The organism is Caballeronia ptereochthonis (assembly GCF_001545075.1).
GTDB lineage: Bacteria > Pseudomonadota > Gammaproteobacteria > Burkholderiales > Burkholderiaceae > Caballeronia > Caballeronia ptereochthonis.
This window is the reverse complement of the sequence record NZ_FCOB02000039.1, coordinates 1-57671: the sequence shown is the minus strand read 5'-3', so window position 1 is coordinate 57671 and position 57671 is coordinate 1. Positions and strand designations below refer to the sequence as shown.

Here is a 57671-nt window from a genome sequence, read left to right as displayed (position 1 = left end):
TTCGTGATTCGGCGTGTTCTCGAAGTCCACGCGCAGCAGCTGCTGCTGGCGTGAAAGCACGCGCAGCTTGATGGTCGTGAGCAACTCGGGATCGCGTTCGAGATGCGCCGCCACCTTGCTCTCGCTGAGCAGTTCGACGATGCGTTCGCCCGGCTCGTCATGGCCGACCACGCAGAGCAGCCCGGCCTGAGCGCCTAGCGCCGCCGCGTTGCGCGCGACGTTCGCCGCGCCCCCCAGGCGGTCTTCCTTCTTCTGCACGTGCACGACGGGCACGGGCGCTTCGGGCGAAATTCGGTTGACGTCGCCGAACCAGTAGCGGTCGAGCATCACGTCGCCGACCACCAGCACGCGCGCCGCCGCGATGCGCGCGAGCGGCACGACGGGAATGTCGGCCTTAGAAGCGGTTGCCGTTGCGGTCGAGTTCGACATGGGGACGTCCTATTGCGTAGTAGTCGATGCCCAGTTCGGCCATCGCTTCCGGTTCGTACAGATTGCGGCCGTCGAAGATCACCGGCGTCTTCAACGCGCTCTTCAGGTGCCCGAAGTCCGGGCTCTTGAACTCCTTCCACTCGGTCACGATGACGAGCGCGTCCGCCCCCGTCAGCGCGTCCTGTTGCGTCTTCACGAAGTGCATGCGCTTCATGTCCTCGGGGCGATCCGCGAGATCGAGCGCGAGGACCCGTTCGGCCTCTTCGCGCGCGACCGGATCATACGCATGCACGGTGGCGCCGCGCTGCAAAAGCGCCTCGACGATGCGCCGGCTCGACGCCTCGCGCATGTCGTCGGTATTGGGCTTGAACGCGAGGCCCCACACGGCGAACGTGCGTCCGCGCAAGTCTTCGCCCATGCGCTTCACGATCTTGTTGACGAGCACTTCCTTCTGATCGGAATTGACCGCTTCGACCGCTTCCAGAATGCGCAGCGTGTGACCGTTCTCGCGCGCCGTCTGCGCGAGCGCCTGCACGTCCTTCGGGAAGCACGAGCCGCCATAGCCGCAGCCCGCGTAGAGGAAGTGATAGCCGATGCGCGGGTCCGAGCCGATGCCGCGCCGCACGGATTCGATGTCGGCGCCGACCGTATCCGCGAGATTCGACAGGTCGTTCATGAACGAGATGCGCGTCGCGAGCATCGCGTTGGCGGCGTACTTGGTGAACTCCGCCGAGCGCACGTCCATGTAAAGCGTGCGCTCGTGATTGCGGTTGAACGGCGCGTAGAGGCGCTTCATCTTCTCGCGCGCGAGATTGCCCGCTTCGTCGTCGTCGATGCCGATCACGATACGGTCCGGGCGCATGAAGTCGTCGACGGCCGCGCCTTCCTTCAGGAACTCCGGATTCGACACGACCGAGAAGCCGTGCTTGCCCGAAGCTTCGAGCCCGCGCGCCTTCAGCTCCTCTTCGACGACGCTCTTCACCTGCAGCGCCGTGCCCACCGGCACCGTCGATTTATCGACGATCACCTTGAAGCCGTTCGAATAGCGCCCGATGTTGCGCGCCGCCGCGAGCACATATTGCAGGTCGGCGGAGCCGTCCTCGTCCGGCGGCGTGCCGACCGCGATGAACTGGATCTCGCCGTGCTCGACGCTCGCCTTCACATCGGTCGAGAACTGGATGCGGCCCGCCGCGCGCGTGCGCGCGAGCATTTCCTGAAGGCCCGGCTCGTGGATCGGCACGCCGCCATTGTTGAGAATTTCGATCTTGCGCGGATCGACGTCCACGCAAAACACGTCATTGCCGATTTCGGCAAGACACGCGCCGGTCACAAGACCGACGTAACCCGTGCCGACGATGGTAACTTTCATACGCTTTCCGGTGGTTTCTGAAATGCCGGTGGCGGGCGCGGCGCCTGAGCGCCGCTCATTTCACGCTTGCCGCGCGAGTTCAGGCCGAGTTCGTGATCGGCTCGACGCGGCGCGGCGCGTACGTCTCCCAGCCGCTGCAGCCGGGGCATTGCCAATAGAATAGTCGCGCGCGGAATCCGCAGGTTTGACACGTATAGCGGGGCAGATTCTTGGTGCGCTGTTTCACCAGATTACGCATCAATTCGAGCTCGCCGCGGCGCGGCTCCTCGGCCGTCGCTTCCTGCGCCTCGAGCAGGCGCGTCATGCCGGCGAGATTCGGCGCGCTCTCCATCTGCTTGCGCGCAAGCGCGTGCGCCGCATCCAGACCACGCAATTCCTGCACGTGCTTGTACGCGACGTCGAGCAAATCGTTCGACGGGTAGCGGCTCGCGTAATCGGTCAGCAGATCGACGCCCTCTTCCTTGCGCCCGAGCGCGGCGTACCCCTTCATCAGCTTCTCGGCGACGAGCGGCAAATACGCTTCGTTCTGCTCTTCGACGCGCTTCCAGTTCGCGATCGCCGCTTCGATATTGCCCGCGGCCGCTTCGACATCGCCTTCGAGAATGGTCGCGCGCACGTTGTCCGGATTCGACGCCAGCGCGAGCTTCAACTCGGCGCGCGCACCATCGGGATTCTTGCGCTGCAGGGCTTCCTGCGCGAGCTCGCAATGAAAATGCGCGATTTCCATGTGCAGCGACGGCGCGCCCATCTTTTCGATCTGCTCGGCGGCCGCGATCGATTTCGGCCAGTCCTTCTCGATCTCGTAGATGGTCAGCAGCGCGCGCTTCGCGCCGAGCGAGTACTCGCCCGAATCGAGCGCGCGGAACGTCTCCTCGGCGCGGTCCAGCAGGCCGGCCTTCAGAAAGTCCTGTCCGAGCTCGTAGAGCGCGTGATCGCGCTCGGCGACCGGCAGATCGGCGCGGCTCAGGAGATTCTGATGCACGCGGATCGCGCGATCGGTTTCGCCGCGGCGGCGGAACAGATTGCCGAGCGCGAAGTGCAGTTCGATGGTTTCGGGATCGAGCTTGGCGACCTCGATGAACGCGTCGATCGCCTTGTCGTGTTGTTCGTTGAGCAGAAAGTTGAGGCCGCGAAAGTACGAGCGCGGCAGGTTCGCATTCTCGGATAGCAGCGTTTTCAAGTCATAGCGGGACGCCATCCACCCCAGCGCGAAAGCAACGGGGATGACGAGCAGCCACCAGAAGTCCAGATCCATGCGATTAGTCGTTGAGGGTTAGGTGTCCGCTATCGCGTGGCGTCAGATGAGCGGCGGCATCGGAGGCTCTTCCCTTACCACCGGCGTCTCGCGCGCGACGCGCAGCTCCCGCTTCAGGCGTCCGTTCTCCATGCGCAGGCGCACCATGGCGGGCAGGGCGGACACGAGCCCCGCCAGCAGTCCCACGACGAAAAACGCCAGGCCGATCAGGATCAGCGGCGCTTGCCAGGCATAGCCTGCGAGGAAGTTCAGCGTCGCCGACTGGGTATTGGCGAGCGCCAGCACCAGCAGCAGCACGAAAACCAGAACGCGGATCAGCCAGACAATGAATTTCATGTGGGGTCTCGCAAGAGCGGTTGCACGTGGCGGCCGTCCTTCCGGAAGCGGCGAGCGAAGTGTTACCCAGGTCAAAGTGACCGGTATTGTAATTGATGCTCATGGGCGCAGACACCCATCGGCGTTCGCCACGATTTCAAGCAAGCGTCGCTCCCGTGGCTTCGCGCGGGCCATCGCCGTGCCGGGGCGCTTTTGCCGCGCATAAAAAAAGCACCCCGGAGGGTGCTTTTCTGGTCGATTGCCTCGTGGCCGGACGCCGCGGACTGACGAATCCTGTGATGCGAAAGAATCATCAGCGGCGATGCGCGCCGATCAGAGATCGTCCGCATCGTCATTCGACGCCTTCAGGGGCTCGCCGGCGCGGCCGTCGACGCGTTCGCGCAATTCCTTGCCCGGCTTGAAGTGCGGCACGAATTTCTCCGGCACCAGCACTTTCTCACCCGACTTGGGATTGCGCCCGACGCGCGACGGACGACGGTTGAGCCCGAAGCTGCCGAAGCCGCGTATCTCGATGCGGTGACCGTTGGCCAGAGCCTCCGACATCGCATCGAGCATCGTCTTCACCGCGAAATCCGCATCCTTGAGGACAAGTTGCGGAAATCGCAACGCCAACTGGGCGACCAATTCCGATTTGGTCATTCTGCAGCTGTGCCGTTAAGGGCTTAGCTGTTCTGGCCGTCGAGCTTGGCCTTGAGCAGCGCGCCGAGGTTGGTCGTGCCGGTCGCGGCGGCGTTCGAGTCGCCCTGCAGGTTGCGCATGGCTTCCTGCTGTTCAGCCGAATCCTTCGCCTTGATCGACAGGTTGATGCCACGCGACTTGCGATCGATGTTGATGATCATCGCGTTGACCTTGTCGCCTTCCTTCAGCACGTTGCGCGCATCTTCCACGCGGTCTTGCGCGATCTCCGAAGCACGCAGGTAGCCTTCGACGTCCGCCGTCAGCGTGATGACCGCACCCTTCGCGTCCACCGACTTCACGGTGCCGTCGACGATGGCGCCCTTGTCGTTGATCGCGACAAAGTTGCTGAACGGATCGCCTTCGAGCTGCTTGATGCCGAGCGAAATGCGCTCCTTCTCGACGTCGATGCCCAGAACCACGGCCTCGACTTCGTCGCCCTTCTTGTACTTGCGGACGGCTTCTTCGCCGGTTTCGCTCCACGACAGGTCGGAGAGGTGCACCAGACCGTCGATGCCGCCAGGCAGACCGATGAACACGCCGAAGTCGGTGATCGACTTGATGGCGCCGCTGATCTTGTCGCCCTTCTTGAAGTTGCGGCTGAAGTCATCCCACGGATTCGGCTTGCACTGCTTCATGCCGAGCGAGATGCGGCGGCGGTCTTCGTCGATTTCAAGAACCATGACTTCGACTTCGTCACCGAGCTGAACGACCTTCGACGGCGCAACGTTCTTGTTGGTCCAGTCCATTTCCGACACGTGGACCAGGCCTTCGATGCCCGATTCCACTTCGACGAACGCGCCGTAGTCGGTGATGTTCGTGACCTTGCCGAACAGGCGCGTGCCCGACGGGTAGCGGCGGGAGATGCCTTCCCACGGATCGTCGCCGAGCTGCTTGATACCGAGCGAAACGCGGTTCTTCTCTTGGTCGAACTTGAGGATCTTGGCGGTGACTTCCTGGCCGACCGACAGGACTTCGCTCGGGTGACGCACGCGGCGCCATGCGATGTCGGTGATGTGCAGCAGGCCGTCGATGCCGCCCAGGTCCACGAACGCGCCGTAGTCGGTGATGTTCTTGACCACGCCTTCGACGATCGCGCCTTCCTTCAGCGTCTCGAGCAGCTTCGCGCGCTCTTCGCCTTGGGTCGCTTCGATCACGGCGCGGCGCGACAGCACGACGTTGTTACGCTTGCGGTCGAGCTTGATGACGCGGAATTCGAGCGTCTTGCCTTCGTACGGCGTCGTGTCCTTGACCGGACGCGTGTCGACGAGCGAACCCGGCAGGAACGCGCGGATGCCGTTGACCATCACGGTCATGCCGCCCTTGACCTTGCCGGTGATCGTGCCGGTCACGAGCTCGTTGTTGTCCAGCGCCTTTTCCAGCGACAGCCACGAAGCGAGGCGCTTCGCCTTGTCGCGCGACAGGATGGTGTCGCCATAGCCGTTTTCCAGCGCGTCGATCGCGACGGAAACGAAGTCGCCCGCCTGCACTTCAACCTCGCCCGCGTCGTTCAGGAATTCTTCGAGCGGAATGTAGGCTTCGGACTTGAGACCAGCATTCACGACCACGAAGTTGTGGTCGACACGCACGACTTCGGCGGAGATCACTTCGCCGGCGCGCATGTCCTGCTTGGTCAGCGACTCTTCGAACAGAGCCGCAAAGGATTCGGTATTCGGGGTGGAGGTTTGCAGGTCGGACATAAAAATCTGTATTTGCACAGCATTTGCGCGATGGCCCCCAATGGACCGGTGAGGCGCAAAACCGTACGGGGTTAAAGGGTTCAACACACGCCCCGCCTCCCGGCGGGACACCTTGCTTCCGGCGCAGCGTTACCTGACTGCCGGGTACTACACGCGAACTTCGCTGAACCAGCCGATGATCTGCTCGACCGCTTGATCGATCGACAGACCGGAGGTGTCCAGCGTCTTCGCATCCGCCGCCGGCTTGAGCGGTGCGGCTGCCCGGTTCATGTCCCGGGCGTCGCGGTCGCGCAAATCTCGCAGCAAGTCATCCATATTAGCAGAAAAACCTTTTTGCATCAATTGCTTATACCGCCTGACCGCGCGCGCCTCGTCGCTTGCGGTCAAAAATACCTTCAGCGTGGCGTCGGGGAAGATGACGGTGCCCATATCGCGGCCGTCGGCCACGAGCCCCGGGCGCTTGCGGAAGGCCCGCTGCCGCGCGACGAGCGCCTGGCGCACTTCGGGGTGAACGGCGATCGCGGAGGCGCGGTTGCCAACGTTTTCCGCGCGAATCTCGCCCGACACGTCGACGCCGTCGAGTTGCGCGCAGCCTTCGCGGAACGTGATGTGGAGTGCCTCGATCAGTTTTGCAAGTCCAGTTGCGTCGTCCTTCTCCACGTCGTAGCGGATGCTGGCCAGCGCCGCCAGCCGGTAGAGCGCGCCGCTGTCGAGCAGGTGAAACCCGAGCGTCGCCGCGACGACCGCCGCGACCGTGCCCTTGCCCGACGCCGTCGGCCCGTCGATGGTGATTACTGGAGTGGGGTCGAATGGACGGGTCGGTTTCATTGCCGGATGGGTTGTGTCGTGCCGTTCTGGCCCGTTATTACAGTCATTGGATTCAAATGCATCGCGCTTCACGGTACCGCACTCCGGTTACACCTTTACGAGCGTCGCGAAACGGCGGAAGTAGTCCGGGAAAGTCTTGTTGACGCATTTCGGATCGTTGATGCGCACCGGCACGCCGCCCAGGCTCACGAGCGAGAAGCACATCGCCATGCGGTGATCGTCGTAGGTGTCGATCGCGGCGTTCGGCGTGAGCTTCGCGGGCGGCGTGACGACGAGATAGTCCGCGCCCTCCTCCACCGTCGCGCCGACCTTGCGCAATTCGGTCGCCATCGCGGCGATGCGGTCGGTTTCCTTCACACGCCAGCTCGCGATGTTGCGCAGCGTGGTCGTGCCGCTCGCGAAGAGCGCGGCCACGGCGATGGTCATCGCGGCGTCGGGAATCAGGTTGAAATCCATGTCGATGGGCAGGAGCTTGCCGTCGTCCGATTCGACCCCGCGCACCTCGATCCAGTCCTCGCCCATCATGACGTTCGCGCCCATGCGGTTGAGCGCGTCCGCGAAACCGACATCACCCTGGATGCTCGAGCGCCCGACGCCTTCCACGCGCACCGGCCCGTGACCGATCGCGCCCGCCGCGAGAAAATACGACGCCGACGAGGCGTCGCCTTCGACCATGATCGCGCCCGGCGATCGATAGCCCGCGCCGGCGGGAATCGTGAAGCGCGCCCAGCCGTCGCGCTCGACCGTAACGCCGAAGCGCTCCATCAGCCGGATCGTGATTTCGATGTACGGCTTCGAGATCAGCTCGCCCTCGACTTCGATCGTCACCGGACCGCTGCGGCCTTCGATTACGGGCAGGCTCATCAGCAGCGCCGTGAGGAACTGGCTCGACACGTCGCCGCGCACGCGGATCGGGCGGTCGATCGCGATCTTCGCCGGATGGAGCTTGAGCGGGGGGAAGCCGTCGTTGAGTTCGTAGTCGATCTTCGCGCCGATCTGACGCAGCCCGTCGACGAGATCGCCGATCGGCCGCTCGTGCATGCGCTGCACGCCGTGCACCCGGTACTCGCCGCCGTTCACGGCAAGCGCGGCGGTCAGCGGACGCACCGCCGTGCCCGCGTTGCCGAGAAACAGTTCCGCCGATTTCGACGGAAACGCGCCGCCCGTGCCGCCGACGATCACGCGCTCGCCGTCCTGCCGCACATCGACGCCGAGGTCTTTCAGCGCGGCGAGCATCACACGCGTGTCGTCGGAGTCGAGCAGATTGGTGATCGACGTTTCGCCGCTCGCGAGCGCCGCGAGCAGCAGCACGCGATTCGAAATGCTCTTCGAGCCGGGCAAGCGCACCGTTCCGGACGCACGAGCGAAGGGGCCGAGATCGAGATGTTCCATAGTGTGTCCTTATTTCGCGGCGATATCGCCGGACGGCTTGATCGCTCCGCGTTCCTGCCATTCCTTGCGCGCGATGCGCGAGCGCGCAAAGGCCGCTTCGAGCGCCGCGCCGTCCGAGGCGTCGATCGCCGCGCGAAACCGCGCGAGCACGGCGGTGTAATCGTCGAGTTCCGCGAGCAGCGCGGCGCGGTTCGCGAGACAGATATCGCGCCACATTTCCGGGCTCGACGCCGCGATGCGCGTGAAATCGCGAAAACCGCCGGCGGCGAACGAAAACTTAAGCTCGGCGTCGGGAGAATCGAGAATCTGGTCGACGAGCGCGAACGACAGCACATGCGGCAGATGGCTCACCGACGCGAATACGCGATCATGCTGCGCCTCGCTCATCCGACGCACGCAGGCGCCCGTCGCGCGCCACATGGCGGCGACGCGCTCGACGTCATCCGCCGCGTTCTGCGGCAGCGGGCACAGCACGACGTTGCGATCGACGTATAGCTCCGGCAGCGCGGCCTCGACGCCGCTCGACTCGCGCCCGGCGATCGGATGCCCCGGCACGAACTGCGCGACACGCTCGCCCAGCACCGATTTCGCCGCAGCGACCACATCGGTCTTCGTGCTGCCCGCGTCGGTGACGATGGTCCGCGCGTCGAGAAACGGCGCGATGCGCGCGAGCAGCGGCCCGGTCTGCGCGACCGGCGCGGCGAGCAGCACGAGATCGGCGTCTTGCAGGGCGCCTGCCAAAGCCGCGTCGTCGTCGAGCGCGGCGGCTTCGTCGATCACGCCGAGCTCGAGCGCCCGTTCCACCGACGCACCCGAGCGCCCCACGCCCACGATGCGTCCCGCGACACCGGCGCGCTCACGCAAGCCGCGCGCGAGCGATCCGCCGATCAGACCGACGCCGAAGATAACCAGTTTGTTGAAAGAGAACGCAGCCACGGGACATCGATAAAAACGCGTCGTCGACGCAGGAAACCGGACCGCCGCGAACGCTCGCGGCGGCAACGAGCAAACTTCAGCGCGCTCGCGGATACGAACCGAGAATCTTCAGGAACGCGGCCTTGCGCCCGAGTTCTTCGAGCGCGGCGGCCACTGCGGAATCGTCGCGATGGCCTTCGATGTCGATATAGAAGTAGTACTCCCACGTGCCCGAGCGCGCCGGACGCGATTCGAAGCGCGTCATCGAGACGCCGTGCTTCGCGAGCGGCTCCAGCAGCTTGAACACCGCGCCCGCTTCGTTCGACACCGACACGATGAGCGAGGTCTGGTCGTGACCGCTCGAATCGGTCGGCTCTTTGCCGATGATCACGAAGCGCGTGCGATTGTGCGGATCGTCCTGGATCAGCGAAAACACGACGCCCAGGCCGTAGTGCGTGGCGGCGCGGTCCCCGGCGATGGCGGCGACGGTCGGATCGCCGACGGCCATGCGCGCGGCTTCCGCGTTGCTCGACACCGCCTGCCGCTCCAGATGCGGCGCGTTGACCGTGAGCCAGCGCTGGCACTGCGCAAGCGCCTGCGGATGCGCGCACACGCGCGTCACGCCGTCGAGCGTGCCGGACGCGGTCAGCAGATTGTGATGAATCGGCAACGCCAGTTCGCCGCCGATCAGAAGCGAGGTCTGCAACAGCAAGTCGAGCGTGCGCGACACCGCGCCTTCGGCCGAATTCTCGACCGGCACGACGCCGTATTGCGCCGCGCCCGCTTCGACCGAGCGGAACACTTCGTCGATGGACGAGCACGGCAGCCCTTCGATCGAATGCCCGAAGTACTCGAACATCGCCTGCTCGCTGTACGTGCCGACCGGGCCCAGGAACGCCGCGCGGATGGTCTGCTCGAGCGCACGGCTCGCGGCCATGATCTCGCGCCAGATCGACGCGATGTGCTCGTCGGCGAGCGGGCCGTCGCTCATTTCCTGCAGGCGCGCGATGACCTGCATCTCGCGCTCGGGACGAAACACCGGCGCGTTGAAATGCTTCTTCACTTCGCCGACTTCGAGCGCGACGGAAGCGCGCTGATTCAAAAGCGCGATGAGTTGCGCGTCGAGCGCGTCGATGCGCTCACGCAGCGGTTTGAGTCTTGAATTGAGATCGTCGTCCATGCGGTGCTTGAGCCAATGCGATTGAGCGAGCGTCGTCGCCTTTCGTCAACGTTAAGCGCCCGTGCGCTCGAATTCCTTCATGTAATCGACGAGAGCTTGTACCCCCTCGATCGGCACCGCGTTGTAGATCGATGCCCGCATGCCGCCGACGGACTTGTGGCCCTTCAGTTGCAACAGCCCGCGCGCCTTCGCGCCGGCCAGGAAATCCAGATTGCGTGATTCGTCGGCAAGGAAGAACGGCACGTTCATGCGCGAACGGTTCTGGCGCTCGACCTTGTTGACGTAGAAATCACTCGAATCGATCGTGTCGTACAGCAGCTTCGCCTTCTCGACGTTGCGCGCTTCGATCGCCGTGAGGCCGCCCTGCTTCTTCAACCACTTGAAGACGAGACCCGCGATGTAGATCGCGTAGGTGGGCGGCGTGTTGTACATCGAGTTGTTCTCCGCGACGATCTTCCACTCGAACGCGGACGGGCAGATGCGCAGCGCGCGGTCGAGCAGATCCTCGCGCACGATCACGACGGTCACGCCCGCCATGCCGATGTTCTTCTGCGCCCCGCCGAAGAGCACGCCGTATTTGGCGATGTCCATCGGGCGCGAAAGGATGTGCGAGGACGCGTCCGCGACGAGCGGGATGTCGCCCAGATCGGGAATCTCGAAGGCTTCGACGCCGTCGATGGTTTCGTTCGAGCACAGGTGCACGTAGGCCGGATCGTCCGACAGCTTCCATTCGTTGAAGCCCGGCACGCGCGTGAAGCCCTGCTCGGTCTTGCCGCTGGCCGCGAGATGCGGCGTGCCGTACTTCTGTGCTTCCTTGAACGATTTCGTCGACCAGGAACCGGTCACGACGAAGTCGGCGGTCTGCCTCTTGCCCAGCAGGTTCATCGGCACGATGGCGTTCTCGCCGATGCCGCCGCCCTGCAGGAACAGTATGCGATGCGACGCCGGCACGTTCAGCAACTCACGCAGATCGGTGAGCGCAGCCTCGTGGATCGACATGAACTCGGCACCGCGGTGGCTCATTTCCATCACGCTCATGCCGCTGCCTTGCCAGTCGAGCATTTCATCGGCTGCTTGCCTCAGGACTTCTTCTGGCATGGCGGCGGGGCCGGCGGAGAAATTGAACACACGCATCTGTGGATTCCGAATGGCAGGCGCGAGACGCGCGGCGAAAGAACGATTACCGCGGTTTTTCGCGCCTGAAAAAGAAATGGCTGCTTGCGCTCGCGCGCAAACAGCCATTATCGCACTGTCCTGAAAACCCGCCAATGCACGAGGCGGCAAGCCCCGGTCAGCGGATTTCCATCATGACGATGTCGCCGTGCTTACTTGCTGCCCGGCTTGACGCTCGCCACTTCCTGGTCGGCTTGCGTGCGCGTCGCCTTGATGGCCTGCGGCATGTACTTCTGCATCAGGCCGTTGACCACGTCGCGGCCGACCTGGTCCTGAACCTGGATGAACTTGCGGCCAGTCGGGCTCTTGTAGAAGTTGGTCAGATCCTTGATCTCATCGGTCGAGTAGTACTTCGCATACGCGTCGTACTGAGCCTGCATCGCATCCTTGCGGAACGCGTCCGTCGCGAAGACCTGGCCGGCGGAATCGACCAGCTTCGGCACTGCGTTCTTCTGCAGCGTCGGAACGGCGGCTTGCTTCTGCTTGTCGTTCAGGGTCTTGTTCTCGGAGAGCGCGTCCGACAGGATCGCCGGGACGAGCTGCTTCGATTGCATCTGCGCGCTGTTACCGATCGCACCGACCAGCTTCTGCGCGTCGATCGCGTCGAGCAGGTCCTTGATCGCGGCTTGCTTGGCCGGATCAACCGGTGCTGCTGCCGGCGCCGGAGCTGCCGACGTGGCCGGCGCCTGGTTCTGGAGCGACTGAGCCATCGCGAAAGTCGGCACGAAAGCGGCCAGCAACATCCACTGCTTGAAACGTCCTTGCATCATTACTCCCTGTAAAAAATATCCAGTTCAGCACTGGCGACGAGCTTTCGCGTGTCGGATCGATGGCACCGTCGAGGCGTCAGCGCCGGAAACGAGCTCAGGTCGCGCAGCTTAACCAATCCAGGCTTTCAAAAGCGATAACGAGAGAACTTCGACACAAAAAATATCAGGCGTTTTCTTCGCCTTCACCATTGTCGGCATCGCCCGACTTCGCGCCGGGGCCATCGGGGCCCGCGTCGCCATCGTCGAGTTCAGCTTCGGCTTCCGCCTCGGCGATATGCTGCAGTCCGGACAGCTTCGTTCCCTCGTCAAGGCTGATGAGTGTAACACCTTGGGTTGCACGGCCCATTTCACGGATCTCGGACACGCGCGTGCGGATGAGCACCCCCGCGGTCGTGATCAGCATGATCTCGCTCTCCGGCTCGACGAGCGTCGCGGCGACCACCCGGCCGTTGCGCTCCGAAGTCTGAATCGCGATCATGCCCTTCGTGCCGCGGCCATGACGCGTGTACTCGTTGATCGGCGTGCGCTTGCCGTAGCCGTTCTCGGTGGCGGTCAGCACCGACAGGTTCTCGCCGCCCGCGACCAGCAGCGCGATGACCTGCTGCCCGTCTTCGAGTTGCATGCCGCGCACGCCGCGTGCCTCGCGGCCCATCGCCCGCACGTCGTTCTCGTCGAAGCGCACGGCCTTGCCCGAGTCGGAGAACAGCATGACGTCGTGCTCGCCATCGGTGATGGCAGCGCCGATGAGGTAGTCGCCTTCATCGAGACCGACCGCGATGATGCCCTTCTTGAGCGGGCGGCTGAACGCTTCGAGCGGCGTCTTCTTGACGGTGCCGAGCGCGGTCGCCATGAAAACGTACTTGTCCGCCGAGAATTCCTTGATCGGCAGCACGACGTTGATCTTTTCGCCTTCCTGCAACGGGAACATGTTGACGATCGGACGGCCGCGCGAGTTGCGCGAGCCTTGCGGCACCTCGTACACCTTGACCCAGTAGACGCGGCCGCGGTTCGAGAAGCACAGCATGTGATCGTGCGTGTTCGCGATGAAGAGCGTGTCGATCCAGTCGTCTTCCTTCATCTGCGTCGCCTGCTTGCCGCGACCGCCGCGCTTCTGCGCGCGATATTCGGAAAGCGGCTGCGACTTCACGTAGCCCGAATGGGACATGGTCACGACCATGTCCTGCGGCGTAATCAGGTCTTCGGTGTTGAGTTCCGTCGCGTTCATCTCGATGCGCGAGCGGCGGTCGTCGCCGAACTCGGCGCGCACCTGCCCCAGTTCCTCGACGATGATCTGGCGGATCCGCTCCGGCCGCGCGAGGATGTCGAGCAGGTCGGCGATCTGCGCCATCACGTCGCGGTACTCGCTCGTGATCTTGTCCTGCTCGAGGCCGGTCAGGCGTTGCAGGCGCATCTGCAGGATTTCCTGCGCCTGGACGTCCGACAGTTTGTACAGGCCGTCTTCCTGCAGACCGTAAGCGGGGTTCAGCCCTTCCGGACGATATGCCGCACGGCCGCCCGATGCCTCGGTCTCGGTGCGCATCAGCATTTCGCGCACGAGCGAGGAATCCCACGGACGCGCCATCAACTCCTGTTTCGCGATCGGCGGCGTCGGCGCGGCCTTGATGATCGCGATGAATTCATCGATGTTCGCGAGCGCCACGGCGAGACCTTCGAGCACGTGCCCGCGATCGCGCGCCTTGCGCAGTTCGTATACAGTGCGCCGCGTCAGCACTTCCCGTCGATGCGACAGGAAACACTCGAGCATCTCCTTCAGGTTCAGCAGCTTGGGCTGGCCGTCGACGAGCGCGACCAGGTTCATGCCGAAGGTGTCCTGAAGCTGCGTCTGCTTGTACAGGTTGTTCAGAATGACTTCCGGCACTTCCCCGCGCTTCAGCTCGATCACGACGCGCATGCCGCTCTTGTCGGACTCGTCGCGAATATCGGAAATGCCCTCGAGCTTCTTCTCGTTGACGAGTTCGGCGATGCGCTCGAGCAGCGTGCGCTTGTTCACCTGATAAGGAATCTCGTCGACGATGATCGCCATGCGCTGGCCGCGGTCGATCTCCTCGAAGTGCGTGGCCGCGCGCATCACGACGCGTCCGCGGCCCGTGCGATAGCCGTCGCGCACGCCCGCGACGCCGTAGATGATGCCGGCGGTCGGGAAGTCGGGCGCCGGCACGATCTCGATGAGCTCGTCGACCGTCGCTTCGGGCGTGTTCAGCAGATGCAGGCAGGCATCGACGATTTCGCGCAGATTGTGCGGCGGAATATTGGTCGCCATGCCGACCGCGATGCCGGCGGAGCCATTGATCAGCAGATTCGGAATGCGCGCGGGAAGAACGAGCGGCTCGTGCTCGCTGCCGTCGTAGTTCGGACCGAAGTCGACGGTTTCCTTGTCGATGTCGGCCAGCAGCTCGTGGCCGATCTTCGCCATGCGGATTTCGGTGTAGCGCATCGCCGCGGCGTTGTCGCCGTCGACCGAACCGAAGTTGCCTTGGCCGTCCACCAGCATGTAGCGCAGCGAGAACGGCTGCGCCATGCGAACGATCGTCTCGTAGACCGAGGCGTCGCCGTGAGGATGGTATTTACCGATGACGTCGCCGACGATACGCGCCGACTTCTTGTAAGGGCGGTTCCAGTCGTTATTCAGCTCGTGCATCGAGTAGAGCGCCCGGCGATGCACCGGCTTCAGGCCATCGCGGACATCGGGAAGCGCGCGCCCGACGATCACGCTCATCGCGTAATCGAGATACGAGCGGCGCATTTCCTCCTCGAGGGAGATTGGCAGAGTCTCTTTGGCGAATTGATCCATTATCCGTGTCTTGAACTGTGCAGCGGCGACACGGCAGCGCGCTTCGAACATTCGCCCGCCGGCCGCGCGACATGCGCCGGCGTGGCGCGTAGCCGACGTACGCTGCATGTCTTTTTCACACACTGCGAACGCAGCGCATCGGGAAATTCTAACATGCGCGGCATCCACGCCCGGACGCACTGCGTATACATAGTGTGTGTGCGCGGCGTGCGACCCGGATCGCGGACAAGGACTTCGCGATGCGCAACGCTGTACCAAATATTTACAAAATCACGGGAACGCATTCGGTCAATTCGTCATGCAAGCGGGCTATCATGCCGCCTCGCCGTTTTGCCGGACGCTAAAGTTCCCGCGATAAAAACGTGCAGAAAATGGCGCTCGGGCACGTAATGTGCGCACGTTTCGCGCTTTCCGCGCCTCGTGCCGCCTCCTGTCCCCTTCTTGTTGCGCATGCACCACATAAGGTTGCGGGCGCACGGCGTGCGGGGATATTTTTATCGATGCAAGGGAACGATATGGCAAAATGCCAACGCACAAAGTTAGACACTGCTCGAAGTCTACACAGCGCGTTTTGTTCCGTGGGGAATGTTATACTTCGAGCAATGTATGACTTGTCTTCGTCTACAGGCTCGCAGTAAACCTGCGGTAATCTCAATTTCGAGAGGAGAAATATGAATAAACTTTCAAAGCTCGCGTTCATTGCAGCTACCGCAGTTATGGCTGCATCGGCCTCGGCACAGTCGGTGCCGGCCTCGCGACAAGCCGTGAACGATAACTGGGTGAACGGAACGGGCGAGTATGTGTGGATGAACGGCACGAACGAACTGTGCTGGCGCGATGCGTTCTGGACCCCGGCTACGGCAAATGCGAAGTGTGATGGCGCGCTGGTCGCGCAAGCACCGACGCCGCCGGCCCCGGTCGCTCCGCCGCCCCCGGTCATCCAGAGCCAGAAGGTTACCTATCAGGCTGACGCTCTGTTCGACTTCGACAAGGCAGTCCTGAAACCGGCCGGTAAGGAAAAGCTGGACGATCTCGCATCGAAGATCGGCGCGCTGAACCTCGAAGTCGTGGTTGCAACGGGTTATACCGACCGCATCGGTTCGGACAAGTACAACGACCGTCTGTCGCTGCGCCGTGCACAAGCTGTGAAGGCTTACCTGGTCAGCAAGGGCATCGAAGCCAACCGTATCTATACGGAAGGCAAGGGCAAGCGCGACCCGGTCACGAAGGGCACGTGCCATCAAAAGAATCGCAAGCAACTCATCGCCTGCCTCGCACCGGATCGTCGCGTGGAAGTCGAAGTTGTCGGCACGACCCGTCAGCCGCAGCAGTAATCGCGAGCTGGATTGCCGCAGATCAAACCCCCGCTTCGGCGGGGGTTTTTTTATGCCCGGAGCTTTTGCGAATTCGCTTGATCATTCGCCATTTCAGCCGGCGTTCCGCGATTCCGCTTTTTGCCCGCCCATTGCGGCGCCTATATACTCGGTCCTAATCGATTCACGACTCAATCAAGGCACTTCCGAACATGACCAATGTCGATCCCCACGAACTGCAGAAATTCAGCGAGCTCGCGCATCGCTGGTGGGACCCGAACGCCGAATTCAAGCCGTTGCATGAGCTGAATCCGGTGCGGCTCGACTGGATCGATGCGCACGCTCACCTGATGAGCAAGCGTGTTCTGGACATCGGCTGCGGCGGCGGCATTCTCTCCGAGTCGATGGCGACGCGCGGCGCGAACGTGAAAGGCATCGACCTGTCGTCGAGCGCGCTCGGCGTGGCCGATCTGCATAGTCTCGAGAGCGGCGTCGAGGTCGCGTACGAGGAGATTTCGGCGGAAGCCCTCGCGGCGCGCGAGCCCGGCTCGTACGACGTCGTCACCTGCATGGAGATGCTCGAGCACGTGCCGAACCCCGCGGGCACGGTTGCGGCATGCGCCGCGCTCGTGAAGCCGGGCGGCTGGGTGTTCTTCTCCACGCTGAACCGCAACCCGAAGGCTTATCTGTTCGCGGTCATCGGCGCGGAATACATCGCGCGCATGCTGCCGCGCGGCACCCACGATTACGCGCGCTTCATCAAGCCGTCCGAGCTCGCGACGTTCGCGCGCGCGGCGTCGCTCCTGCCCGTGGACATCAAGGGCATCACCTACCGGCCGATATCGAAGCACTTCGGACTGTCGAACGACACGAGCATCAACTACATGATGGCTTGCCGCCGCGAAGCCTGACGCCATGATCAACGAAGACCCCTTGTCCACGGGCACCATCGACACCAAGCCCCTTCCGGAAGATCCGACTCCCCTGCCCCAGCGCCTCGCCGAGGGCGACGGCCTCGGGTTGTGCCAGGCCGTGCTGTTCGATCTCGACGGCACCATCGCCGATACGGCGCCTGATCTCGTCGCCGCGGTAAACAAGATGCGGCACGACCGCGGCCTCGAGATGCGGCCGCTCGAAACGCTGCGGCCGTACGCGTCGGCAGGCGCGCGCGGTCTGCTCGGCGGCGCGTTCGAGATCGGTCCGGAACATCACGATTTCGCGGCGATGCGCGAAGAATTCCTCGCCAATTACGAGGCTGATCTGTGCATCGAGACGACGCTCTTCCCGGGCATTGCCGAGTTGCTCGATCAGCTGGACGCGCGCGGCGTGCGCTGGGGCATCGTCACCAACAAGGTGACGCGGCTCGCCGAGCCGCTCGTCGGCTTGCTGGGCCTCGACATGCGTGCAGGCTGCCTCGTCTGCGGCGACACCACGCCGCACTCGAAGCCGCATCCGGCGCCGCTCCTCCACGCGGCCGAATTGCTGGATGTCGCGCCCGAGCGCATCGTCTATGTCGGCGACGACCTGCGCGACGTGCAGGCCGGTTTCGCGGCCGGCATGATCACCGTGGCGGCCGCCTACGGCTATTGCGGCGACGACATTCCGCCGCGCCGCTGGCACGCCAATCACGTCGTGGATTCGCCGGACGAGCTGCAGCAATTGCTGCGTGACATCGGATAACGCGCGGCTTGAAAACCTCGCCGTTCGCCTCATATGGCGTTTCGTGGGATAATTTCCATTCTGCTTCGGGGGCGACCTGGTTTCGACAGGGGTTGTGAAGCGGTCAGGGCATACCGAGGACCCGTCACCTCGTTAATCAATGGGAAAAACGTAACTGCAAACGACGATACGTTCGCACTGGCAGCCTAAGGGCCGCCGTCCTCTCACTAATTCGCTGACGGGTTAGGGTAGCAATACCAAGAGAGGTCATATACGTCAGATAAGCCTGGGTGGCGTCACGACGCCAAGGTCGAAAAATTAGTGAATCGCCGTAACGCAGCGTGTTCGTCCGCGTCGTTGCGGTTAAATCAAAAGACAGAACTAAGTATGTAGAACTGTTCGTAGAGCGCTTCTGGACGCGGGTTCGATTCCCGCCGCCTCCACCAATACACCCACTGAGAACCCGCGATAGCGCAAGCATCGCGGGTTTTTTGTCTTCCGCATCCGCCGGGCGAAAAAAAGCCCCGCACGAAGCGGGGCAAACATCCTTGAGAGACGTAGCGAGGACAAAGACCACCTCGACTACGAACGAGAGGATAGGCGGCCGAGCGCCTCGTTCGTATCAGACCGGTCCGAATGCTCCTGCCTTGTGTCAATGATCAAACGAATGGCACAACGGCGATCGGCCTGACATCCTCCGCGCCCACCCGTCGGACATGTTCGCTCGACCACCGACCTCATGCGTGTCCACAGCGCATTCTTCTGCTTTATCCTGCGAACATACGGGCGCGCCAGTGGCGCTTACGGGGAGAGCATGCGCAGAGGCACTTCGGTGAGTCGCAGCGGGACCGCCTGGCGGTCATTCGCGTGGGCGCTGTTACTTGCGCTATTGCCGATCCAGGCGCGCGCGTCCACCCCTCCCGCCGATTGTCGCGCCGGCACGCTCGTCACCGTGGTCGCGCATCTCGACGACGACCTGCTCTTCGTGAATCCCGGCATCAGCGACAAGCTCGACGCCGGCTGGTGCGTGACCGTGGTTCATCTGATCGGCGGCGCGAACGACGCGAAGTTCGACTACGTCGTGTTGCGGGAAACCGGCACCAAGCTCGCCTACGCGCGCATGGCGGGCGTCCCCGATCAATGGGACGAATCGACCGCCACCTTCGCCGGCAAGCCCATCCATCAACTCGTGCTCAGGCAGCAGCCCAGGGTGAAACTGCTCGAACTGCGCCTGCCCGGCGGACACGTGCGCGGCGGCAAGGTCCCGCTCGGCCTGCTCTGGGACCGCGGCCAGACGCTCACCACCTATCCGATGAACGCGGACGGCACGGGCGCGACCACATACGATCGCGCGTCGCTCAGCGCCACGCTGCGCGAGATCCTCACACCCGCCACGGAGATCTACACGCTCAATCCGGATACGGTCGCGTTCATGGAGCATCCGGATCACATTTACGCGGCGCGCATCACGCGCGTGGTCGCGCAAGGTCTGAAGCGCGACGTGCCCATCGGCTATCACGTGACTTATCCGACGGGCGGCCTTCCCAAGAATCTCACCGCCGACGAGACGCTGAAGAAACGCGACGTCGTCGGCAGCTACTTCGCCATCGACGGCAACGACGCCGGCCACGTCTTCGGCGAATACATGTGGGATGGCAACTGGGTCGCGCGACGCTACTGGAGCATGGCCCACTCGAACGACCCCGGCCCCGACTTCCAGCTGCGTCCGTTCCAGCTCGTGAACGAGTATTCGAGCCGCTGCGTCGAATCGGCCGGCACGGGCAAGGCGCCGCGGCTCGCGGCGTGCTCGGGCGCGGCATCGCAGAACTGGTTCTGGCAACAGCTTCCCGTCATGCCCGGAGAGAAGAACGACGCCCTCCTCGTCAACGCCGCCACGCGCGGCTGCATCGCGGAGCGCGATTCGGGGCTCGTCGAGCAGGCCTGCAGCGCATCGAGTTCCCCGCAACGCTGGACGCCGTGGGACTTCGGCTTCGTCTATACGCCGCTCAATCACTGCCTGGGGGAGAAGGACGGCGCACTGAACGCGGGCCGATGCACGATGCTCACGGCGCAATATCGCTGGTCGCCTTCGCCGCAAACCGTCTGGACCGATACGCGGCACGAAGGCGCGCTCTATGGCGACGTGAAGGGCTCGGGCCGCGACAGCGTCGTCTACGTCCAGCGCCGCAAGGACGGACCCGGCTTCAACGTGTGGGTCGCGGAGATGTCGCGCATCGACAATGCATCGCCGTGGTATCTGAATGCCGTGCCGTTCGACCCGCAGGCGACGGAGCCGACATGCAAGGGCGACACGCTCTGCTTCGACAGCGCCCGCTTCCTGCTCGCCGACTTCGACGGCGACGGCCGCGCCGATCTGATGGTCATCGCGCCGCGCAACGGCGGCACCGCGTTCTGGCTGCTGAAGAGCGCGGGCACGCATTTCGAGGCGCCGCGTCTGTGGTATCAGACGAGCGCCGAATGGACGCCCGCGAACGCGCAGCAATACGTCGCCGGCGACTTCAACGGCGACGGCCGCGCGGACGTGATGATCGCGCAAAAGCGCAAGGACGCGGGTCTCGACCTCGACGTGCTGACGGCGGGTCCATCGACCGGCAACGCGCCCGCGCTGTGGCTCGAAGCGCGCGAACTGGATGCGGGCGCGCGCTTCCTGCCGGCGCGCGTCGCGGGATCGGAAGGTTCGCGCAACGCGGGCCTCATCGCGATCGAAGACGTGAACGGCGCACTCGCACTCTCGCAATTCGCGAGCACGGGCAGCGCGTTCTCGCCGGGGTATCGCACGAACGCATACGCGCAGTTCAAGGCCGCATTCGTAAAAGTGGTGGCGGGCGATGTCGATGGCGACGGCATCGACGATCTCGCCGTTCTGGAACCGCGCGGCGCGGCGACGGGCATGCGCGTCTTCACAATGAAAGGCGGCAAGGTCTTCGGTCCCGCCCGCGAAGCCGCGACGCTCTCCGACACGTCCTACGCCGATTCGATGCCCGCCTTGATCCGCCGCAACGAGCACGACAATCACGCGACGCTCGTTCTCTTCAGCCGCGCGAACGCGCTGCTCAAGCAGTTCTATTACACGGGCGGCGCACCGAGCGTGTCGGGCTACGACTTCGATACCGCGTTCGGCGTGGGCCCGGTGCAGATCTGGGGCGACCTGCCGGGCCTCTTCTCCGAATCGCTGTGGCTCAGGACGCTCGCTTACTGGAGCCGTTAAAGGAAGCGACTCGGGCTCAGCTCAGCCCGACCCGCAGATTCAGCACATCACGCGCGATCGCCAGATAGCGGTCCGCCGTGCTCTGCAGGGTCAGGCCGTTGAGCGGGCGCGGGGCGCGCGGCTGCGTCAGCGCGTCGAGGAGCGCGCGGCCGTAGGCGTCGATATCGCTCGTATCGAGCAGTTGCACGCCGGAGAAATTGCTCGCGAAAGCGAATGCGGCGATCGCGCTCGCGACCACCGGAATGCCCGATGCGAGCGCCTCCAGAAAGCCGATGCTATGCGCCTCGAAGCTCGACGGCATCGCGAAGACGGTCGACGAACGCAGGATCTGCGCGACATTCATCTGCGGCCCGTCGACCGCGACGCGGTCTTCGAGCCCGAGTTTCGCGACGAGATCGACCACCGCCGCGTGATAGGCGATGTTCTCGATCACGCCGCACAGCAGCAGACGCGCATCGGGATCGACGCGCGCGACATGCGCGAAAGCCTCGACCGTCTGCAACTGGTTCTTCTCGGGAATGTAGCGGCCGACCTGCACGATCTGCTTGTACGCGACGGGCACGGCCGGCAGCGCTTCGTCGGCGAAGCGCGACACGTCGACACCATTCGGCACGACGATCATCGACGGATGCGAGCCGACCTCCTTCACGTAATCGTCGATGTTCTTCTGCGACACGCCGATCACGGCCTTCGCGCGGCCCGACAGAATCCGCTCGGCACGCAGCAGCGCGCCGTTGGCGAAATCGTTCGCGCCCGAATGCATGACCCAGACGATCGGCACGCGCGTCGGCACTGCGCGCACGTAGAGCGCGGGAATGGTCGCGTGCGCGAAGATGATGTCGGGCTTGAACGTGCGAATCGCCCGATGGAGAAACAGGAGGCGCCCGAGCCTGCCGGGCGCTCTCGCCGGAAAAAGGCAGGTGACGCCGTGTTCGCGGAGCTCCGCGCTGATGTGCGAGAAGTCGTCGTGCTCGGGCATCAACGACGCGATGCACACGTTGTGCCCTCCGCGCTGATGTCCGATCGCGACGCCCTTGGCAAGAACCTCCGCCCCCGACAGACGAGGTGCCAGTATGACCTGGAGAATTCGCATTTATCCTGTCCCTCGGCAAATCCGAAGTGCGCTCGGAGGCCACACGTCCTGCCAACGTATCGTGGTCCCCGACGCCGTCCGCCGCACGCGATGAGTCGCGTCGTCGATGCTGCCGGCGCACTTCCTGTTTTTCTGTTTATGGAACTTTCGAGCCGCGTGCGCCCGGAAAATCAACGGCGTCGCGCACGCTTAAGGTACTCCTGACGTCAGACCAAACGCCCGCCATCAGGTAGTGTTTTTCGGTCGCGACATAACAGATCGGGGAACCAATGCGGCGATGCGCACACGATATGGCGCACTGCGCAAACCCTCATTTCAGCGAGCGCTGACGAGATGGACAGCGCGAAGCGCTGCAGCCGCAGCGCACTATTCGGTGCATCACGCCGCGCCGCAGCAGCGCCAGGGAAGAGAGTGGGAGGAGAGCCTGCACGCGGCGCGCGAGCGGTATGCGCCGCGTGTTCGTTCAACGATCAGTTCGTGCCGTCTTTGGGGCACTTCAGATTGCAGCCATTGGGATCGCCGGCGTCGCCACGGCGACGCATCGCCGACTTGCCATTCTGATACTTCTCCGACGGAGCGGACGCGGCGAACTGCATCTGCGGATGCTCGTTGAAACGGAATTGGTCTTGCAGCACGCCGCCCGGCAGGCCCGGCGAATTCTGGGCAAAGGCGACAGGAACCAGATAGATCGCGCCGGCGACGAGCGCGGCGGAGGAACAGGCGAGCAACGAGAATTTCATGGCGATGTTTCGCGCGGTCGGGCCGCGCCTCGAGCGAGTGAATTCGACTGCTATACACGGAAGCAAGGCGTTAGGTTAACCCAATTCGCCGCCGATGGCAGTCCCGGGCACGCTCCGCTCTCTTACCGCTCGTTTCCGCTGTTCAATGAGCGCTCACTTCAACCGCGCAGGCCTTCGTCGACGTCGACCAGCGAGCCGCAGCGCGCCGGATCATAGCCTTCGAGCAGCGCGACGCTGTCGGTGAAGCCTTCGCTGCGCAGGATGCGCAACACTGAGGCGAGGCGCGCCTCATCGAGCCGGGCGCGCTCGCAGGCAAAAAAATAGTCCTCGTCGATGATCGGAATGAAATCGAGCGCGAAATGCTGCGCGGCGGGCTGCACGCCGAAGCCGAGATCGGCCATGCCGCTCGCGACGAAAGCGGCGATCGCCGAATGCGTGAGCTCGGTGGTTGCATACCCGTTGATCTGATCCGGATCGACGCCCACGCTTCGCAGCGACAGATCGAGCAGCATGCGCGTGCCCGAGCCGGGCTGGCGGTTCACGAAGCGCACGTCGCTGCGCGCGAGGTCGCGCAAGCCCTGGATGTGCTTCGGATTGCCCTTCGGCAAGAAGAGACCCTGCGTGCGGCGCGTGAGGCGAATCAGTTGATGCTTGCTCTGATCCAGATACGGCCGGTAGATATCGGCGCAGGTCGAGCGAAATTCGCCGATCGGCAAGTGGAAGCCCGCCAGCTCGCACTCGCCGCGCGCGAGCGCGCTCATCGCCTCGGCGCTCTCGCGATACTTGATGTCGACCGGCACGCGCTGTTCACCGAGCGCGCGCACGAGTGTGGCGACCGCATAACCGTGCGACGCGTGAATCCGCACTTGCGTGACGCCGCCCGCGAGGCGCCGGTTCAATTCCCCGGCGACGTCGTTCGCCACGGTCTGCAACGGCACTTCGAGCCGCTCGCCGCACACGCGCTGCGCACGCAGCACCGATTCGCCCAGTTCGGAAAGCACGGAGCCGCGGCCGCGCGATTTGGTGATGAGCGCGCCGCCCAGCCGCACCTCGATTTCGCGCAACAAGCCCCACGCGTGCCGATAGGACAAACCCTTAGCGCTCGCGGCATTCGCGATGCTGCCCGTTTGTGCGACGAGTTGCAAAAGCGGCACAACCGCGCTGAGACTGGTTTCCCGGCCATCGGCGTCCCGCAGAACCAGCTCGGCCCGGCATTCGACGTCTACCATATGCACTCCCCCATCCTATTGCCAAGATATATCACGACGCCTATTGTTCTTTTGCAGGCTCGGCGCCTCAGATTATATCGTCCTAAATATGCATCAACAAAACATATGCCGAGCGTTGGAGGAGTCCCCCATGACACACACGCAGCTGTCCGCCGCTGCATCTGAAGAGCTGGTTCGCCGCCATGCAGTGCAGGGCGCGACCTTGATGACCATCCTGCATGCCATTCAGGACGAAGTCGGCTACGTGCCCGAGACCGCCGTCGCGCCGCTCTCGCGCGCGTTGTCGCTGTCGCGCGCCGAGGTGCATGGCGTGATCACCTATTACCACCACTTCCGTTCCGCGCCCCCCGCGCGCGTGACCGTGCAGCTCTGCCGCGCGGAAGCGTGCCGCAGCATGGGCACGGAAGCGCTGAAGGAACACATCGAAGGGCGCACCGGCTGCCGCTTCGACAGCGGGCATGCGGAGGACACGGAGCTCGAATCCGTGTTCTGCCTTGGTCAGTGCGCGCTGTCGCCATCGATGATGATCAACGGCGAGCTGCACGCGAAAGTCACGCCGGCGAAATTCGATCGCCTGTACGCGGCGGCGCAGGCGAAAGTGGGCGACAAGGCGGAGGTGACGGCATGACGCGCATCTACGTACCCATCGATTCCGCCGCGCTCGCGCTGGGCGCGGAAGCGGTCGCCGAGGCCGTCGCGAGCGAGGCGCAGAAGCGCGGCCTCGACGTGCAGATCGTGCGCAACGGTTCGCGCGGGCTGTTCTATCTCGAACCGCTCGTCGAGGTCGAAACGGCGCGTGGCCGCATCGGCTATGCGAACGTCGAAGCCGAAGACATCGCCGCGCTGTTCGATGCCGGACTGATCGAGGGCGGCGCGCACGAGAAGAACGTCGGCGTCGTCGACGAGATTCCGTATCTGAAAAAGCAGCAGCGTCTGACGTTCGCGCGCATCGGCATCACGGACCCGCTTTCCATCGACGATTACGTCGCGCTCGGCGGCCTCCAGGGCCTGCGCAACGTGCTCGACATGAACGGCGATGCCGTCATCGCGGCGCTCCTCGATTCCGGCCTGCGCGGACGCGGCGGCGCGGCGTTCCCGGCGGGCATCAAGTGGAAGACGGTGCGTGCCGCGCTGTCGGACCAGAAGTACATCGTCTGCAACGCGGACGAAGGCGACTCCGGCACGTTCTCCGACCGGCTCGTCATGGAAAGCGATCCGTACATGCTGATCGAGGGCATGATCATCGCGGGTGTGGCGACGGGCGCGACCAAGGGCTACATCTATGTGCGCAGCGAGTATCCGCACTCGATCGCAGCGCTGAACCGCGCGATCGACCGCGCGCGCGACGCGGGCTGGCTCGGCGCGAGCGTGCTCGGCACGTCGCATGCGTTCGAGCTGTACGTGGCGAAGGGCGCGGGCTCCTATGTCTGCGGCGAGGAAACGGCGCTGCTCGAATCGCTCGAAGGCAAGCGCGGCATCGTGCGCGCGAAGCCGCCGGTGCCGGCGCTCGTCGGTCTGTATGGCAAGCCGACGGTCATCAACAACGTCATCACGCTCGCGACCGTGCCGATCATCTTCGCAAAGGGCGCGGCGTTCTATCGCGACTTCGGCATGGGCCGTTCGCGCGGCACGCTGCCCTTCCAGATCGCGGGCAACGTGAAGCAAGGCGGGCTCGTCGAACTGGCGTTCGGCGTGACGCTGCGCGAGCTGATCCATGAATACGGCGCCGGCACGGCGAGCGGACGTCCCGCGCGCGCGGTGCAGGTGGGCGGCCCGCTCGGCACGTATTTGCCGGAAAGCCAGTGGGACATTCCGCTCGACTACGAGGAATACGCGAAGGTCGGCGCGGTGGTCGGCCACGGCGGACTCGTGATCCACGACGACACCTCGAACCTCGCCGAGCTCGCGCAATACGCGATGCATTTCTGCGCGATCGAATCGTGCGGCAAGTGCACGCCGTGCCGCATCGGCTCGACGCGCGGGGAGGAAGTGATCGCGAAGATCCGCGAGGGCGACACGTCGGTGAGACAGGTCACGCTCCTGCGCGAGCTGTGCGACACGATGGTCGCGGGCTCGCTCTGTGCGATGGGCGGCATGACGCCGTTCCCGGTGATCTCCGCGCTCGACCACTTCCCCGAGGATTTCGGGCTGCCCCGCACGCCCGCACAGAAAGCGGCATAAAAAGGAGACAACCATGTCCAACACCATCAACGGCTGCGGCTCCGGCAACTGCGCGTGCAAGAGCGCGGCGTCGGTGCAGCGCCGCGATCCGTTCGACGAGACCGATTACGGCACGCCGCTGCGTCATGCCGATGTCGACGTGACGCTGGAAATCGACGGCGAGTCGGTCACGGTGCCGGCGGGCACGTCCGTGATGCGCGCCGCGATCGAGGCCGGCGTCAACGTGCCGAAGCTCTGCGCGACCGATTCTCTGGAGCCGTGGGGCTCGTGCCGTCTGTGCCTCGTGGAGATCGAAGGCAGGCGCGGCTATCCGGCGTCGTGCACCACGCCCGTCGAAGCGGGCATGAAAGTGCGCACGCAAAGCGACAGGCTGCAATCGCTTCGTCGCAACGTGATGGAGCTCTACATCTCCGATCACCCGCTCGACTGCCTCACCTGCCCCGCCAACGGCGACTGTGAGCTGCAGGACATGGCGGGCGTCGTCGGCCTGCGTGAAGTGCGCTACGGCTACGAAGGCGCGAACCACTTGAAGGACAGGAAGGACGAATCGAATCCGTACTTCACCTACGATCCGTCGAAGTGCATCGTCTGCAATCGCTGCGTGCGCGCCTGCGAGGAAACCCAGGGCACGTTCGCGCTGACGATCGCCGGCCGGGGTTTCGAATCGCGCGTCGCGGCGAGCGAAAACGTGCCGTTCATGGAATCGGAATGCGTGTCGTGCGGCGCGTGCGTCGCCGCCTGCCCGACCGCGACGCTGCAGGAAAAGACGGTCATCATGCTCGGCCAGGCGGAGCACTCGGCGATCACGACCTGCGCGTACTGCGGCGTCGGCTGCTCGCTCAAGGCGGAGATGAAGGGCAACACGGTCGTGCGCATGACGCCGAACAAGAACGGCCAGGCGAACGAAGGTCACGCATGCGTGAAGGGCCGCTTCGCATGGGGTTACGCGACGCACAAGGATCGCATCAAGAAGCCGATGATTCGCGCGAAGATCACCGATCCGTGGCGCGAAGTATCGTGGGACGAAGCGATCAACTACGCGGCGAGCGAATTCCGCCGCATCCAGGACAAGTACGGGCGCGATTCGATCGGCGGCATCACGTCGTCGCGCTGCACGAACGAAGAGACGTATCTCGTGCAGAAGCTCGTGCGCGCCGCGTTCGGCAACAACAACGTCGATACCTGCGCGCGCGTGTGCCACTCGCCGACGGGCTACGGCCTCAAGACCACGCTCGGCGAATCGGCGGGCACGCAGACCTTCGCGTCCGTCGAGAAGGCCGATGTGATCATCGTGATCGGCGCGAATCCGACCGATGGTCACCCGGTGTTCGGCTCGCGCCTGAAGCGCCGCGTGCGCGAAGGCGCGAAGCTGATCGTGATCGATCCGCGCCGCATCGATATCGTCGATACGCCGCACGTCAAGGCGCAGTATCACCTGCCCTTGCGGCCCGGCACGAACGTCGCGATGGTCAACGCACTCGCGCACGTGATCGTCACCGAAGGTTTGCTGAAGGAAGACTTCATCGCGGAACGCTGCGAGCCGCGCGCATTCGAGCAATGGCGCGAGTTCGTCGCGCGCGAGGAAAATTCGCCCGAAGCGATGGAAGCCGTCACCGGCGTGCCCGCGAACCAGGTTCGCGAAGCCGCGCGCGTCTACGCGACGGCCGGCAACGGCGCGATCTACTATGGCCTCGGCGTCACGGAGCACGCGCAAGGCTCGACGGCCGTGATAGGCATCGCGAACCTCGCGATGGCGACGGGCAACGTCGGCCGCGAAGGCGTCGGCGTGAATCCGCTGCGCGGCCAGAACAACGTGCAGGGCTCGTGCGACATGGGCTCGTTCCCGCACGAGCTGCCCGGCTATCGCCATATCGGCGATGCGGCGGTGCGCTCGCTCTTCGAGGAAGCCTGGAACGTCAAGCTGCAAAACGAGCCGGGCCTGCGCATCCCCAACATGTTCGACGCCGCCACGCACGGCACCTTCATGGGCCTTTATTGCCAGGGCGAGGACATCGTCCAGTCGGACCCGAACACGCAGCACGTCGCCGACGCGCTCTCGTCGATGGAATGCATCGTCGTGCAGGACATCTTCCTGAACGAGACGGCGAAGTACGCGCACGTGTTGCTGCCGGGCTCGACCTTCCTCGAGAAGGACGGCACCTTCACCAACGCGGAGCGCCGCATCTCGCGCGTGCGCAAGGTGATGCCGCCGCTCGCCGGCCTCTCCGACTGGGAAGTGACGATCAGGCTTTCGCGCGCACTCGGCTACGAGATGGACTACACGCATCCGTCCGAGATCATGGATGAAATCGCGCGCCTCACGCCGACCTTCCACGGCGTCTCGTACGACCGCATCGACGAGCTCGGCAGCATCCAGTGGCCGTGCAACGAGAAGGCGCCGGACGGCACGCCGACGATGCACATCGACGAATTCGTGCGCGGCAAGGGACGCTTCGTCATCACGAAGTTCGTCGCCACCTCGGAGAAGGTCACGCGCAAGTATCCGTTGCTCCTTACGACGGGCCGCATCCTGTCGCAGTACAACGTCGGCGCGCAAACACGGCGCACCGAGAATTCGCGCTGGCACGAGGAGGATCGCCTGGAGATTCATCCGGCGGACGCGGAGGATCGCGGCATCAAGATGGACGACTGGGTCGGCATCGAGTCGCGTGCGGGGCAAACCGTGCTGCGCGCGAAGATCTCCGAACGCATGCAGCCGGGCGTCGTGTACACGACCTTCCACTTCCCGGAATCGGGCGCGAACGTCATCACGACGGACTCCTCCGACTGGGCGACCAATTGTCCGGAATACAAGGTGACGGCGGTGCAGGTGCTGCCGGTCGAACAGCCGTCGCAATGGCAGCAGGACTATTCGCGCTTCAACACGCAGCAACTCGAGCTGATGAACATGCGCGATCTTGCGCCGGCCACTTCAGGAAAATAAGAAATGGATGTCGATAACCTGATCGAGATGGCGAACCGCATTGGCGAATTTTTCGATTCGATGCCGGACCGCGCCGAGGCCGTCGATAGCGTGGCGGATCACATCCGCCGCTTCTGGGAGCCACGCATGCGCCTCGCGATTCTCGCCGCGCTTGACGATCCGAAAGCCAGCGCGACGATGGAGCCGATCGTGCGCGAGGCGCTCGAGAAGCACAAGGCGGATCTTCGGCCGAAGGCGGCGACGGCCTGAATCTCGCGGCTCGCGGTGCATCGCACGCCCTGCCGGCGCCTCGCGCCCGCAGGGCTTTTCAGTTTCAGTCTTCGCGGAATTCCCGCTCCGCGTGCCGTTCCGCGCTCGTGTCCTGCGCGCCGAACCACGTTTCGCAGTGACGCAGGAGCGCATGCACGTCGGACGGCGCGCGCCCGCGCGCGGCGATGTATCCGTCGGGACGCACGAGGTAGAACGCGGGACGCGTGCGGCCGTAGTTGTCCGTGAGCGACTGCGCGCCGTCACCGCGCGTATCGGTGATGCGCCACACGCGCACGGCATTCGGCAGGATCGTCTCGATCGACTTCACGAGGCCCTCGAGGTCCGGGTCGCGCATCGCGTGCGCGACGGTGATGGTCGCCGGCGCGAGCGCGATGTCGTCCTCGCCGGAAGGATTCTCGAGCAGGAACAGCGAGAAGCAGCCCGGATCATGCAGATCGTAAAGACATCCGACGCCCGGCAGACGCCCGAGCGGCCCGTCGACGACATGCACGCGCGCATCCGGCGCGCGCTCGCCCGCGCGCGGACCGCCGTCGAGCAGCCGCTCCAGCGTGAGCGGGCTCTTGCGATAGTTGATCGACAGCTCGCTCACGGTGCGCCGCATCGCGTCGCGCAAGGGGCCGATCGCGGCGAGCGCGGGCATCACGTGCTCGCGCATCAGCTTCATCGGGCCGTGCTCGGCGCCCGCCATCTGCGTGAGCATGCTGGATTGCCGCAGCACGTCGCGCTCGATCGGATGCCGCTCCGCGTGATAGGTGTCGAGCAGGCGCTCGGTCGCACTGCCCGCGAGCATGCGCGCGATCTTCCAGCCGAGATTGAACGCTTCCTGGATGCCGGTGTTCATGCCCTGCGCGCCTGCCGGGCTGTGCACGTGCGCCGAATCGCCCGCGAGGAAGACGCGCTCCACGCGCAGGCGATCGACCATGCGGCTGTTCAGATGGAAGTACGACGACCACTTGAGATTCGACAGCGTCACCCGGTGATGCACGCGCCGCTCGACGAGCGCACGGCATTCCTCGATGCTCGGGCCGGCCTTCGTCCCGGACGCGTTCGCGGCGCTGGCCGCCGGCGCCGGCAGATCCGCGATCAGGCGCGCGCGGTCGCCGCCCATCGGAAAGAGCGCCGCGAGCCCTTCGCCCGAGGCGAAGATGTGGAACTCGTCGTCGGGCCAGTCGGAGTCCGCCTGGAGATCGGCGAGCAGATACGTCTGATCGAAGGTCTTGCCGTCGAAGCCGACGCCCAGCCGATGCCGCACGAAGCTGTGCGCGCCGTCCGCCGCGATCAGATATGAAGGCCGCAGCAGCTCGTCGCGTCCGTTGGGATGACGCAGTGTCGCCTGCAGGCCCGCCGAGCCCTGCGAGAAATCCACCAGTTCGACGCCGCGCTCGATGTCGACGCGATAGCCCGCGAGATGCTCGGCAAGCAGGCGCTCGGTCTGCGATTGTTCGAGAAAGAGCAGATACGGATAACGCGTCTGCAGGGGATCGAAGTCGAGGCGCGCGAGGCGCTGCCCGTTCGAATAGAGATTGGCCACGCGCGCGCGATGGCCGAGTTCGAGAAACGGCTTGACGATGCGATGCTGCTCGAAGAGCTCGAGCGTGCGCGCCTGAATGCCGATCGCGCGTGAATACGGCGACGGCTCCCGCGCCTTGTCGACGAGCCTGACCGGTATGTGCGCCCGAGCGAGGCTCATCGCGGCGGCGAGGCCCGTCGGACCGGCGCCTGCGATCAGAACGGGCGCCACGTCCAGCTTGTCGTTCGGATTCAGTTTTGGCGCGAACATGCAGTCCCTCCCCGAAACGTCACGCCGTCTAGTGTACGCCCGTACCCTCCGCTTTCGGCATGCCCGCGGGGCCTCGCCGCTTCAGTGAACGTGGCCGCGCTGGTGCAGCACGCACGTGTGGCAGACCTCGCCGAACTCCACCTGCACGGTCGCATGATGCATCGAGTATTCGCGGCGCAGCGTCGTGACGACGCCCTGCACGAACGCGTCGCCGGGATGACCCTGCGGCATCACGAGATGCACGGTGAGCGCGTTTTCCGTCGTCGAGAGCGCCCAGACGTGCAGGTCGTGCACGTCGCGCACGCCGGGAAGCCGCGCGAGATAGCGTTCGATGCGCGCCATGTCGACGGAAGGCGGCACGGCCGCCATCGCGAGGCGCATCGCGTCGCGCCCGAGGCCCCAGGTGCCGTAGACGATCACCATCACGACGATGAGGCTCATCAGCGGATCGAGCCAGCTCCAGCCCGTGAACAGGATGACGAGACCGCTCACCGCGACGGCGGCGGAGATCGCGGCGTCGGCGGCCATATGCAGGAAGGCGCCGCGCACGTTGAGGTCGTCCTTGCTGCCGCGCATGAAGAGCCACGCGGAGAAGCCGTTCACGACGAGGCCGAGCGTCGCGACGATGAACACGTCCAGCCCCGCGACGGGCGCCGGATTGATGAGGCGCTGGATCGCTTCGAGCACGATCGCGCCGCACGCGAAGAGCAGCAGCGCGGCATTGGCGAGCGACGCGAGGATCGACGAGCTGCCGAGGCCGAAGGTATAGCGCGCGTTCGGCTGGCGGCTGCCGAGCCACACGGCGCCCCAGGCGAGCAGGAGGCCGAGCACGTCGGAGAGATTGTGGCCGGCGTCGGCGAGCAGGGCGGTGGAATGCGCAAGGAAGCCGTAGACGGCCTGCACGACCACGATCAGCACGTTCAGGCCGACGGCGAGCGCGAACGTCCGGCCCTGCCCCGCCTGCGGCGCGTGGTGATGGTGATGCCCGCCCGGGCCGTGGCCGTGGCCGTGGTGGTCATGCTCATGCCCGTGCGCATGTTGATGTTCGTGTTGTTCGTGCTGATGCGTACTCATCGGCGTGCTCGTGTTCGGTTTTTTCAGTCGAGGTCGGCAGGTTCGGACTGCGGCTCGGCGACGTGCTCCAGCAACTCGCCGAGCATGGCGCTGATGTGGCGGTCGGCGGCCACGTAGAACACCTGCTTGCCCTGGCGCTCCGCCCGCACGATGCGCGCCGCGCGCAATAGCCGCAGGTGATGGCTCACCAGCGACGACGACAGCCCGAGCGATTCCGCGATCGCCCCGACCGCGCGCTTGTGCTCGACGCACGCCAGCACGATGCGCAGGCGCGTCGGGTCGCCGAGCAGGCGAAACAGGTCGGCGAGCGGCACGACGCGGTCGTCGGAGGGGATCGCTCCGGCGGCGGAGGACAAAGGGGCCGTCACGGATTATGACAAATAATTGAATAGATGTTCACATGTTAAGTGCCATCGCTGCAACATGTCAACCGCGGTTTCCGAAGTCCGGGGCCTTCGGTGTGGGAAAATGCGAGGTTTGCAATCCGGGGCAGAAGTTTTTCCCATCATGGACACCGTTTTCGCCCGCGGTTTCGCGGCCCATCGTGACGGCCGCCTGACCGACGCGGAGCGCGACTACCAGGCCGCGCTCGCCGCCGAACCCCATCACGTCGACGCGCTGCACTACCTCGGCGTGCTGCGCCATCAGCAGGGCCAGCACGCCGAAGCGGCCGAGCTCGTGCGCCGCGCCGTGGACCTGCGCCCGACCGATGCCGGCCTGCAACTGAACCTCGGCAACGCGCTGAAGGCGCTCGGCCGCATCGACGACGCGATCGAGCGGTTCCGCAATGCGCTCACGCTCGCGCCCGGCTTTCCGCTCGCGCAGTACAACCTCGGCAACGCCTACACGGCGGCGGGCCGTCACGAAGACGCCGCCGACGCCTTCGAGAAGGCGCTGCGCCTGCAGCCAGACGACCCGGCCGCGTGGAACAACTTCGGCAACGCGCTTTCGGCGCTGCGCCGCTTCAAGGACGCGGCGCACGCGTTCAAGCGCGCGCTCGCGCTGCGCCCGCGTCATGCCGGCGCGCACAACAACCTCGGCATGGCGCTGAACGCGCTCGGCGACACGCACGGCGCCATCGAGCACTTTCGCGCCGCGCTCGAGGCCGAACCGAACTATGTCGCTGCGCATTTCAATCTCGGCAATCTGCTCGACGCGAACGGCAACCCTGAGGACGCGCTGCCCGTGCTGCGCAAGGCGGTCGACCTGCAGCCGCACTTCGCGCCGGGACACTTCGGGCTCGGCCACGCGCTCGCCAGGCTCGGCCGCCACGAGCAGGCCGTGCCGCACTTCGAGCGCGCGGTCGGCCTCGATCCAAACTACGGCGTCGCGTGGCTGTCCCTCGGCAACGCGCATCTCGCGCGCGGCGCGCACCAGGCGGCGCTGCGCGCGTTCGATCAGGCCTTGCGCCTCGACCCCCGCATGCCCGCCGCGCATCTGAATCGCGCCCTCGCCTTGCTGACGACCGGCGACTATGCGCGCGGCCTGCCCGCCTACGAGTGGCGTTTGCAGACATCCGGCAGCGAACCCACGCCGACCTTGCCGCGCTGGACAGGCGAGCCGATGCCCGGCCGCACGCTCCTCGTGCGCGCCGAACAGGGTTTCGGCGACACGTTGCAGTTCATCCGCTTCGTGCCGTTCGCGGCGAAGCGCGTCGGCAAGCTGGTGCTCGAAGTGCAGCCCGCGCTCGTTCCGCTGCTGGCTCCCGCGGCCCATGCCGCGCGCGTCGAGCTGAAAAGCAAGGCGGACGACCTCACGACGCAAGCAGACGCCTTCTGTCCGCTGCTCAGCCTGCCGCTCGCGCTCGGCATCACGTCGCCCGATGCGCTTCCGGCGCGCGCGCCCTATCTCGTCGTGCCAGCCGATTACCGGCGCAAGTGGCGCGGCTCTCTCGGCGGCCAGCACAAGCGCAAGATCGGCATCGCATGGTCGGGACGGGTGCAGCCGGGCGAAACGCGCTCCGCGCCCGTCGAAGCGCTCGCGCCGCTCTTCGCGCTCGAGGGCATCGACTGGATCGTGCTGCAGCCGTTCCTCACCGGGCGCGAGCGCGACGTGCTGCGCGCGCACCCGAACGCAAGGTCGATTCACTGCCTGGAAGGACGCCTCGACAATTTCGCGGACACCGGCGCGATCGTCGACCGGCTGGACGCCGTGGTTTCCGTGGATACGTCGGTCGCTCACCTGGCGGGCGCGCTCGGCAAGCCGGTCTGGGTGATGCTGCCCTTCGCCGCCGACTGGCGCTGGGGCGTCGATGCCGCCGGGAGCGCGTGGTATCCGGGCGCGCGCCTCGTGCGCCAGCGCGCGCCGGGCGAATGGCGCGAAGTGATCGAGCAGACGGCGGCCGAGCTACGGACGTGACCGCGCGCGAAGCTTTCAGGTCAAAAAAATCCCTCAACGAAGCGAGGGATTTTTTTCTGCCGCAAGCCGCCAGCCATCAAGCCGTCTTGTATTGATTGCGCGCTTCCGGCGAGCGATACAGCACGAGCGTCGCGATCAGGCCGCAGATCGCGGCGAGACCCATCCACAGCCCGGGCGCCGCCTTGTTGCCGGTGGTGTGGATCAGATATGTCGAGATCGCCGGCGTGAAGCCGCCGATGGTCGTCGCGAGGCTGTATGCCATCGAAAAACCGGTGGTGCGCACATCGACGGGCATGACTTCGGTCAGCGCCACCACCATTGCGCCGTTGTAGCTGCCGTACAGGAACGAGAGCCACAGTTCGACCATCAGCAGCCGCGCGAACGACGGATCCGCGACCAGCCATTGCACGGCCGGATACGACGTGAGAATCGTGAGGATGGTGAACACCAGCAGCACGGGACGACGGCCGATGCGGTCCGACACCGCGCCCATCACCGGCAGCCAGACGAGATTCGATATGCCGACGCACACGGTGACGACGAGCGCATCGATCGCGGAGAGCTTCAACACTTCCTTGCCGAAGGTCGGCGTGTACGCGGTGATCATGTAGAACGACACGGTCGTCATGATGACCATGCCCATGCCCGCGATCACCACGCCCCAGTTCTGCACGATCGAGCGCGCGATCTCGCCCATGCTCGGACGATGCTTCTTCGCGAGAAACTCGTCGGTCTCGCGCAGCGAGCGGCGGATGATGAACAGGAACGGCACGATCAGGCAGCCGATCAGGAACGGCACGCGCCAGCCCCACGCCGTCATCTGGTCGGCCGGCAGGAGGCGGTTCATGATCACGCCGATCAGCGCCGCGAACACCACGGCCACTTGCTGGCTGCCGGACTGCCAGGAACAATAGAAGCCCTTGTTGCCCTTGGTGGCGATCTCGGACAGGTACACCGACACGCCACCCAGCTCCACGCCGGCCGAGAAGCCCTGCAGGAGGCGCCCGCCCAGCACGATGACCGGCGCGAGCAGGCCGATGGTCGCATAGCCCGGCACGAGCGCCACGCACGCGGTGCCGATGGCCATCAGCGTGAGCGTGAGGATCAGGCCCTTGCGCCGTCCGTGGTGGTCGATGTACGCGCCGAGCACGATCGCGCCGACCGGCCGCATCAGGAAGCCCGCGCCGAACACGGAGAGCGCGAGCATCAGCGAGGCGAACTCGTTGCCGCTCGGGAAATAGGTCTTGGCGATCGCCGAAGCGTAATAGCCGTAGACCATGAAGTCGTACATTTCAAGGAAGTTTCCGCTGACGACGCGAAATACCGTCTTGAACTTGGATTCGTTGGCGGGGGCCAGGTGGGTCGTGGACATGACTTTCTCGAAAATCTGGACGTGGGCGCAAGTCGCCTCCGCGAAGGTCGCGAAAACCGTACACGGCCGTGACGGCGATCGACCGCGCTGAGCGAGGCAGAAGCTGTTTGGTTCTTATGGATGCGGTGACCTCAATCTTAACGCCTGAGCGACCGTGCCTGCACGCAACTTCGGCCAATTTCGCCCAACTAACATTAACAATAGCTTACATATGTCTAACTCCAAACCAACAACCGGCCCGAACGCCGCCACGCAATGCTCGCTGCGCGAAGCCACCTTGGCCGACGCCGCGCTCATCGCGTCCATGCACGCGCGCAGTTGGGCGTCGGCGTATCGCGGCATCCTGCCGGACGGCTATCTCGAACGCGACATGCATGCCGAGCGCGCCGCGCACTGGGAAGCGCGCATGAAGGAAATCGGCGCCGGCGCGGGATGCGCGTTCATCGCCGAACATGGCGGCGAGGCGGTCGGCTTCGTATGTCTTCTTGAACCGGACGAGACGGGCAGCGTGCTCGTTGACAATCTGCATGCGCTGCCCGGGCACAAGGGCCTCGGCACGGGCACCACGATGCTCGCCGAAGCGATACGCTGGGCGCGCTCGCGCGGCGCGCGGCAACTGCATCTCTTCGTACTGGAGCAGAACGCGGCGGCGATCGGCTTCTACGAATCGCGCGGCTGGAAGTGCGCGTCACGCGAAGCCGACCATATGGCCGGCATCGATCTCTTTTCGCTGCGCTACGTCTACTCACTCGCCTGACACGCCACGCAATACGTCGGCCGACTAACACGATCAACAAAGTTCAGTCAATAAGCATTCCTGTAAAAATTGACAATAGGAATGTTCTGGTCGTCGGAGACAAGGGCATTTCGTATGATGTCGGGTCGAATTTTCGGCCTCTTCGCGCTCTACCCGCGATGTCGTCTCCTGCGCCATGAAGGTCCGCGGCTGTCCCGCTGTCCCTGCCCGGCGCACGCATGTGGAATCTTCATGATCGAACCCCTGATCGTTGTGGAAGGCAATCTGCGTCTGCCGACGGTGCGCCTGCTGACGGATCCGTCCCTGAACTTCGGGTTCGAGTGGTCGCCCGCGCGCACGCGCCCCGTTCAATCGCAGTCGGAATTTCCGCTGTTCGCGGCGCGTTTCGAGACGGCTTACGTCCCCGCATTCCGTCTGTCGGATACGAGCTCGCCCTATCGCGCGGTGAGCCTGTGGGGCGTGTACGCCAGGGAAAGCATTCCACGCGCCGTGCTCAACCTGATGCAGGGCCCGCGCGCCTCCGGCGACGTCGAGGACAAGCGCATCGATCCGGTGCAACTGTCGGTCGGAGCCCCGATGACCGCGCCCGTCCGCAAGAGCCTCACCAGCAGGCCGGTCGCCATCGCGGTCGCGGCAGCCGCCGGCGCGATGCTCATCGTGTGGCTGCTGTTCGGATATGAACCGAAGCCGTCGGGCGAAACGCCGCCGGTTCTGGCCAATGGAGCCGAAATGCCCGCCCGGCCGGGAGCAAGCGCTCATTCGGCCGCGCCCGCGTTGGCGCCTGTGACGACCCCCCGTGTTCCTCGCGCCGAAACGGTGACCATCAATCGACCCGCCGCGTCCGCGACCGCGACCACGCTCGCCGCCACGTCAAAGCCGCTCGCGATTTCATCCGAGCCGTCCGCCGTCGCGCCGCCGCAGATCTCGTCCGCCGGCACGCGCAAGAGCACTGCGGCGACGGCGCAAGCCCATCCGCATCCACGCAAGACCGTGACGAAGCAAGCCGCGCATGCCGAACCTTCCGGCAACACGGCGAAGCGACGCAAGAACAGCGGCGCACACTCGATGGCCGATGTGACGGAGCAAAAACACCTCCACCGCGCGAAGGCCGAACCCGCGCTTCGGACGACTCACGCGATCGCGCGCGCCCATCCGGCCGACGAGCGCATCGCGGCGGTCGAATCCGCATGGCGCGCACGCGCGGCATCGAGCCATAACAACAGAAGCCAGCCGCCAAAGGCGCCGGACGCGATGAACCCGGAGGCGCTCTACGCGATCCTCCAGCACTCGCCGACGCTCGACAGCAACGCGCCCGCGTCCGGCGCACGCAATCCGCGCGCAGGAGGCGCAACTGGAAATTGACAGAGACGAACGGCCCGAGATGCGACAGAGAACGCGCCTTGCCAGTCCGATCAACCTTTTCGGCCCCGACGCCAACATGAAGCAACCCAGCACAATCCGTTACGCGACGCTCGCGCTCGCCCTGTCCATCTGCAGTTTTCTCGCGCCCTTCACGAGCACGTTCGCCGCTTCGACGCAGACGAAATACGCGACGAAGGCGAATCAGCCGAGTCAAGGCGCTCAACCCGGGGACGAGGCGTCGGCGCAAGCCGCTCCCGAGGACCTCTCCGACCTGAAAGCCGACGCACGCGCGCCGCGCGTCGAGGGCAATATCGCCGAGCTGCAGAATCTCGTGCAGGCAGGCAGTCTCATCGAATTGCGCGAGACGCGCAACGGCAGCTACGGCGCAAAACTCTTCTTCCTCGCGCAAGACATGCTGTTCTACGTGGCGCTCTCGCAGGACGATCGCTGGTGGCGTGTGGTGAAGACGCAGGACCAGAGCCGCGCGGAATCGATCTACGCGCAGTTCGCCCGCAAGAGCTTCGATCTCGCCGACGGCGAGATCCGCCGCATGCAGCTGGCGGCGCAGAAGGCGCTGCTCGAGCGCGTGATCGCGAAATCGGCGGAGCGCGCGAACCGGCTCTCCACCGACCTCGCGCTCGCGCAGCAGCAGGACTCGCAGGTATCGCAGCGACAGCAGCAATTGCAGGTCGAATCGGCCGCGCTGCAGACCGACAAGCTCGAAGCCGAACGCAAGCTGCGCGCGCTGCAGATGCAGGTCGACCAGCTTCAGCGGCAGACGGAAGCCGGGCTCGCGCCGGTAAACGTGATGCCCTCGCGTTGATCGGATCGGTTCGCACTTGAAAAGCAAGAAGGCCCGCTCGAGTCCGAGCGGGCCTTCTTCTTTACGGCTTGCTGCAACGCGCCTGACTCAGAACCGCGTTTCGCGCGCAACGCGCAGGAACGTGTCGAGCAACGGCGTGCAATCGAGCAGCTCCGCGCCGCCCGCCCGGTGAAACTCCGGGTGCCACTGCACGCCGACGACGAACGGCGCCTTGCGATACCGCACCGCCTCGATGATCCCGTCCGACGCCGACACCGCCTCGATGTTCAAATCGCGCCCGAGCGACTTCACCGCCTGATGGTGGATCGAGTTGACGATCGCCTCGCGCTGGTTCGGGAACATGTTGACGAGCGTGGAGCCGTCGGGGAAGCGGATCGAATGCCGATGCTGGTCGTACTGCTCATTGACGTGGATGCCGGCCGTCGGCACGTCGGTCGCGATATCGCCGTAAAGCGTGCCGCCGAACGCCACGTTGATCAGCTGGCAGCCGCGGCACACCCCGAGCACGGGCTTGCCCGACTCGACGAACTCATGCAGCAGCTCCAGTTCGTACATGTCGCGCACACGGTCGCCCGGCCATTCGGGACGCGTCGTCGCTTCCTCATAGGACTGCGGCGAGACGTCCGCGCCGCCTTGCAGCAGCAGGCCGTCGAGATGCTTCGCATAGTCGCGCAGGCGAATGTTGCTCGGATGCAGCATGCCCTGGTGTCCGACGGTCGGAATCATGAAGACGAGCACATCGCGCGACATGACCCAGTGCGCGATCGACTCCTCGAGATACTGCAGCGTCTTGCCGCGCAGCCCTTTCGCGCCCGGCTCCGGGTGGAAGATGCGCGCCGACACCCCGATGCGCAGCGTGCGCTGGGTGATGCGCTGCCCCGCGCGGTCGAAGATCTGCCGCGCGCGCGCCGCGATGATGCGGCCGAACACCGACCACGCCGAGTCCGACTGCTTGAGATAGGCGGGCTGCGCCGGCGCTGCGGCCTGTTCCGATACCGGCAGCGGCGGAGGATTGAGCTTGGCGAAATCGGGCGCATCGGTGAAGTCGGGCGGCAGGCCGACCGCCGGCGGCGGAGCCGTGCGGCCGGTCGGGGAATCGGTCGCGGCGGAGTGCGCGTTGGCATTCGCGGCTTCCGCTTCGGTCGCCGCTTCGAGATTTTCGGCGAGGCTTGCCTTGGAATCGGCGGACACACGGCGCTTTTCGCGCACCGCGGCTTCCTGAGCCGCCGTTGCACTCGCCGCCGATGCGCGGGCTTCGCGGGCGGCCTGCTGCGCTTCGTCGCGCCGGGCCTGGGTCGTATCGACCGGTTCGACGTTCGACGCGCTCGAAGGCGCATCCGTCGATGCCCGCTCTGTCGCGCTCGCCTTGGGACCGGGCGCCGCGGCCGCCGCTGCGGCTTCGGGCGGCGCCGTGGGATTCGCGCGCGGTCCGTGCGGCGCGGATGGCGCGCCGTCCTGCGAAACTCCCGCTGCCGAAGAATCGGCGCCATGATGGCGCGCGTCGATGCTGCTTGCGTCGTTGGACGTTTTGTTATCGCTCATTCCGATTCAGGCGCTCGAGCGCCGTAAGGAGCATGCACAAGCCTTGATTATCCGCCTCCGGACAGGGCGGGGCAAACCAGCACACAATTGCTCACATTGGCTCACATTATCGCGGGAACCGGTAATACGCCGCTCTCAGGGCTATCCCGTGAAAAAGCCGTCAATCATCGCGCGGCTCCTCGAAGGTCTCGCGCAAGGCGATCTGCATCGTCGCGTGGATTTTCACGCACCAGCGCCACAGCACCGTCAGCAACAGCGCCGCGCACAGCAGCACGCCGACCATCAGCCCGAACGGCGGCAGGATGCCGCCCGAGAGCGCCGCGACGAGCAGAAAGACGCCGAACATCGCGACGATCGGAATGAGCCCGGAAATCGCCGAACGGATCGCGCGCGTGAAGCGCCCCGCTTTCGCGGGCTGCACGCTCACCTCCGCGAGCAGCAGCGCGAGCGATTCGAGCTTGCGGTACACGGCGACCAGAAACGGCAACGCGACGATGAGCGCCGCGCTCCACAGCGCGACGCGCTGCGCGTTATCGGTTTCGAGCCAGCGCGCGAGATGCGCGGACGCGAACGGCGCCGCATACGACGCGCCCAGAAAGATCGCCGCGACGAGCGCGAGATTCACCGAGATCTGCAGCACGATGCGCTTCGTCATCGAGAAGAGCGTCGGGCCGCCGGACACGGGCGTCAGGCTCGCGAGCCATTGCGAATAGAGGCCGAAGGTGTTGGCCACCGGCGCGGGCATCGCGCGGGCGAGGCGCATCGTGAGCGGATCGGCGGCGCGGATGAGATACGGCGTGAAGAGCGTCGTGACCGCGGACACGGCCACCGCGATCGGATAGAGAAAGCTGCTCGTGACCTTGAGCGAGAGCCCGAGCGACGCGATGATGAACGAGAACTCGCCGATCTGCGCGACGCTCATGCCGACGCGCATCGCCGTGCGCCCGTCCTTGCCCGCGAGAAAAGTGCCGAGCCCGCACGACACGATCTTGCCGAGCACCACCGCGACCGTGATGACGGCGATCGGCCACGCGTACTCCACGAGCACCGCCGGGTTCAGCAGCAGGCCGATGGTGACGAAGAAGATCGCCGAGAACATGTCGCGCACCGGCGCAATGAGATGCTCGATGCGCGCGAGATGCCTCGACTCCGCCATGATCGCGCCGATGAGAAACGCGCCGAGCGCGATCGAATAGTCGAGCTTCACGACGAGCAGGCAGAAGCCGAAGCAGAAGCCGAGCACGGTGACGAGCAGCATCTCGTCGCTCTTCGCGCGCGCGACGTAATTGAGCGCGCGCGGCACGGTGAGTATGCCGACGACGAGCGACACCGTCATGAAGAGCAGCAGCTTGCCGAGCGTCACGGCCGCGATGCCCGCGCTCACCGAGCCCGTCTGCGCGATGCCCGACAGCAGCACGAGCATTGCGATGGCGAGGATGTCCTCGACGATCAGAATGCCGAACACGAGCTGCGCGAAGCCCTCGCCTTTCATGCCGACTTCGGAGAGCGCCTTCACGATGATGGTCGTCGACGAGATCGCGAGCATCGCGCCGAGAAAGAGCGAGTCCATTGCATTCCAGCCGAACCAGCGGCCGATCTCGTAGCCGATCCAGATCATCAGCACGATTTCCGAGAGCGCGGCGACGAAGGCCGTCGCGCCGACCTTGAACAGCTTGCGCAGGCTGAACTCGAGCCCGAGCGAGAACATCAGGAAGACGACGCCGAGCTCGCCGAGCGTCTGGATCGTCGCTTCGTCGTGGATGAGATTGAACGGCGGCGTGTACGGCCCGATGATCACGCCCGCGACGATATACCCGAGGACGACCGGCTGCCGCATGCGGTGGAACAACACCGTCACGACACCCGCGATGGCCATGATCACTGCGAGATCCTGAATGAAGCCGATCGCGTGATGCATCAAACGAATCCTTACAAAAATATAACAGGAGAACCGATGTTACCGCACGGACGGGTAAATCCTGCGGTCAGGCAAGCAATACGGATGAAAAAAACCGGAGACGACGACGCGCATCGCACTGGTGCATGCGCACTCCAGAGAGGGAAACAGGAGGGAACGGTGAGCCCGCTCGAACGAGCGGGCGGATACGTCGACAGGAATCGAAGCGCTCAGACCGCTGCTTCGTTTTCCTCGCCGGTGCGGATGCGGATGACGCGTTCGACCTCGGCGACGAAAATCTTGCCGTCACCGATCTTGCCGGTGCGCGCCGCGCCGATGATCGCGTCGATCACCTGATCGGTCTGATCGTTCGCGACGACGACTTCGATCTTCACCTTCGGGAGGAAGTCGACCACATACTCTGCACCACGATAGAGCTCCGTGTGCCCCTTCTGACGGCCGAAGCCCTTCACTTCCGTGACCGTGAGACCCGTGAGCCCCACTTCGGCGAGCGCTTCGCGAACTTCGTCGAGCTTGAACGGTTTGATGATGGCGGTGATGCGTTTCATGGCGAGCCTCGCGTAAATATCGATTCAAGGGTTCGAAAAAAGGTCGTGCCCCGCGTGGGACAGATGTTTTCGATTCTAGCCGCGTTTCATCGAGCAAGCGAACGACGCTCGACATCACTCCGTCACGGGAACGCGCTCCAGGTCCTTGAGCCACACCGTTGCCTGCGAATCGCTCGGCGCTCGCCAGTCGCCGCGGGGAGAAAGCGAGCCGCCCGACCCGACCTTCGGCGCGTTCGGTATGCATGAACGTTTGAACTGGCTGGTGCGGAAGAAGCGGTCCAGAAAGATCCTGAGATTCTTGCGGATCTCGGCGAGGCCGTACTGATTCCGGGTGACGGTGGGCCCTTCCGGCCACTCGCCCGCATCGCGGTTGCGCCATGCGGTGAGCGCCAGAAATGCGACCTTGGTGGGAGCGAAGCCGAACCGAAGCGTGTAGTACAGGTTGAAATCCTGCAGTTCATAGGGGCCGATGACGCTCTCCGTCTTCTGCTCCACGGCGCCGCTCGTCTTGCCGGGGATGAGCTCCGGACTGATATCGGTGCTCAGGATGTTTTCGAGCACGTCGGTTCCGGTGCTGCCGATCTGCCCCGATTCGGCCACCCAACGAACCAGGTGCGTGATCAATGTCTTGGGCACGCTCGCGTTGACGTTGTAGTGGGACATGTGATCGCCCACTCCATAGGTGCACCAGCCGAGTGCCAGCTCACTCAGGTCCCCTGTGCCGATGACGATCGCGTTGTTGAAATTCGCCAGCCGGAACAGGTGACTCGTGCGCTCTCCTGCCTGCACGTTCTCATAGGTGATGTCGTATTGCTCGCTCCCCGAACTGTGCGGATGGCCGATGTCGGACAGCATCTGCACGCAACTCGGGCGAATGTCGATTTCGCCGGCCGTGCAGCCGATGACCTCCATCAACTCGCGCGCCTGGCCGAGCGTCCGGTCGCTCGTCGCGAAGCCGGGCATCGTGTACGCCAGTATGTTGGAGCGCGGCAGTCCGAGGCGGTCCATGGCTTTCGCGCACACGAGCAGTGCATGCGTCGAATCCAGGCCGCCGGAAATACCGATGACGACCTTGGAGATGCCCGACGACTGAAGCCGCTGCAGCAGCGCCTGCACCTGGATGTTGTACACCTCGTTGCATCGCTCGTCGCGTCGCGCCGGGTCTGCCGGGACGTAGGGAAAGCGCTCGACGCGTCGCTCGAGCGGCAGCTTCCCTTTGGCCGGCAGGGCGATCGGGAATTCGACCACGGTGAACTTCTCGACCTCGTCGGCGTGCCTGTGCGTCGATCGGCCGAAGGTGGTCTGCCTCATGCGCTCGCGGGAAAGCCGCTCCAGGTCCACGTCGGCGAATATGAGGTGGGACTCGCCGGAGAAACGCTCGGATTCCGCGAGCAGCTCACCGTTCTCGTAAATGAGGCCTTGGCCGTCCCAGGCCATGTCGGTGGACGACTCCCCATCTCCCGCCGACGTGTAGAGATACGCGGCGATGCAACGCGCGGACTGTTGGCCGACGAGCTGATGCCGATACGCCGACTTGCCCACGACGATGTTCGAGGCCGACAGATTCACGAGCACGGTCGCGCCGGCGAGCGCCGCGAACGACGAAGGCGGAACGGGCACCCACACGTCTTCGCAGATTTCGACGTGAAACCTGAAGAGCGGAAGGTTCTCGATCTGAAAGAGCAGCGACGGCCCGAACGGCGCGTCCTGTCCGCACAGCGAGAGCGTGCGTGTGGTCGCGGCATCGGCCGGGCTGAACTGCCGCGCTTCGTAGAACTCGCCATAGTTGGGCAAGTAGCTCTTCGGGACGACGCCGCGAATGATTCCGTCGGCGATGACGATCGCGCAATTGAAGAGCTTGTGCTCGGCTCTGACCGGCGCGCCGACGATCAGCGCCGCGTTCAGCCCTTGCGACGCTTCGAGAATGCTTTTCAGGGCATCCTCGCAGGCATCGAGCAGGGCTCTTTGATGAAAGAGGTCGTCACAGGTGTACGCGGAAATACCGAGTTCGGGAAACGCGACGAGCACCGCGCCGCGCCCTGCCGCCTGCCTCGCCAGCTCGATCGTCTGCGCGGCGTTGAACGCCGGGTCGGCCACTTTGCAGGTCGGAACGGCAACTGCGACGCGCGCGAAGTCATGGCTGTATAGGTTGAAAAAGTCTTTGCTCATCGTCGACATTACCTGCGCGTGTTGACCAGTGCTCACTGCGCGGCGTCGCCGGCAGGGCGTGATGCGATATCGGTATGAAATGGGGTAAGAACCCGCAACGATTATCGCATGCGCATTCAGGCCTTCTTGCGGAACGGCGTATGCGCTTCCAGCTCTTCGATGTGATGATCCATCGCTTCGGTTTCCGCATCGAGAAACTCGGCGATCGCCTGCGCGAAACGCTGATCCGCGATCCAGTGCGCGGACCACGTCGGCGTCGGCAGAAGGCCGCGCGACATCTTGTGCACGCCCTGCGCGCCGCCTTCGAAGCGCGCCAGCGCGTGTTCGATGCAGTACGCGATGCCCTGCATATAGCACGTCTCGAAGTGCAGGCCCGAGACGAACTCGCGCGTGCCCCAGTAGCGGCCATACATCGTGTCGCCGCCGATCATGTTGAGCGCGCACGCGAGCGGTTCGCCGTCGGCTTCCGCGATCACGAGCAGCACGCTGTCGGGCGCTTCGGCATGAATGCGGCCGAAAAATTCGCGCGTGAGATACGGCGCGTTCCAGTGCTCACGATACGTGTTGTCGTAGCAGTCGTAGAAGAAGTCGAGCGCGCCCTGATCGATCTCCGCGCCGCGCAGCCACCTGTACGTGACGCCCGCTTCCGTCACGCGCCGCCGGTCCTGCTTGATCTTCTTGCGCTTGTCGTGGCTCATCGTCGCGAGGAACGCGTCGAAGCTCTGGTAGCCCTCACCGGGCAGATTCTCCCAGTGGAACTGCACGCCTTCTCGCAGCATGTAGCCCGCGTCCGTCAGCGCCTCGACGTCCTGCGCGTGCGGAAACAGCACATGCAGCGACGAGAGCTCGAGCCGGCGCGTCAGCTCGATCGCCCCGCGCGCGAGCAACACGCGATCCTCGTGATGCGCCGCGATGAGGCGCGGGCCCGTCACCGGCGAGAACGGCACCGCGGACAGCGCCTTCGGGTAATAGCGCAGGCCGTGGCGCTCGAAGGCATCGGCCCAGGCGTGATCGAAGACGTATTCCCCGCGCGAGTGCGACTTGAGATACAGCGGCATCGCGCCGGCGAACTCGCCCCCGCGTGTCAGGATCAGATGATGCGCACGCCAGCCGGTGCGCCTGACCGCGCATCCCGTTTCCTGCAACGCCGAGAGAAACGCGTGACGCACGAACGGATTGTCGCCGGCGATCCGGTTCCAGTCGTCGGCCGGGATGTCGTCCAGCGCATCGACCACATGAATTTCGACCTCGCGATTCAACAGGCTTTACCTCGCTGAAATAACGGCGGGCGCGAGCGATGCAAGACATGCGGCGAACCGCGCCCGAAAGCGGCTATTCTCGCGCAAGTCCGCGAATGCCGCCCGCGCGCCGATGCACCGCTACTGCCCCGACACGGTGCTTTCGGCGATAATGCGCGGCGAATCCTCTCCTGCGCCCATACAACGCGATGCCGTGGTTCCTCTATCTGATCGAATGCGCCGACGGCAGCCTCTACACGGGCATCGCGACGGATGTCGAGGCGCGCTTTCTCGTGCACGCGAGCGGCAAGGGCGCACGCTATACGCGCGCGAGAAAACCGCTCAGAGTGCTGGCGTCGTTCGAACTGACGGGGAGATCGGAGGCGTTGCGCGCCGAATATCGCGTGAAGCGTCTGAGCGCGCAGCAGAAGCGCGCGTTGATCGCGGGAGAGCGGTCGCTCGAATCGTTGTTGCCCCGGATCGAGGCAAGCGAGGAAGAGTGAGGCGCCGCCGCGCTTCGAGCACGCGGCGGCGCCATGCCGAAAGAACCGCTTACTTCTTGTAGTTCGCGGCGCCTTCCGAGATTTCCTTGTGCGCCGCGTCGATGCCCGCCCAGCCCTCGACCTTCACCCACTTGCCTTTCTCGAGCGCCTTGTAGTTCTCGAAGAAGTGCTTGATCTGATCCTTCAGGTATTCGGGCACGTCGTCGATCGACTTGATGTTCGCCGTCATCGGGCAGACCTTGTCGTGCGGCACGGCGATCAGCTTCGCATCCACGCCGGATTCGTCCGTCATCTGCAGCATGCCGAGCGCGCGCGCCCGTACGACCGCGCCTGCCAGCAGCGGGAAGGGCGTGATGACGAGCACGTCGACCGGGTCGCCGTCGCCGGAGAGCGTCTGCGGAATGAAGCCGTAGTTGGCCGGATAGCGCATGCCGGTGCTGATGAAGCGGTCGACGACGAGCAGGCCCAGGTCCTTGTCCGCTTCGTATTTGACCGGATCGCTCTGCGCGGGAATCTCGATGATGACGTTGAAATCCTGCGGAAGGTCCTTGCCGGGAGGTACGTTGTTGAAGCTCATGAGCACTCTCTGGAGAAGTTGAGGTCGGAGACGGAATCGCACGGGCGGACGGCCCCTTGGCGGAACCGCTGCGCTCGTCGCGCATGCGGGTGCGTGATTGCGTCATTATAGCCAATCGGGTCTCGCCGCCCGCCACGGCGGGCGCGCGCCGGGCGTTGGCGCGATAATCGGATGCGGCGCCGAAAAAACATCGAATTCCATCAGCCGGCTCAAAGCCGGATATCAGGAGACATGCATGGAAGAAGCGAAGCACTTCATCGACAACCGCTGGGTCGCGCCGTCGGTCGGCGAGACGATTCCGGTGGTCGATCCGTCGGACGGCCAGATCTTCGCGCAGATCGCGCGCGGCACGCCGGCCGACATCGACCGGGCGGTAGCCGCCGCGCGCGCCGCCTACGAAGGCCCGTGGGGCGCGACGAGCGCCGCCGAGCGCGGGCGTGTTCTCGCGCGGCTGTCGATGCTGATCTCCGCGTGCCACGAGGAGATCGCCCAGGTCGAAGCCCGCGACACCGGCAAGCCGCTCAGGCAGGCGCGCGCCGACGCCACCGGCATCGCGCGCTACTTCGAGTTCTACGCGGGCGCCGCCGACAAGCTGCACGGCGAAACCCTGCCCTATCAGTCCGGCTTCACGGTGCTCACGATCCGCGAGCCGCACGGCGTGACGGGCCATATCGTGCCGTGGAACTATCCGCTGCAGATTTTCGGGCGCAGCGTCGGCGCGGCGCTCGCGACCGGCAACGCGTGCGTCGTGAAGCCGGCGGAGGATGCGTGCCTGTCGCTCTTGCGCATTGCGGAACTGGCGGCGGAAGCGGGGCTTCCGGACGGCGCGCTCAACATCGTGACCGGCTACGGGCATGAAGCGGGCGCGGCGCTCGCGCGTCATCCGGGCATCGACCATATTTCGTTCACCGGGTCGCCCGCGACGGGCGCGGCCGTCACCAAGATGGCCGCCGACAACCACGTGCCCGTTACGCTGGAGCTGGGCGGCAAGTCGCCGCAAATCGTCTTCGCCGATGCCGACTTCGACGCAGCCCTGCCCGTGCTCGTCGCCGCGATCGTGCAGAACGCCGGACAGACGTGCTCGGCGGGCAGCCGCGTGCTGATCGAGCGGGCGGCGTATGAGCCGCTGCTCGAGCGGCTCTCGCAGGCGTTCGCGGCGCTCCGGGTCGGCCCGAGCAAGCTCGATCTCGACTGCGGCCCGCTCATCAGCGCGAAGCAGCAGCAGCGCGTGTGGGACTACCTGTCCGATGCGCAGCACGACGGCATCCCGATGGCCGCGCACGGCGAAGTCGTCGCGGATGCGCCCGAAGCCGGCTTCTATCAAGCGCCGACGCTCCTGCGCGACGTGCCGCCGACGCACCGTCTCGCGCGCGAGGAGGTGTTCGGACCGGTGCTCGCCGCCATGCCCTTCGAGGACGAAGCCGATGCGCTCAAGCTCGCGAACGGCACGGACTACGGACTGGTGGCGGGCATCTGGACGCGCGACGGCGCGCGCCAGATGCGCCTTGCGCGGCGCGTGCGCTCGGGGCAGGTGTTCATCAACAACTACGGCGCGGGCGGCGGCATCGAGTTGCCGTTCGGCGGCGTGAAGCATTCGGGACACGGACGCGAGAAGGGCTTCGAGGCGCTGTACGGCTTCACGACCTTGAAGACCATCGCGATCAAGCACGGCTGACGCCCATATCGACAAAAAAGGAGGCAACATGCGACTGCAAGGCAAGACGGTGATCGTGACGGGCGGCGGCTCGGGATTCGGCGAAGGCATCGCGAAGACCTTCGCGCGCGAAGGCGCGAACGTCGTCGTGAACGATCTGAATGGCCCTGCCGCCGAGCGCGTGGCGAGCGAGATCGCGCTCGCCTCGTCGCCGGAAGCCGCGCACGGCCGCGCGATCGCGGTGCAAGGCGACGTGACCAGGCGCGAGGACTGGCAGAAGCTGCACGACGCGGCCATCGAGGACTTCGGCAGCGTGCAGATCGTCGTCAACAATGCGGGGACGACGCACCGTAACAAGCCCGTGCTCGAAGTGACGGAGGCCGAGTTCGACCGCGTCTATGCGGTGAACGTGAAGAGCATCTACTGGAGCGTCGAGCAGTTCGTGCCGTATTTCCGCGAGCAGGGCGGCGGCGCGTTCATCAACATCGCGTCGACGGCGGGCGTGCGGCCGCGCCCGGGCCTCGTCTGGTACAACGGCAGCAAGGCGGCGGTGATCATCGCGAGCAAGGCGCTCGCAGTCGAACTGGGCGCGGACCGCATCCGCGTGAACTGCATCAATCCGGTGATGGGCGAGACCGGCCTGCTCTCCGAATTCATGGGCATGGAGGACACGCCCGAGAACCGCCGCAAGTTCCTCGCGACCATTCCGCTCGGGCGCCTCTCGACGCCGCAGGACATCGCGAACGCCGCGCTCTATCTCGCCTCCGACGATGCCGAGTTCATCACCGGCGTCGCCCTCGAAGTGGACGGCGGGCGTTGCGTCTGATCGCCTGACTTGCGCGCCGTGCTTCCGGGTGCGGCGCGCACCGTCAGCATCGGTGCTTTCCCTAGCAAAAACAAGCGCTTGGCGTCGATGACGAACGGCTAGAATCCTTACGCGTCTGTAATCGCGGGCGGGCCCATTCCGCTCCCCGATGCATGAGAACGAGCGCCTTGCATGGGACCAGTGCAAGGCGCCGAAGCGCCAACATCGCCCGACAGGAGACAACAACATGGCCAGCACCGCCAATCCCATGCCCCGCCCCGGCGCGGGCGCGCCGTCCGCTTTCGAGGAGGCCACCTACCGCAAGGTGGCGTGGCGGCTCTCGCCGCTTCTTTTGATCTGCTACGTGGTCGCGTATCTGGACCGTGTGAACGTCGGCTTCGCCAAGCTGCAGATGGCCGCCGACCTGCAGCTGTCGGACGCCGTGTACGGCTTCGGCGCGGGCATCTTCTTTTTCGGCTACTTTATCTTCGAGATTCCGAGCAACGTGATCCTGCATCGGGTGGGCGCGCGGGTGTGGATTGCGCGGATCATGATCTCGTGGGGCATCATTTCCGCGCTCACGATGTTCGTCACTACGCCTACGATGTTCTACGTGATGCGCTTCCTGCTGGGCGCGGCGGAAGCGGGCTTCTTCCCCGGGATCATTCTTTATCTGACGTACTGGTTTCCGGCGCGGCGGCGCGGACGCATGACGACGCTCTTCATGACGGCCATCGCGCTGTCGGGCCTGATCGGCGGGCCGGTGTCGGGCTGGATCATGAAGAGCTTCGACGGCGCGAACAACTGGCACGGCTGGCAATGGCTGCTGTTGCTCGAAGGCATTCCGTCGGTGGTCGTCGGCCTGGTCGTGCTCGCCATGCTGGACGATCGCATTTCGAAGGCCAAGTGGCTCACGCAGGAAGAGCGCGAGCTGCTGGAGCGCAACATAGCCGCGGATAACGTCGAGAAGGAGGATCCGTCGATCGGCAGGATCCTGTCGAGTCCGAAGGTGTGGCTGATGAGCCTCATCTACTTCTCGTTCGTGATGGGCCTGTACGGCGTGAGCTTCTGGCTGCCGACCATCATCAAGTCGATGGGCGTATCGGATGCGCTCCAGGTCGGCCTGCTCTCCGCGATTCCGTATGGCGCGGCGGTGATCGGCATGCTGTATGCGGCGCGCAGCGCGGACAGGAGCGGCGAGCGCCGCTGGCACATTGCGATTCCGGCGTTCCTCGGGGCGATCGGGCTGGTGCTGTCGGTGGTGTGGGCATCGAACACGACGCTTGCGATGGTCGGTCTCACGCTTGCCACGACGGGCATCCTTACGACGCTGCCTTTGTTCTGGAGTCTGCCGACGGCGTTTCTTGCGGGCACGGGCGCGGCTGCGGGCATTGCGATGATCAACTCGCTTGGCAACCTTGCGGGGTTTTTGAGTCCTTATCTCGTTGGGTGGCTCAAGCAGGCTACTGCGTCGAATGCAAGCGGGATGTATATGCTTGCGGGGTTCATGGTACTTGGCGCGTTGCTCGCGTTGAGCGTGCCGGCGCGGATGGTTAATCGTTAGGGGTCTTTTTGCCGGAGGCGTGGGTTGGTTTGTTTGTTTGTTTGTTTGTTTGTTCGTTCGCTTGCGCTTCTGTGAAATCCTGATTGCTTAGTGGTCTATTAGCGTTGCCCCTGTGCGGGGCGGCAGTCACTTTCTTTGCTGCTGCAAAGAAAGTAACCAAAGAAAGCAGCTTTTTGGCCCAGGCAGACTCGTCGTCATCGTTCGGAGTGGCCCAGCCCCTAAGTGTCGCCCTCAAAGGACTCACGCGACGTGGCTCGCGCACGGTCTGACTAGCCTGTCATCCAAGATGGCTGGTTCAGCCCCAAAGCGTTCCGGCACAGCGCTACGCGCTGCCGCAGGGTATGCAAGGGAAACCGTCGTTAGGCAGAAGCGGAGAGATGGAAGCGTTAGTAGAGAAGCGCGCGCGCGAACCCGATGAACCCTTCGGCCGCGCAGCGGGCCGGTGCTCTTTAGTGCTGAACCAGTCAGTCTTGTGGTGCGATGGAGCAGACCATGCGCGAGCCAAGCTGCGTCAGTCATACGAGGGCGACACTTAGGGGCTGGGCCACTCCGAACCATGACAACGCGTCCGCCTCCAGCACTCCGGGCCAAAGCTGCTTTCTTTGGTTACTTTCTTTGCAGCAGCAAAGAAAGTGACTGCCGCCCCGCACAGGGGCAACACTAATAGACCACTAAGCAATCAGGATTTCATAGAAGCCCAAGCAGAGCAAACAAAAAAACACCCCCACGCACCGCAACGATGCACGCGATCGAACCCACGCACCAAAACATCTCGCACAAACCACCCCAAGCCGGCAGGCAAAATCCCCAAACCCCCGCCCTTCGGGCACATCCCTCCTTGGCATAACCCTTGCAGAAAAACGCCGGCAATCGTCATTGCCCAAACAAACACATCGGCAAGGGGAACACACTCATGAAACGTCGCAGTCTGCTGAAGTTCGGCTCCATGTCGGGCGCGCTCGCCCTCGCGAGTCAGCTTCCGATCTCGAAGGCCCAAGCCGCCGACACCGGTCCGATCAAAGTCGGCATCCTGCATTCGCTGTCAGGCACCATGGCGATCTCCGAGACGTCGCTGAAGGACACGGCGCTCATGACCATCGCGGACATCAACAAGAACGGCGGCGTGATGGGCCGCCAGCTGCAACCCGTCGTCGTCGATCCGGCGTCCAACTGGCCGCTCTTCGCCGAGAAGGCCCGCCAGCTCCTCACCCAGGACAAGGTCGCGTGCGTGTTCGGCTGCTGGACCTCGGTGTCGCGCAAGTCCGTGCTGCCGGTCTTCGAGGAACTCAACGGCCTGCTCTTCTATCCCGTCCAGTACGAAGGCGAAGAGATGTCGCGCAACGTCTTCTATACGGGCGCAGCGCCCAACCAGCAGGCGATCCCCGCCGTCGAATATCTGATGGGACCGGAAGGCGGCAGCGCCAAGCGCTTCTTCCTGCTCGGCACCGACTACGTGTACCCGCGCACGACCAACAAGATCCTGCGCGCATTCCTCCACTCCAAGGGGGTCAAGGATGCGGACATTCAAGAGGTCTACACACCGTTCGGACATAGCGACTATCAGACCATCGTCGCGAACATCAAGACCTTTGCCCAAGGGGGAAAGACAACCGTCGTATCTACGATCAACGGCGATTCGAACGTACCGTTCTACAAGGAGCTCGGCAACCAGGGCCTGAAGGCCACCGACGTGCCCGTCGTGGCGTTCTCGGTCGGCGAAGAGGAACTGCGCGGCATCGACACCAAGCCGCTCGTCGGTCACCTCGCGGCATGGAACTACTTCATGTCGGTGAAGAATCCCAACAACAAGAAGTTCGAAACGCAGTTCGCCGAATGGGTCAAGTCGCAGAATCTGCCGGGCGGCGACAAGCGCGTCACGAACGATCCGATGGAAGCGACCTTCGTCGGCATCCACATGTGGAAGCAGGCGGTCGAAAAGGCAAAGAGCACCGACGTCGACAAGGTGCGCACCGCAATGGTCGGCCAGAGCTTCGCCGCGCCCTCGGGCTTCACGCTGACGATGGACGGCAACCACCATCTGCACAAGCCCGTGATGATCGGCGAAATTCGCGGCGACGGCCAGTTCAACGTCGTGTGGAAAACCAAGACCGCGATCCGCGCGCAACCGTGGAGCCCGTATATCGCCGGCAACGACGGCAAGCCCGATGTGGTCAGCTCGATCCCGTCGTTCCTGCGCCGCCAGCGGGTGCGCACCGCCTGACGCGCTGACGGTTTGAAGCAGCAAGGCCGCGCGCCCGCAGACAATGCGCGCGGCCGTCGACGTCTTACAAGAAAGGCCACCATGACCGGTTCGCTCGCCTCACCCTTCGTGCGTGTGTTGCTCGCGCTCTTCATTGCGATCGCGCCGTTCAGCGCCCAGGCGCTCACCAACGATGATCTCGCCCCGCTCGCGGGCGACGACTTCGAAGCCAAGTCCGCCGCCATCGACAAGCTCATCGCCAACGCGGACGTGCCCTCGGTCGCGGTGCTGAGCGCGTTGTCCGCCGGCTCCGCTGTCGCGACCGACAACGGCCACGTCTATATCCAGACCGACGACGGCAACAAGGATCCCGTCACCGGCAAGATCGTCGAAGCGCCCGGCGCTCAGGCGATCACACTGAGCAACATCCTGCGCACGAAAGTGGCGGGCGCGCTCTCGGGCCTGCAGCTCGCATCGCCCGATGTGGCGAAGCGCCGCGAAGCCATCGCGGCATTGCTGAAGAACCCGGACGCATCGATGAAGCCGATGATCGACCGCGCCCGCGCCATCGAACAGGATGCCGAGCTGAAGAAGCGTCTCGACACGCTCTGGGCGATGACGGCGCTTCACGATCCCGACGTCGGCAAGCGCCTCGAAGCGGCGCAGCTCGTCGCCGCACGCCGCGATCTCGACATGTACGAGCTGTTGCGCCCGATCGTCGCGAAGAAGGCCGACGGCACCTACAACGAGCCCGACGAGCGCGTGCGCAACGCGGCGCAGGAAGGCATTTACGCGCTGGATTCGATCCAGCGCCGCAGCGAAATCTTCGGCACGATCTTCGCGGGCCTGTCGCTCGGCAGCGTGCTGCTGCTCGCGGCGCTAGGGCTCGCGATCACGTATGGCCTCATTGGCGTCATCAACATGGCGCACGGCGAATTCCTGATGATCGGCGCGTACGCGACCTACGTCGTGCAGAACCTCGTGCAGCACTACGCGCCCGCCGCGTTCAACTGGTACCCGCTGTTCGCGGTGCCTGTCTCGTTCATCGCGGCGGCGCTGGTCGGCATCGCGCTGGAGCGGCTCGTGCTGAAGCATCTCTATGGCCGTCCGCTCGAAACGCTGCTGACGACCTTCGGCATCAGCCTGATCCTCATTCAGGCGACGCGCACGATCTTCGGCGCACAGAACGTGCAGGTGTCCAACCCCTCGTGGATGAGCGGCGGCGTCGCCGTCATGCAGAACCTCATCCTGCCGTACAACCGCCTGACGATCCTCGCGTTCTCGCTGATCGTGGTGCTGATCGCCTGGGGCGTGCTGACGCGCACACGTCTTGGATTGTTCGTGCGCGCGGTGACGCAGAACCGCCGCATGGCCGCCTGCGTCGGCGTGAAGACGGCGCGCGTCGATTCGTATGCGTTTGCGTTCGGCGCGGGCATCGCGGGACTCGGCGGTTGCGCGCTCTCGCAGATCGGCAATGTCGGGCCGGACCTCGGCCAGAGCTACATCATCGATTCGTTCATGGCCGTGGTGCTGGGCGGCGTCGGCCAGCTTGCGGGCACGGTGATCGGCGGCTTCGGGCTCGGCCTCGTGAGCAAGGCGGTCGAACCGTTCTGGGGCGCGGTGCTCGCGAAGATCGCGGTGCTCGTGCTGATCGTGTTGTTCATCCAGAAGCGTCCGCAGGGCATGTTCGCCCTGAAGGGCCGCAGCGCGGAGGCCTGATCCATGACCGCCTCGACCAATATCGGCGCCAATCTCGACGTCGCGCCGCAACCCGACGCCAGCGCCGCGCGCGCGGGCTTCGCGCTCGGCTTGCCGCCGCGCGCCGCGCTCCTGCCGCGCCACGGCTGGATCGCCCTGATCGCGCTCATCATCGCGATGGGCGTGTTCGTGCCCGTGTCCGCGCTCGTGCTGCCGGAGACGAGCACGTTCCACTTGTCCGCGTATGCGATGACGCTCGCAGGCAAGCTCATGTGCTATGCGATCGGCGCGCTCGCGCTCGATCTCGTGTGGGGCTACTGCGGCATTCTGAGCCTCGGCCACGCGCTCTTCTTCGCGCTCGGCGGCTACGCGATGGGCATGTACCTGATGCGTTCGATCGGCCACGAAGGCGTGTACAAGAGCGATCTGCCCGACTTCATGGTGTTTCTCGACTGGCACAAGCTGCCGTGGTACTGGGAAGGCACCGAGCATCTCTGGTATGCGCTTCTGCTCGTCGTGCTCGTGCCCGGCGTGCTCGCGTGGGTGTTCGGCTTCTTCACGTTCCGCTCGCGCGTGAAGGGCGTGTACCTGTCGATCATCACGCAGGCGATGACCTTTGCCGCGATGCTGCTCTTCTATCGCAACGAGACGGGCTTCGGCGGCAACAACGGCTTCACGGACTTCAAGCGCATCGCGGGTTTTCCGATCACGCATGCGGGCACGCGCACTGCCCTCTTCCTCATCACGTTCGCCGTGCTCGTGCTCGCGTTTCTCGCGGCGCGCTGGATCGTCACGTCGAAGCTCGGGCGCGTCGTGACCGGCGTGCGCGACGGCGAGGCGCGCCTGATGTTCCTCGGCTACAGTCCGCTCGCGTACAAGCTGTTCATCTGGACGGTATCGGCCGTGTTGTGCGGCATCGCGGGCGCGCTGTATGTGCCGCAAGTGGGCATCATCAATCCGAGCGAGATGTCGCCTGCGAACTCGATCGAAATGGCGATCTGGGTTGCGGTCGGCGGACGCGGCACGCTGCTCGGGCCGATCATTGGCGCGTTCGCGGTGAATGGCGCGAAGAGCTTCTTCACTGCGCATTTCGCGGAATACTGGCTGTTCTTCCTTGGTCTCATCTTCACGCTCGTGCCCTTGCTGTTGCCCAACGGCATCATGGGCCTCATTGATCTCGCGCGTCGCGGGAAGACAGCAGGAGATTCAGCAGAATGACCGCACATCACGCCTTGATCGTGGATTTGCCGCCGATTCCGCCGGCGCCGGATTTGCCTGAATCGAGTCACAAGAACATCAACGTCATCTCGGGCCTGGGCCATGTGCTTGCACCCGGCGAGATCGACGTATCGCACGGCACGATCCTCTATCTGGAAGACGTGACGGTGAGCTTCGACGGTTTTCGCGCGCTGAACAAGCTGACGCTCTCGATCGACGTGGGCGAGTTGCGTTGCGTGATCGGCCCGAACGGCGCAGGCAAGACGACGATGATGGACGTCATCACGGGCAAGACGCGGCCTGACGACGGCAAGGTCTTCCTCGGGCAGACATTTGATCTCACGCGCATGTCGGAGCCTGTCATCGCGCGCACGGGCATTGGCCGCAAGTTTCAGAAGCCGACGGTGTTCGAGAATCATCCTGTGTGGGAGAACCTTGAGCTTGCGATGAAGACGGACAAGCGCTGGTTTGCTTCATTGCGTGCGCGGCTGGATCGTGAGGCGCAGGCGCGGATCGAGGAAACGCTGGAGCTGATTCGCCTGCAGCATCAGGCGACGAGACTTGCTGGCGAGCTTTCGCACGGACAGAAGCAGCGGCTGGAGATCGGCATGTTGCTGATGCAGCAGCCCGCGCTTCTGCTGCTTGACGAGCCTGCTGCGGGCATGACCGATCACGAGACGATGGAGCTCGCGGAGTTGCTCAACAAGCTGCGCGGTTCATGTTCGATGATGGTCGTGGAGCACGACATGGAGTTCGTGGCGGCGCTCGCGGGCGATAGCGGCAAGGTCACGGTGATGGCCGAGGGCAGCGTCCTGGCGGAGGGCACGCTTGAGGACGTCAAGCGTGACGAAGCTGTTATCGAGTCTTATTTGGGGCGGTGAGGTTTTTGGGTTCTGGTTTGCTTGGGCTTCTGTGAAATCCTGATTTCTTAGTGGTCTATTAGCGTTGCCCCTGTGCGGGGCGGCAGTCACTTTCTTTGCTGCTGCAAAGAAAGTAACTGTATTGAAGGTCAAGTGCAA

The 57671-nt window shown here is 64.6% G+C and carries 46 protein-coding genes and 1 other RNA gene (1 of these 47 running past the window's edge); 21 read left to right on the top strand and 26 right to left on the bottom strand.

The features are described from left to right. The 13 genes from rfaE1 to gyrA form a co-directional block, all read right to left on the bottom strand. Positions 1-429, bottom strand: partial view of a D-glycero-beta-D-manno-heptose-7-phosphate kinase gene (gene rfaE1 / locus AWB83_RS30470; protein ID WP_087049349.1) — the start only. The gene continues 546 nt to the left of window position 1, outside the view; only the first 429 of its 975 coding nucleotides appear in the window; the start codon lies at positions 427-429; its stop codon lies off the left edge, out of view. Then, positions 395-1798 carry a UDP-glucose dehydrogenase family protein gene (locus AWB83_RS30465; RefSeq protein ID WP_087049348.1) on the bottom strand — a complete coding sequence of 468 codons (1404 nt, stop codon included), beginning with the start codon at positions 1796-1798 and terminating at the stop codon, positions 395-397. Before AWB83_RS30465 ends, rfaE1 begins: the two co-directional genes overlap by 35 nt. 79 nt (positions 1799-1877) lie before the next feature. Beyond that, entirely contained in the window at positions 1878-3053 is a 1176-nt protein-coding gene (gene lapB / locus AWB83_RS30460) for a lipopolysaccharide assembly protein LapB (protein ID WP_087049347.1), read from the bottom strand. A 42-nt stretch (positions 3054-3095) separates the two neighbouring features. After that, positions 3096-3389, bottom strand: coding sequence for a LapA family protein (locus AWB83_RS30455; RefSeq protein ID WP_087049346.1), 294 nt, complete (start codon positions 3387-3389; stop codon positions 3096-3098). Positions 3390-3701: 312 nt separating this feature from the next. Then, positions 3702-4028, bottom strand: coding sequence for an integration host factor subunit beta (locus AWB83_RS30450; RefSeq protein WP_087049345.1), 327 nt, complete (start codon positions 4026-4028; stop codon positions 3702-3704). A gap of 23 nt (positions 4029-4051) precedes the next feature. Then, complete coding sequence (gene rpsA, locus AWB83_RS30445) at positions 4052-5782, bottom strand: 30S ribosomal protein S1 (protein ID WP_208636822.1); 1731 nt, start codon at positions 5780-5782, stop codon at positions 4052-4054. A gap of 129 nt (positions 5783-5911) precedes the next feature. Beyond that, positions 5912-6592: a (d)CMP kinase gene (gene cmk, locus AWB83_RS30440; protein WP_087049343.1), complete on the bottom strand. Its 681-nt coding sequence runs from the start codon at positions 6590-6592 to the stop codon at positions 5912-5914. 87 nt (positions 6593-6679) lie between these two features. Continuing rightward, positions 6680-7984 (bottom strand): 3-phosphoshikimate 1-carboxyvinyltransferase, encoded by a 1305-nt coding sequence (gene aroA / locus AWB83_RS30435; RefSeq protein ID WP_087049342.1) that lies wholly within the window; start codon positions 7982-7984, stop codon positions 6680-6682. Between the two features lie 9 nt (positions 7985-7993). Beyond that, positions 7994-8920 (bottom strand): prephenate dehydrogenase, encoded by a 927-nt coding sequence (locus tag AWB83_RS30430; RefSeq protein ID WP_087049341.1) that lies wholly within the window; start codon positions 8918-8920, stop codon positions 7994-7996. A 76-nt stretch (positions 8921-8996) separates the two neighbouring features. Beyond that, positions 8997-10079, bottom strand: a complete 1083-nt coding sequence (gene pheA / locus AWB83_RS30425; protein ID WP_087049340.1) for a prephenate dehydratase — start codon at positions 10077-10079, stop codon at positions 8997-8999. A 51-nt stretch (positions 10080-10130) separates the two neighbouring features. Continuing rightward, the gene (gene serC, locus AWB83_RS30420; protein ID WP_087049339.1) at positions 10131-11213 is read right to left on the bottom strand and encodes a 3-phosphoserine/phosphohydroxythreonine transaminase; all 1083 of its coding nucleotides are present in this window, start codon (positions 11211-11213) and stop codon (positions 10131-10133) included. 191 nt (positions 11214-11404) lie between these two features. Beyond that, the gene (locus tag AWB83_RS30415) at positions 11405-12019 is read right to left on the bottom strand and encodes a DUF2059 domain-containing protein (RefSeq protein WP_087049359.1); all 615 of its coding nucleotides are present in this window, start codon (positions 12017-12019) and stop codon (positions 11405-11407) included. A 166-nt stretch (positions 12020-12185) separates the two neighbouring features. Further along, the gene (gene gyrA, locus AWB83_RS30410; protein ID WP_087049338.1) at positions 12186-14834 is read right to left on the bottom strand and encodes a DNA gyrase subunit A; all 2649 of its coding nucleotides are present in this window, start codon (positions 14832-14834) and stop codon (positions 12186-12188) included. 671 nt (positions 14835-15505) lie between these two features. On the opposite strand from gyrA, the gene ompA reads away from it, so the two are divergent. The 5 genes from ompA to AWB83_RS30385 all read left to right on the top strand — a co-directional run bounded on the left by ompA (position 15506) and on the right by AWB83_RS30385 (position 21035). Then, positions 15506-16168: an outer membrane protein OmpA gene (ompA, locus tag AWB83_RS30405; RefSeq protein ID WP_087049337.1), complete on the top strand. Its 663-nt coding sequence runs from the start codon at positions 15506-15508 to the stop codon at positions 16166-16168. A gap of 191 nt (positions 16169-16359) precedes the next feature. Further along, positions 16360-17058, top strand: coding sequence for a bifunctional 2-polyprenyl-6-hydroxyphenol methylase/3-demethylubiquinol 3-O-methyltransferase UbiG (gene ubiG / locus AWB83_RS30400; protein ID WP_087049336.1), 699 nt, complete (start codon positions 16360-16362; stop codon positions 17056-17058). Between the two features lie 4 nt (positions 17059-17062). Beyond that, positions 17063-17827: a phosphoglycolate phosphatase gene (gph, locus tag AWB83_RS30395; protein ID WP_087049335.1), complete on the top strand. Its 765-nt coding sequence runs from the start codon at positions 17063-17065 to the stop codon at positions 17825-17827. Between the two features lie 67 nt (positions 17828-17894). Beyond that, positions 17895-18252, top strand: a transfer-messenger RNA (tmRNA) gene (gene ssrA / locus AWB83_RS30390). 368 nt (positions 18253-18620) lie between these two features. After that, the gene (locus tag AWB83_RS30385) at positions 18621-21035 is read left to right on the top strand and encodes an FG-GAP repeat domain-containing protein (protein ID WP_244197929.1); all 2415 of its coding nucleotides are present in this window, start codon (positions 18621-18623) and stop codon (positions 21033-21035) included. A gap of 16 nt (positions 21036-21051) precedes the next feature. Here the strand turns inward: AWB83_RS30385 and AWB83_RS30380 are convergent, their stop codons facing one another. The 3 genes from AWB83_RS30380 to AWB83_RS30370 all read right to left on the bottom strand — a co-directional run bounded on the left by AWB83_RS30380 (position 21052) and on the right by AWB83_RS30370 (position 24097). Continuing rightward, positions 21052-22128, bottom strand: coding sequence for a glycosyltransferase (locus AWB83_RS30380; protein WP_087049334.1), 1077 nt, complete (start codon positions 22126-22128; stop codon positions 21052-21054). A 470-nt stretch (positions 22129-22598) separates the two neighbouring features. Further along, positions 22599-22868, bottom strand: a complete 270-nt coding sequence (locus AWB83_RS30375) for a hypothetical protein (protein WP_087049333.1) — start codon at positions 22866-22868, stop codon at positions 22599-22601. 158 nt (positions 22869-23026) lie between these two features. Continuing rightward, on the bottom strand, positions 23027-24097 hold the full coding sequence (locus tag AWB83_RS30370) for a substrate-binding domain-containing protein (protein WP_087049332.1): 1071 nt from the start codon (positions 24095-24097) through the stop codon (positions 23027-23029). A gap of 130 nt (positions 24098-24227) precedes the next feature. Between AWB83_RS30370 and AWB83_RS30365 the strand changes: the two genes are divergently transcribed. From AWB83_RS30365 to AWB83_RS30350, 4 genes are read left to right on the top strand one after another with little or no spacing between them, the layout of a single operon-like run. Beyond that, positions 24228-24725 carry an NAD(P)H-dependent oxidoreductase subunit E gene (locus AWB83_RS30365; RefSeq protein ID WP_087049331.1) on the top strand — a complete coding sequence of 166 codons (498 nt, stop codon included), beginning with the start codon at positions 24228-24230 and terminating at the stop codon, positions 24723-24725. Next, on the top strand, positions 24722-26278 hold the full coding sequence (locus AWB83_RS30360) for a formate dehydrogenase beta subunit (protein ID WP_087049330.1): 1557 nt from the start codon (positions 24722-24724) through the stop codon (positions 26276-26278). Before AWB83_RS30365 ends, AWB83_RS30360 begins: the two co-directional genes overlap by 4 nt. Before the next feature lie 13 nt (positions 26279-26291). After that, positions 26292-29222 (top strand): formate dehydrogenase subunit alpha, encoded by a 2931-nt coding sequence (fdhF, locus tag AWB83_RS30355; RefSeq protein WP_087049329.1) that lies wholly within the window; start codon positions 26292-26294, stop codon positions 29220-29222. Between the two features lie 3 nt (positions 29223-29225). After that, complete coding sequence (locus AWB83_RS30350; RefSeq protein ID WP_087049328.1) at positions 29226-29471, top strand: formate dehydrogenase subunit delta; 246 nt, start codon at positions 29226-29228, stop codon at positions 29469-29471. A gap of 64 nt (positions 29472-29535) precedes the next feature. Here AWB83_RS30350 and AWB83_RS30345 read toward each other — a convergent pair whose 3' ends face one another. From AWB83_RS30345 to AWB83_RS30335, 3 genes are all read right to left on the bottom strand, one after another. After that, the gene (locus AWB83_RS30345) at positions 29536-31272 is read right to left on the bottom strand and encodes an FAD-dependent monooxygenase (RefSeq protein ID WP_087049327.1); all 1737 of its coding nucleotides are present in this window, start codon (positions 31270-31272) and stop codon (positions 29536-29538) included. Positions 31273-31353: 81 nt separating this feature from the next. Continuing rightward, complete coding sequence (locus AWB83_RS30340) at positions 31354-32346, bottom strand: cation diffusion facilitator family transporter (protein WP_087049326.1); 993 nt, start codon at positions 32344-32346, stop codon at positions 31354-31356. Between the two features lie 23 nt (positions 32347-32369). Continuing rightward, a complete protein-coding gene (locus AWB83_RS30335; RefSeq protein ID WP_087049325.1) occupies positions 32370-32714 on the bottom strand; it encodes an ArsR/SmtB family transcription factor in 345 nt (114 codons plus the stop codon). Positions 32715-32853: 139 nt separating this feature from the next. Here AWB83_RS30335 and AWB83_RS30330 point away from each other — a divergent pair, with 139 nt between their 5' ends. Beyond that, a complete protein-coding gene (locus AWB83_RS30330) occupies positions 32854-34704 on the top strand; it encodes a tetratricopeptide repeat protein (protein ID WP_208636821.1) in 1851 nt (616 codons plus the stop codon). Positions 34705-34780: 76 nt separating this feature from the next. On the opposite strand, the gene AWB83_RS30325 is transcribed toward AWB83_RS30330, so the two are convergent. After that, complete coding sequence (locus tag AWB83_RS30325) at positions 34781-36076, bottom strand: MFS transporter (protein ID WP_087049323.1); 1296 nt, start codon at positions 36074-36076, stop codon at positions 34781-34783. 211 nt (positions 36077-36287) lie between these two features. On the opposite strand from AWB83_RS30325, the gene AWB83_RS30320 reads away from it, so the two are divergent. The 3 genes from AWB83_RS30320 (at position 36288) to AWB83_RS30310 (ending at position 39018) form a co-directional block, all read left to right on the top strand. Then, complete coding sequence (locus AWB83_RS30320) at positions 36288-36833, top strand: GNAT family N-acetyltransferase (RefSeq protein ID WP_087049322.1); 546 nt, start codon at positions 36288-36290, stop codon at positions 36831-36833. 231 nt (positions 36834-37064) lie between these two features. Further along, positions 37065-38195 carry a hypothetical protein gene (locus AWB83_RS30315; RefSeq protein ID WP_143750127.1) on the top strand — a complete coding sequence of 377 codons (1131 nt, stop codon included), beginning with the start codon at positions 37065-37067 and terminating at the stop codon, positions 38193-38195. 76 nt (positions 38196-38271) lie between these two features. After that, entirely contained in the window at positions 38272-39018 is a 747-nt protein-coding gene (locus tag AWB83_RS30310) for a DUF2968 domain-containing protein (RefSeq protein WP_087049320.1), read from the top strand. Positions 39019-39105: 87 nt separating this feature from the next. On the opposite strand, the gene AWB83_RS30305 is transcribed toward AWB83_RS30310, so the two are convergent. From AWB83_RS30305 to AWB83_RS30285, 5 genes are all read right to left on the bottom strand, one after another. Continuing rightward, the gene (locus AWB83_RS30305; protein WP_087049319.1) at positions 39106-40560 is read right to left on the bottom strand and encodes a gamma-glutamyl-gamma-aminobutyrate hydrolase family protein; all 1455 of its coding nucleotides are present in this window, start codon (positions 40558-40560) and stop codon (positions 39106-39108) included. 160 nt (positions 40561-40720) lie between these two features. Further along, positions 40721-42478 carry a cation:proton antiporter gene (locus AWB83_RS30300; RefSeq protein WP_087049318.1) on the bottom strand — a complete coding sequence of 586 codons (1758 nt, stop codon included), beginning with the start codon at positions 42476-42478 and terminating at the stop codon, positions 40721-40723. A gap of 209 nt (positions 42479-42687) precedes the next feature. Continuing rightward, the gene (gene glnK, locus AWB83_RS30295) at positions 42688-43026 is read right to left on the bottom strand and encodes a P-II family nitrogen regulator (RefSeq protein ID WP_086969848.1); all 339 of its coding nucleotides are present in this window, start codon (positions 43024-43026) and stop codon (positions 42688-42690) included. 114 nt (positions 43027-43140) lie between these two features. Further along, a complete protein-coding gene (locus AWB83_RS30290; protein ID WP_087049357.1) occupies positions 43141-45195 on the bottom strand; it encodes an NAD(+) synthase in 2055 nt (684 codons plus the stop codon). 116 nt (positions 45196-45311) lie between these two features. Continuing rightward, positions 45312-46454: a GNAT family N-acetyltransferase gene (locus AWB83_RS30285; RefSeq protein ID WP_087049317.1), complete on the bottom strand. Its 1143-nt coding sequence runs from the start codon at positions 46452-46454 to the stop codon at positions 45312-45314. A gap of 188 nt (positions 46455-46642) precedes the next feature. Here AWB83_RS30285 and AWB83_RS30280 point away from each other — a divergent pair, with 188 nt between their 5' ends. Further along, complete coding sequence (locus AWB83_RS30280) at positions 46643-46936, top strand: GIY-YIG nuclease family protein (protein ID WP_087049316.1); 294 nt, start codon at positions 46643-46645, stop codon at positions 46934-46936. Between the two features lie 49 nt (positions 46937-46985). Here the strand turns inward: AWB83_RS30280 and ppa are convergent, their stop codons facing one another. Continuing rightward, positions 46986-47513, bottom strand: coding sequence for an inorganic diphosphatase (ppa, locus tag AWB83_RS30275; protein WP_087049315.1), 528 nt, complete (start codon positions 47511-47513; stop codon positions 46986-46988). Positions 47514-47748: 235 nt separating this feature from the next. Here ppa and AWB83_RS30270 point away from each other — a divergent pair, with 235 nt between their 5' ends. The 7 genes from AWB83_RS30270 to urtD all read left to right on the top strand — a co-directional run bounded on the left by AWB83_RS30270 (position 47749) and on the right by urtD (position 57533). Further along, entirely contained in the window at positions 47749-49188 is a 1440-nt protein-coding gene (locus AWB83_RS30270) for an aldehyde dehydrogenase family protein (RefSeq protein ID WP_087049314.1), read from the top strand. Positions 49189-49216: 28 nt separating this feature from the next. After that, positions 49217-49993, top strand: coding sequence for an SDR family oxidoreductase (locus tag AWB83_RS30265; protein WP_087049313.1), 777 nt, complete (start codon positions 49217-49219; stop codon positions 49991-49993). 226 nt (positions 49994-50219) lie between these two features. Then, complete coding sequence (locus AWB83_RS30260) at positions 50220-51536, top strand: MFS transporter (protein ID WP_087049356.1); 1317 nt, start codon at positions 50220-50222, stop codon at positions 51534-51536. Positions 51537-52449: 913 nt separating this feature from the next. Continuing rightward, complete coding sequence (gene urtA / locus AWB83_RS30250; protein WP_087049311.1) at positions 52450-53757, top strand: urea ABC transporter substrate-binding protein; 1308 nt, start codon at positions 52450-52452, stop codon at positions 53755-53757. 81 nt (positions 53758-53838) lie between these two features. Continuing rightward, positions 53839-55455: an urea ABC transporter permease subunit UrtB gene (gene urtB, locus AWB83_RS30245; RefSeq protein WP_087049310.1), complete on the top strand. Its 1617-nt coding sequence runs from the start codon at positions 53839-53841 to the stop codon at positions 55453-55455. A gap of 3 nt (positions 55456-55458) precedes the next feature. Then, a complete protein-coding gene (gene urtC, locus AWB83_RS30240; RefSeq protein ID WP_087049309.1) occupies positions 55459-56652 on the top strand; it encodes an urea ABC transporter permease subunit UrtC in 1194 nt (397 codons plus the stop codon). Then, on the top strand, positions 56649-57533 hold the full coding sequence (urtD, locus tag AWB83_RS30235; RefSeq protein ID WP_087049308.1) for an urea ABC transporter ATP-binding protein UrtD: 885 nt from the start codon (positions 56649-56651) through the stop codon (positions 57531-57533). Before urtC ends, urtD begins: the two co-directional genes overlap by 4 nt. Positions 57534-57671: the final 138 nt, after the last annotated feature.

Excerpts from the sequence above, each read along its gene's own strand:
- AWB83_RS30465 (WP_087049348.1), bottom strand. The coding sequence starts at position 1,798 with ATGAAAGTTACCATCGTCGGCACGGGTTACGTCGGTCTTGTGACCGGC.
- lapB (WP_087049347.1), bottom strand. The coding sequence starts at position 3,053 with ATGGATCTGGACTTCTGGTGGCTGCTCGTCATCCCCGTTGCTTTCGCG.
- AWB83_RS30455 (WP_087049346.1), bottom strand. The coding sequence starts at position 3,389 with ATGAAATTCATTGTCTGGCTGATCCGCGTTCTGGTTTTCGTGCTGCTG.
- AWB83_RS30450 (WP_087049345.1), bottom strand. The coding sequence starts at position 4,028 with ATGACCAAATCGGAATTGGTCGCCCAGTTGGCGTTGCGATTTCCGCAA.
- cmk (WP_087049343.1), bottom strand. The coding sequence starts at position 6,592 with ATGAAACCGACCCGTCCATTCGACCCCACTCCAGTAATCACCATCGAC.
- aroA (WP_087049342.1), bottom strand. The coding sequence starts at position 7,984 with ATGGAACATCTCGATCTCGGCCCCTTCGCTCGTGCGTCCGGAACGGTG.
- pheA (WP_087049340.1), bottom strand. The coding sequence starts at position 10,079 with ATGGACGACGATCTCAATTCAAGACTCAAACCGCTGCGTGAGCGCATC.
- serC (WP_087049339.1), bottom strand. The coding sequence starts at position 11,213 with ATGCGTGTGTTCAATTTCTCCGCCGGCCCCGCCGCCATGCCAGAAGAA.
- AWB83_RS30415 (WP_087049359.1), bottom strand. The coding sequence starts at position 12,019 with ATGCAAGGACGTTTCAAGCAGTGGATGTTGCTGGCCGCTTTCGTGCCG.
- gyrA (WP_087049338.1), bottom strand. The coding sequence starts at position 14,834 with ATGGATCAATTCGCCAAAGAGACTCTGCCAATCTCCCTCGAGGAGGAA.
- ompA (WP_087049337.1), top strand. The coding sequence starts at position 15,506 with ATGAATAAACTTTCAAAGCTCGCGTTCATTGCAGCTACCGCAGTTATG.
- ubiG (WP_087049336.1), top strand. The coding sequence starts at position 16,360 with ATGACCAATGTCGATCCCCACGAACTGCAGAAATTCAGCGAGCTCGCG.
- gph (WP_087049335.1), top strand. The coding sequence starts at position 17,063 with ATGATCAACGAAGACCCCTTGTCCACGGGCACCATCGACACCAAGCCC.
- AWB83_RS30385 (WP_244197929.1), top strand. The coding sequence starts at position 18,621 with ATGCGCAGAGGCACTTCGGTGAGTCGCAGCGGGACCGCCTGGCGGTCA.
- AWB83_RS30380 (WP_087049334.1), bottom strand. The coding sequence starts at position 22,128 with ATGCGAATTCTCCAGGTCATACTGGCACCTCGTCTGTCGGGGGCGGAG.
- AWB83_RS30375 (WP_087049333.1), bottom strand. The coding sequence starts at position 22,868 with ATGAAATTCTCGTTGCTCGCCTGTTCCTCCGCCGCGCTCGTCGCCGGC.
- AWB83_RS30370 (WP_087049332.1), bottom strand. The coding sequence starts at position 24,097 with ATGGTAGACGTCGAATGCCGGGCCGAGCTGGTTCTGCGGGACGCCGAT.
- AWB83_RS30365 (WP_087049331.1), top strand. The coding sequence starts at position 24,228 with ATGACACACACGCAGCTGTCCGCCGCTGCATCTGAAGAGCTGGTTCGC.
- AWB83_RS30360 (WP_087049330.1), top strand. The coding sequence starts at position 24,722 with ATGACGCGCATCTACGTACCCATCGATTCCGCCGCGCTCGCGCTGGGC.
- fdhF (WP_087049329.1), top strand. The coding sequence starts at position 26,292 with ATGTCCAACACCATCAACGGCTGCGGCTCCGGCAACTGCGCGTGCAAG.
- AWB83_RS30350 (WP_087049328.1), top strand. The coding sequence starts at position 29,226 with ATGGATGTCGATAACCTGATCGAGATGGCGAACCGCATTGGCGAATTT.
- AWB83_RS30345 (WP_087049327.1), bottom strand. The coding sequence starts at position 31,272 with ATGTTCGCGCCAAAACTGAATCCGAACGACAAGCTGGACGTGGCGCCC.
- AWB83_RS30340 (WP_087049326.1), bottom strand. The coding sequence starts at position 32,346 with ATGAGTACGCATCAGCACGAACAACACGAACATCAACATGCGCACGGG.
- AWB83_RS30330 (WP_208636821.1), top strand. The coding sequence starts at position 32,854 with ATGGACACCGTTTTCGCCCGCGGTTTCGCGGCCCATCGTGACGGCCGC.
- AWB83_RS30325 (WP_087049323.1), bottom strand. The coding sequence starts at position 36,076 with ATGTCCACGACCCACCTGGCCCCCGCCAACGAATCCAAGTTCAAGACG.
- AWB83_RS30320 (WP_087049322.1), top strand. The coding sequence starts at position 36,288 with ATGTCTAACTCCAAACCAACAACCGGCCCGAACGCCGCCACGCAATGC.
- AWB83_RS30315 (WP_143750127.1), top strand. The coding sequence starts at position 37,065 with ATGATCGAACCCCTGATCGTTGTGGAAGGCAATCTGCGTCTGCCGACG.
- AWB83_RS30310 (WP_087049320.1), top strand. The coding sequence starts at position 38,272 with ATGAAGCAACCCAGCACAATCCGTTACGCGACGCTCGCGCTCGCCCTG.
- AWB83_RS30305 (WP_087049319.1), bottom strand. The coding sequence starts at position 40,560 with ATGAGCGATAACAAAACGTCCAACGACGCAAGCAGCATCGACGCGCGC.
- AWB83_RS30300 (WP_087049318.1), bottom strand. The coding sequence starts at position 42,478 with ATGCATCACGCGATCGGCTTCATTCAGGATCTCGCAGTGATCATGGCC.
- glnK (WP_086969848.1), bottom strand. The coding sequence starts at position 43,026 with ATGAAACGCATCACCGCCATCATCAAACCGTTCAAGCTCGACGAAGTT.
- AWB83_RS30290 (WP_087049357.1), bottom strand. The coding sequence starts at position 45,195 with ATGAGCAAAGACTTTTTCAACCTATACAGCCATGACTTCGCGCGCGTC.
- AWB83_RS30280 (WP_087049316.1), top strand. The coding sequence starts at position 46,643 with ATGCCGTGGTTCCTCTATCTGATCGAATGCGCCGACGGCAGCCTCTAC.
- ppa (WP_087049315.1), bottom strand. The coding sequence starts at position 47,513 with ATGAGCTTCAACAACGTACCTCCCGGCAAGGACCTTCCGCAGGATTTC.
- AWB83_RS30270 (WP_087049314.1), top strand. The coding sequence starts at position 47,749 with ATGGAAGAAGCGAAGCACTTCATCGACAACCGCTGGGTCGCGCCGTCG.
- AWB83_RS30265 (WP_087049313.1), top strand. The coding sequence starts at position 49,217 with ATGCGACTGCAAGGCAAGACGGTGATCGTGACGGGCGGCGGCTCGGGA.
- AWB83_RS30260 (WP_087049356.1), top strand. The coding sequence starts at position 50,220 with ATGGCCAGCACCGCCAATCCCATGCCCCGCCCCGGCGCGGGCGCGCCG.
- urtA (WP_087049311.1), top strand. The coding sequence starts at position 52,450 with ATGAAACGTCGCAGTCTGCTGAAGTTCGGCTCCATGTCGGGCGCGCTC.
- urtB (WP_087049310.1), top strand. The coding sequence starts at position 53,839 with ATGACCGGTTCGCTCGCCTCACCCTTCGTGCGTGTGTTGCTCGCGCTC.
- urtC (WP_087049309.1), top strand. The coding sequence starts at position 55,459 with ATGACCGCCTCGACCAATATCGGCGCCAATCTCGACGTCGCGCCGCAA.
- urtD (WP_087049308.1), top strand. The coding sequence starts at position 56,649 with ATGACCGCACATCACGCCTTGATCGTGGATTTGCCGCCGATTCCGCCG.